Source organism: Acidovorax sp. LjRoot129 (assembly GCF_964253765.1).
In the GTDB taxonomy this organism is placed as follows: domain Bacteria; phylum Pseudomonadota; class Gammaproteobacteria; order Burkholderiales; family Burkholderiaceae_C; genus Acidovorax.
The window spans coordinates 1-55,570 of the sequence record NZ_CAXUSE020000003.1 but is presented as its reverse complement, the minus strand read 5'-3'; the positions used below and the strand labels follow the sequence as shown (position 1 = coordinate 55,570).

58 protein-coding genes (1 of these 58 cut by a window edge) are annotated in these 55,570 nt (G+C 57.4%); 28 read left to right on the top strand and 30 right to left on the bottom strand.

All coding sequences use genetic code 11. The annotated features are described in order from the left end of the window. The 7 genes from ACSQ3Q_RS25850 to ACSQ3Q_RS25820 all read left to right on the top strand — a co-directional run. A protein-coding gene (locus tag ACSQ3Q_RS25850) for a DUF3560 domain-containing protein (protein WP_436137339.1) crosses the window boundary here: on the top strand, positions 1–742 show its 3' portion. It extends 110 nt beyond the left edge of the window; 742 of the gene's 852 nt are visible here — the last part of the coding sequence; its start codon lies off the left edge, out of view; its stop codon occupies positions 740–742. A gap of 60 nt (positions 743–802) precedes the next feature. After that, a complete protein-coding gene (locus ACSQ3Q_RS25845; protein ID WP_436137338.1) occupies positions 803–1,015 on the top strand; it encodes a hypothetical protein in 213 nt (70 codons plus the stop codon). 633 nt (positions 1,016–1,648) lie between these two features. Further along, entirely contained in the window at positions 1,649–2,317 is a 669-nt protein-coding gene (locus tag ACSQ3Q_RS25840; protein ID WP_436137337.1) for an ArsR/SmtB family transcription factor, read from the top strand. 49 nt (positions 2,318–2,366) lie between these two features. Next, positions 2,367–2,708 carry a DsrE/DsrF/TusD sulfur relay family protein gene (locus tag ACSQ3Q_RS25835; RefSeq protein WP_436137336.1) on the top strand — a complete coding sequence of 114 codons (342 nt, stop codon included), beginning with the start codon at positions 2,367–2,369 and terminating at the stop codon, positions 2,706–2,708. Between the two features lie 10 nt (positions 2,709–2,718). Then, entirely contained in the window at positions 2,719–3,456 is a 738-nt protein-coding gene (locus ACSQ3Q_RS25830) for an MBL fold metallo-hydrolase (RefSeq protein WP_436137335.1), read from the top strand. A gap of 3 nt (positions 3,457–3,459) precedes the next feature. Further along, entirely contained in the window at positions 3,460–4,704 is a 1,245-nt protein-coding gene (locus tag ACSQ3Q_RS25825; RefSeq protein ID WP_436137334.1) for an MFS transporter, read from the top strand. A 138-nt stretch (positions 4,705–4,842) separates the two neighbouring features. Continuing rightward, positions 4,843–5,418, top strand: coding sequence for a class I SAM-dependent methyltransferase (locus ACSQ3Q_RS25820; protein WP_436137333.1), 576 nt, complete (start codon positions 4,843–4,845; stop codon positions 5,416–5,418). Positions 5,419–5,566: 148 nt separating this feature from the next. Here the strand turns inward: ACSQ3Q_RS25820 and ACSQ3Q_RS25815 are convergent, their stop codons facing one another. From ACSQ3Q_RS25815 to ACSQ3Q_RS25805, 3 genes are read right to left on the bottom strand one after another with little or no spacing between them, the layout of a single operon-like run. Next, positions 5,567–6,037 carry a hypothetical protein gene (locus ACSQ3Q_RS25815; protein ID WP_436137332.1) on the bottom strand — a complete coding sequence of 157 codons (471 nt, stop codon included), beginning with the start codon at positions 6,035–6,037 and terminating at the stop codon, positions 5,567–5,569. Further along, on the bottom strand, positions 6,034–6,741 hold the full coding sequence (gene stbB, locus ACSQ3Q_RS25810) for a StbB family protein (RefSeq protein ID WP_436137331.1): 708 nt from the start codon (positions 6,739–6,741) through the stop codon (positions 6,034–6,036). Before stbB ends, ACSQ3Q_RS25815 begins: the two co-directional genes overlap by 4 nt. A gap of 6 nt (positions 6,742–6,747) precedes the next feature. Further along, positions 6,748–7,161: a hypothetical protein gene (locus ACSQ3Q_RS25805; protein ID WP_436137330.1), complete on the bottom strand. Its 414-nt coding sequence runs from the start codon at positions 7,159–7,161 to the stop codon at positions 6,748–6,750. A gap of 283 nt (positions 7,162–7,444) precedes the next feature. Here ACSQ3Q_RS25805 and mobC point away from each other — a divergent pair, with 283 nt between their 5' ends. The 3 genes from mobC to ACSQ3Q_RS25790 all read left to right on the top strand — a co-directional run bounded on the left by mobC (position 7,445) and on the right by ACSQ3Q_RS25790 (position 10,074). Next, positions 7,445–8,101 carry a plasmid mobilization relaxosome protein MobC gene (gene mobC, locus ACSQ3Q_RS25800; protein WP_436137329.1) on the top strand — a complete coding sequence of 219 codons (657 nt, stop codon included), beginning with the start codon at positions 7,445–7,447 and terminating at the stop codon, positions 8,099–8,101. Beyond that, a complete protein-coding gene (locus ACSQ3Q_RS25795; RefSeq protein WP_436137328.1) occupies positions 8,085–9,587 on the top strand; it encodes a relaxase/mobilization nuclease domain-containing protein in 1,503 nt (500 codons plus the stop codon). Before mobC ends, ACSQ3Q_RS25795 begins: the two co-directional genes overlap by 17 nt. Positions 9,588–9,657: 70 nt before the next feature. Further along, the gene (locus tag ACSQ3Q_RS25790) at positions 9,658–10,074 is read left to right on the top strand and encodes a thermonuclease family protein (protein WP_436137327.1); all 417 of its coding nucleotides are present in this window, start codon (positions 9,658–9,660) and stop codon (positions 10,072–10,074) included. Here the strand turns inward: ACSQ3Q_RS25790 and ACSQ3Q_RS25785 are convergent. Beyond that, positions 10,071–11,057: a 6-hydroxy-3-succinoylpyridine hydroxylase gene (locus ACSQ3Q_RS25785; protein ID WP_436137326.1), complete on the bottom strand. Its 987-nt coding sequence runs from the start codon at positions 11,055–11,057 to the stop codon at positions 10,071–10,073. The two genes, ACSQ3Q_RS25790 and ACSQ3Q_RS25785, sit on opposite strands and share 4 nt — an antisense overlap. Positions 11,058–11,967: 910 nt before the next feature. Here ACSQ3Q_RS25785 and ACSQ3Q_RS25780 point away from each other — a divergent pair. From ACSQ3Q_RS25780 to ACSQ3Q_RS25740, 9 genes are all read left to right on the top strand, one after another. Further along, positions 11,968–12,216, top strand: a complete 249-nt coding sequence (locus ACSQ3Q_RS25780) for a hypothetical protein (RefSeq protein ID WP_436137325.1) — start codon at positions 11,968–11,970, stop codon at positions 12,214–12,216. Between the two features lie 114 nt (positions 12,217–12,330). Next, positions 12,331–12,687 (top strand): hypothetical protein, encoded by a 357-nt coding sequence (locus ACSQ3Q_RS25775; protein WP_436137324.1) that lies wholly within the window; start codon positions 12,331–12,333, stop codon positions 12,685–12,687. A 121-nt stretch (positions 12,688–12,808) separates the two neighbouring features. After that, a complete protein-coding gene (locus ACSQ3Q_RS25770) occupies positions 12,809–14,101 on the top strand; it encodes a TolC family protein (protein ID WP_436137323.1) in 1,293 nt (430 codons plus the stop codon). Continuing rightward, positions 14,098–14,730 carry a hypothetical protein gene (locus tag ACSQ3Q_RS25765; RefSeq protein WP_436137322.1) on the top strand — a complete coding sequence of 211 codons (633 nt, stop codon included), beginning with the start codon at positions 14,098–14,100 and terminating at the stop codon, positions 14,728–14,730. Before ACSQ3Q_RS25770 ends, ACSQ3Q_RS25765 begins: the two co-directional genes overlap by 4 nt. Positions 14,731–14,801: 71 nt before the next feature. Further along, entirely contained in the window at positions 14,802–15,893 is a 1,092-nt protein-coding gene (locus tag ACSQ3Q_RS25760; RefSeq protein WP_436137321.1) for an efflux RND transporter periplasmic adaptor subunit, read from the top strand. Positions 15,894–15,907: 14 nt separating this feature from the next. Next, entirely contained in the window at positions 15,908–19,054 is a 3,147-nt protein-coding gene (locus ACSQ3Q_RS25755; RefSeq protein WP_436137320.1) for an efflux RND transporter permease subunit, read from the top strand. Between the two features lie 104 nt (positions 19,055–19,158). Further along, complete coding sequence (locus ACSQ3Q_RS25750) at positions 19,159–19,554, top strand: hypothetical protein (RefSeq protein WP_436137319.1); 396 nt, start codon at positions 19,159–19,161, stop codon at positions 19,552–19,554. Positions 19,555–19,561: 7 nt separating this feature from the next. Then, complete coding sequence (locus ACSQ3Q_RS25745) at positions 19,562–20,617, top strand: EamA family transporter (RefSeq protein ID WP_436137318.1); 1,056 nt, start codon at positions 19,562–19,564, stop codon at positions 20,615–20,617. Between the two features lie 42 nt (positions 20,618–20,659). Beyond that, the gene (locus ACSQ3Q_RS25740) at positions 20,660–21,010 is read left to right on the top strand and encodes a hypothetical protein (RefSeq protein WP_436137317.1); all 351 of its coding nucleotides are present in this window, start codon (positions 20,660–20,662) and stop codon (positions 21,008–21,010) included. A 202-nt stretch (positions 21,011–21,212) separates the two neighbouring features. On the opposite strand, the gene ACSQ3Q_RS25735 is transcribed toward ACSQ3Q_RS25740, so the two are convergent. Continuing rightward, positions 21,213–22,190 carry a tyrosine-type recombinase/integrase gene (locus tag ACSQ3Q_RS25735; RefSeq protein WP_436137316.1) on the bottom strand — a complete coding sequence of 326 codons (978 nt, stop codon included), beginning with the start codon at positions 22,188–22,190 and terminating at the stop codon, positions 21,213–21,215. Continuing rightward, positions 22,169–22,354: a hypothetical protein gene (locus ACSQ3Q_RS25730; protein ID WP_436137315.1), complete on the bottom strand. Its 186-nt coding sequence runs from the start codon at positions 22,352–22,354 to the stop codon at positions 22,169–22,171. Before ACSQ3Q_RS25730 ends, ACSQ3Q_RS25735 begins: the two co-directional genes overlap by 22 nt. Positions 22,355–22,649: 295 nt before the next feature. On the opposite strand from ACSQ3Q_RS25730, the gene ACSQ3Q_RS25725 reads away from it, so the two are divergent. Next, positions 22,650–23,321 carry a hypothetical protein gene (locus ACSQ3Q_RS25725; protein ID WP_436137314.1) on the top strand — a complete coding sequence of 224 codons (672 nt, stop codon included), beginning with the start codon at positions 22,650–22,652 and terminating at the stop codon, positions 23,319–23,321. A 43-nt stretch (positions 23,322–23,364) separates the two neighbouring features. Next, positions 23,365–23,667, top strand: coding sequence for a hypothetical protein (locus tag ACSQ3Q_RS25720; RefSeq protein WP_436137313.1), 303 nt, complete (start codon positions 23,365–23,367; stop codon positions 23,665–23,667). Positions 23,668–23,710: 43 nt separating this feature from the next. Here the strand turns inward: ACSQ3Q_RS25720 and ACSQ3Q_RS25715 are convergent, their stop codons facing one another. The 17 genes from ACSQ3Q_RS25715 to ACSQ3Q_RS25635 form a co-directional block, all read right to left on the bottom strand. Next, positions 23,711–24,007 carry an H-NS histone family protein gene (locus tag ACSQ3Q_RS25715; protein ID WP_436137312.1) on the bottom strand — a complete coding sequence of 99 codons (297 nt, stop codon included), beginning with the start codon at positions 24,005–24,007 and terminating at the stop codon, positions 23,711–23,713. After that, positions 24,004–24,378: a hypothetical protein gene (locus ACSQ3Q_RS25710; protein WP_436137311.1), complete on the bottom strand. Its 375-nt coding sequence runs from the start codon at positions 24,376–24,378 to the stop codon at positions 24,004–24,006. The genes ACSQ3Q_RS25715 and ACSQ3Q_RS25710 overlap by 4 nt, the downstream gene beginning before the upstream one ends. A 24-nt stretch (positions 24,379–24,402) precedes the next feature. After that, the gene (locus ACSQ3Q_RS25705) at positions 24,403–25,650 is read right to left on the bottom strand and encodes an LPD7 domain-containing protein (protein ID WP_436137310.1); all 1,248 of its coding nucleotides are present in this window, start codon (positions 25,648–25,650) and stop codon (positions 24,403–24,405) included. A 31-nt stretch (positions 25,651–25,681) separates the two neighbouring features. After that, complete coding sequence (locus tag ACSQ3Q_RS25700) at positions 25,682–27,658, bottom strand: type IV secretory system conjugative DNA transfer family protein (RefSeq protein ID WP_436137309.1); 1,977 nt, start codon at positions 27,656–27,658, stop codon at positions 25,682–25,684. Then, positions 27,624–28,643 carry a P-type DNA transfer ATPase VirB11 gene (gene virB11 / locus ACSQ3Q_RS25695; RefSeq protein ID WP_436137308.1) on the bottom strand — a complete coding sequence of 340 codons (1,020 nt, stop codon included), beginning with the start codon at positions 28,641–28,643 and terminating at the stop codon, positions 27,624–27,626. The genes ACSQ3Q_RS25700 and virB11 overlap by 35 nt, the downstream gene beginning before the upstream one ends. A gap of 10 nt (positions 28,644–28,653) precedes the next feature. Continuing rightward, a complete protein-coding gene (virB10, locus tag ACSQ3Q_RS25690; protein ID WP_436137307.1) occupies positions 28,654–29,925 on the bottom strand; it encodes a type IV secretion system protein VirB10 in 1,272 nt (423 codons plus the stop codon). Further along, positions 29,926–30,771, bottom strand: coding sequence for a P-type conjugative transfer protein VirB9 (gene virB9, locus ACSQ3Q_RS25685; protein ID WP_436137306.1), 846 nt, complete (start codon positions 30,769–30,771; stop codon positions 29,926–29,928). Continuing rightward, entirely contained in the window at positions 30,768–31,577 is an 810-nt protein-coding gene (locus ACSQ3Q_RS25680; RefSeq protein ID WP_436137305.1) for a virB8 family protein, read from the bottom strand. The genes virB9 and ACSQ3Q_RS25680 overlap by 4 nt, the downstream gene beginning before the upstream one ends. Continuing rightward, positions 31,567–31,971, bottom strand: a complete 405-nt coding sequence (locus tag ACSQ3Q_RS25675; RefSeq protein WP_436137304.1) for a hypothetical protein — start codon at positions 31,969–31,971, stop codon at positions 31,567–31,569. Before ACSQ3Q_RS25675 ends, ACSQ3Q_RS25680 begins: the two co-directional genes overlap by 11 nt. A gap of 118 nt (positions 31,972–32,089) precedes the next feature. Beyond that, positions 32,090–33,127 (bottom strand): type IV secretion system protein, encoded by a 1,038-nt coding sequence (locus ACSQ3Q_RS25670; RefSeq protein ID WP_436137303.1) that lies wholly within the window; start codon positions 33,125–33,127, stop codon positions 32,090–32,092. A 14-nt stretch (positions 33,128–33,141) separates the two neighbouring features. Further along, on the bottom strand, positions 33,142–33,411 hold the full coding sequence (locus ACSQ3Q_RS25665; RefSeq protein ID WP_436137302.1) for a hypothetical protein: 270 nt from the start codon (positions 33,409–33,411) through the stop codon (positions 33,142–33,144). A gap of 14 nt (positions 33,412–33,425) precedes the next feature. Then, on the bottom strand, positions 33,426–34,118 hold the full coding sequence (gene virB5 / locus ACSQ3Q_RS25660; protein ID WP_436137301.1) for a P-type DNA transfer protein VirB5: 693 nt from the start codon (positions 34,116–34,118) through the stop codon (positions 33,426–33,428). Then, entirely contained in the window at positions 34,115–36,568 is a 2,454-nt protein-coding gene (locus ACSQ3Q_RS25655; RefSeq protein ID WP_436137300.1) for a VirB4 family type IV secretion/conjugal transfer ATPase, read from the bottom strand. Before ACSQ3Q_RS25655 ends, virB5 begins: the two co-directional genes overlap by 4 nt. Positions 36,569–36,577: 9 nt before the next feature. Next, positions 36,578–36,940 carry a type IV secretion system protein VirB3 gene (locus ACSQ3Q_RS25650; RefSeq protein ID WP_436137299.1) on the bottom strand — a complete coding sequence of 121 codons (363 nt, stop codon included), beginning with the start codon at positions 36,938–36,940 and terminating at the stop codon, positions 36,578–36,580. Between the two features lie 49 nt (positions 36,941–36,989). Continuing rightward, positions 36,990–37,334 (bottom strand): TrbC/VirB2 family protein, encoded by a 345-nt coding sequence (locus ACSQ3Q_RS25645; RefSeq protein WP_436137298.1) that lies wholly within the window; start codon positions 37,332–37,334, stop codon positions 36,990–36,992. A 310-nt stretch (positions 37,335–37,644) separates the two neighbouring features. Beyond that, positions 37,645–39,687, bottom strand: a complete 2,043-nt coding sequence (locus ACSQ3Q_RS25640; protein ID WP_436137297.1) for a DNA topoisomerase — start codon at positions 39,685–39,687, stop codon at positions 37,645–37,647. 3 nt (positions 39,688–39,690) lie between these two features. Then, positions 39,691–40,371, bottom strand: coding sequence for a lytic transglycosylase domain-containing protein (locus ACSQ3Q_RS25635; protein ID WP_436137296.1), 681 nt, complete (start codon positions 40,369–40,371; stop codon positions 39,691–39,693). A 217-nt stretch (positions 40,372–40,588) separates the two neighbouring features. Here ACSQ3Q_RS25635 and ACSQ3Q_RS25630 point away from each other — a divergent pair, with 217 nt between their 5' ends. The 5 genes from ACSQ3Q_RS25630 to ACSQ3Q_RS25610 all read left to right on the top strand — a co-directional run bounded on the left by ACSQ3Q_RS25630 (position 40,589) and on the right by ACSQ3Q_RS25610 (position 44,620). Further along, complete coding sequence (locus ACSQ3Q_RS25630; protein ID WP_436137295.1) at positions 40,589–40,849, top strand: helix-turn-helix domain-containing protein; 261 nt, start codon at positions 40,589–40,591, stop codon at positions 40,847–40,849. A gap of 759 nt (positions 40,850–41,608) precedes the next feature. Beyond that, on the top strand, positions 41,609–42,031 hold the full coding sequence (locus ACSQ3Q_RS25625) for a single-stranded DNA-binding protein (RefSeq protein ID WP_436137294.1): 423 nt from the start codon (positions 41,609–41,611) through the stop codon (positions 42,029–42,031). Positions 42,032–42,142: 111 nt separating this feature from the next. Beyond that, positions 42,143–42,907, top strand: coding sequence for a ParA family protein (locus tag ACSQ3Q_RS25620; protein WP_436137293.1), 765 nt, complete (start codon positions 42,143–42,145; stop codon positions 42,905–42,907). Beyond that, complete coding sequence (locus tag ACSQ3Q_RS25615; protein ID WP_436137292.1) at positions 42,904–44,100, top strand: ParB/RepB/Spo0J family partition protein; 1,197 nt, start codon at positions 42,904–42,906, stop codon at positions 44,098–44,100. Before ACSQ3Q_RS25620 ends, ACSQ3Q_RS25615 begins: the two co-directional genes overlap by 4 nt. A gap of 109 nt (positions 44,101–44,209) precedes the next feature. Beyond that, positions 44,210–44,620 carry a TrfB-related DNA-binding protein gene (locus ACSQ3Q_RS25610; protein WP_436137291.1) on the top strand — a complete coding sequence of 137 codons (411 nt, stop codon included), beginning with the start codon at positions 44,210–44,212 and terminating at the stop codon, positions 44,618–44,620. Positions 44,621–44,793: 173 nt separating this feature from the next. Here ACSQ3Q_RS25610 and ACSQ3Q_RS25605 read toward each other — a convergent pair whose 3' ends face one another. From ACSQ3Q_RS25605 to ACSQ3Q_RS25575, 7 genes are all read right to left on the bottom strand, one after another. Next, the gene (locus ACSQ3Q_RS25605) at positions 44,794–45,726 is read right to left on the bottom strand and encodes a cation diffusion facilitator family transporter (RefSeq protein ID WP_436137290.1); all 933 of its coding nucleotides are present in this window, start codon (positions 45,724–45,726) and stop codon (positions 44,794–44,796) included. A gap of 464 nt (positions 45,727–46,190) precedes the next feature. After that, on the bottom strand, positions 46,191–46,571 hold the full coding sequence (locus tag ACSQ3Q_RS25600) for a hypothetical protein (protein WP_436137289.1): 381 nt from the start codon (positions 46,569–46,571) through the stop codon (positions 46,191–46,193). Positions 46,572–46,632: 61 nt separating this feature from the next. Then, complete coding sequence (locus ACSQ3Q_RS25595) at positions 46,633–49,818, bottom strand: CusA/CzcA family heavy metal efflux RND transporter (RefSeq protein WP_436137288.1); 3,186 nt, start codon at positions 49,816–49,818, stop codon at positions 46,633–46,635. Between the two features lie 15 nt (positions 49,819–49,833). Then, positions 49,834–51,447, bottom strand: coding sequence for an efflux RND transporter periplasmic adaptor subunit (locus tag ACSQ3Q_RS25590; protein WP_436137287.1), 1,614 nt, complete (start codon positions 51,445–51,447; stop codon positions 49,834–49,836). 2 nt (positions 51,448–51,449) lie between these two features. Beyond that, entirely contained in the window at positions 51,450–52,802 is a 1,353-nt protein-coding gene (locus tag ACSQ3Q_RS25585) for a TolC family protein (RefSeq protein ID WP_436137286.1), read from the bottom strand. A gap of 157 nt (positions 52,803–52,959) precedes the next feature. After that, entirely contained in the window at positions 52,960–53,310 is a 351-nt protein-coding gene (gene czcI, locus ACSQ3Q_RS25580; RefSeq protein WP_436137285.1) for a cation efflux protein, CzcI family, read from the bottom strand. Positions 53,311–53,384: 74 nt separating this feature from the next. Beyond that, positions 53,385–53,723: a DUF4148 domain-containing protein gene (locus ACSQ3Q_RS25575; protein WP_436137284.1), complete on the bottom strand. Its 339-nt coding sequence runs from the start codon at positions 53,721–53,723 to the stop codon at positions 53,385–53,387. A 157-nt stretch (positions 53,724–53,880) separates the two neighbouring features. On the opposite strand from ACSQ3Q_RS25575, the gene ACSQ3Q_RS25570 reads away from it, so the two are divergent. Both ACSQ3Q_RS25570 and ACSQ3Q_RS25565 read left to right on the top strand, forming a co-directional pair. Further along, on the top strand, positions 53,881–54,567 hold the full coding sequence (locus ACSQ3Q_RS25570; protein ID WP_436137283.1) for a heavy metal response regulator transcription factor: 687 nt from the start codon (positions 53,881–53,883) through the stop codon (positions 54,565–54,567). After that, a partial coding sequence (locus ACSQ3Q_RS25565) for a histidine kinase dimerization/phospho-acceptor domain-containing protein (protein ID WP_436137282.1) occupies positions 54,564–55,570 on the top strand: 1,007 nt, incomplete at its 3' end. The genes ACSQ3Q_RS25570 and ACSQ3Q_RS25565, both read left to right, overlap by 4 nt.

The window sequence follows — 55,570 nt, the reverse complement described above, 5'->3', positions numbered from 1 at the left end:
AGAAGGCCAAGGGCAGCAGTTGCTGGATTCCGCACGTAGCCGGGCATCAAACATTCCTTTTGGTCAACCTATCCTGGTTGGCCATCACTCGGAAGGGCGGGATCGGCGTTATCGCGAGAAGATCCACAATGACATAGGCAGAGGCATTGACCTTTTAGATCAGGCCAAGGAGGCACGCAGCCAGGTCCAGGCCGTGGGTATCGGCATTTCGTCGGACGATCCGGACGCCCTGGTGAAGCTGCGGGACCAGCTGCTGCATGCGCGGAAATCCCAAGATCTGATGACTGCTGCCAACAAGCAGATCCGCAAGCACAAAGGGAACACGGACGCCGCCATTGCCGCTCTGGTGGAAGCAGGAATGACGGAGATCAACGCCCGCGAGGCCCTGAAGCCTGACTTCATGGGCCGGGTCGGCTTCCCCTCCTATGCGTTGAGCAACAACAACGCGAACATGCGTCGTATCGAGCTGCGCATCAAGGAGATTGAGCGCAACCTGCAGGCCCAGGACGTGGAGCGCAAACTTGCCAGCGGTGTGACCTACCGTGAAGACGTGGCCTTGAATCGCGTCATGCTCCATTTTGGCCACAAGCCTGACCAAGCGACTCGCGAAGTGCTCAAACGCAATGGATTTCGCTGGGCTCCGTCCAACGAGGCCTGGCAGCGGCAACTGAACAACGCGGGGCGCTGGGGCGCCAAGAGCGTTATCGAGGCCCTTGGCCTGGATAACAAGGCCGAGGCCTGATCGATGCGTAGCACGGCTGTTTCGCCTCCGCGAAACGGCCTGCACGCATGGAGTTCAACCATGGACGATCAAGCAGATTTTGATTTCGGCCACGAAGGGCCGTTGAGCAGTTTTTCGCAGCTGCGGAAACCGGGCACTATTGAACACCCAATCCACTTCGACCTGAACACCCAATCCGGTTCATCCTGGACACCGACACCGATCCGCCGTGAACGCCGTGCCACTGCTCATGATCAACGGACCGGCATCATGGCCAAGGTTTGTGCATCATGAACACTGGTCCGGTATCAAGATCAAGGCACCGGCGTCGTAAACAGGGACGCGCGGCCTGAACACTAGTTCTGGGCGAGATGCGTATTCCGGTTCCCTTGAACACTCGGACCGACCACGTGGGCACCCAAGCCATTGATCATGAATGGCAATGATTCTCTGAAGATCGTGGGCTAACCTGTGGCAACCGCTCTCGCTGTTCCAAAGCCTCTCTCAGAGCAAAAGCGAAGAGGCAGCACATGCGTTGTGGAGAGTTCTGATCCGCCCATACCACTGGACGCAGCACCGCCCACCGAATCACATGGCAAGCAGCCAACCAGCCATAGCGGCAAGTGCCTGACTCGTACCCGCGAGAGCTGGACGTTCTTCTGGCACGGCTAAAGCGCCGTCGGGAGATGGGGGAAATAGCTCGCTGAAGACCGGTGCGACCCGCCCCCCCCAAACGATCTGTCAAGGGCCGCCGAACACGCGCTCTACGATCCGGTGTGGACCAGTGCCATTCACTACGACCAGCACTGGTGACTGGCGCCCATAGACCAGCAGACCAAACGCCGCCAGCGCCAGTCCGAAATCTGCCCGTGAATGAGGAAAAGAAAATTTTCCCATACAATCCAATAATCGTTGGATTAAAAGATAATGAGCGCACGAACCTTGAAAGACCTGCTCTACGAGCAGGTTGCCCGCATCGGAAAGTCCCTCTCAAGCCCAAAACGGCTGGAGCTGCTGGAGTTGCTCGCCCAAAGCGAGAAATCGGTCGAGACCTTGGCCTCGCAGGCTGGTATCGACTTGCGCTTGGCCAGCGCGCATCTCAAAGCACTGCGGGAAGCCCGTCTGGTGGCAACCCGGCGCGACGGTCGGCACATCTACTACCGCCTCAGTGGTCAGGACGTGTCTCAACTGTGGGTCGCCCTGCGGGAGACCGCTGAAGAGCATTTGGTCGAGCTGCGTGTTGCCCTGGAGCAAATGACGTCTCAACCGGATACCTTGGTATCGGAGGGACGGGAGAGCCTGCTGGAAAAAGCACGGCACGGAGAGATCGTCGTGATCGACGTACGGCCTTCCAGCGAGTTCAACGCGGGGCATTTGCCTTTTGCGCGCTCTATGCCGCTGGATGAGCTGGAAAAGCGCCTGGCTGATCTGCCTGCGGATCGCACCATCGTCGCTTACTGCCGGGGGCCGTTTTGCCTCATGTCCGAAGAGGCAGTGCAGCTGCTGCGCGCCCGTGGCTTCGTCGCAAGAAAAATCAGTGATGGCGTCAGCGAGTGGGCCGCCAGCGGCCTGCCTATCGAAACCTCCCCCCATTGAGGCCATCGAGTCGGCACAACCCAGAGACACCGAAGAAAAGGAAGTCGCCATGCAAACCCTGTTCATCCTCAATGACGCGCCCTATGGGAGTGAGCGTAGCTACAACGCCTTGCGGCTCGCCAAGGCCTTGGCGAAGCGAGAAGGTGAATCGGTGCGCCTGTTCTTGATGGGAGATGCCGTTGCGTGCGCCAAGGAGGGCCAGGAGGTACCCCATGGCTACTACAACGCCGGGGACATGGTGCGCATGGTCGGCGGTGAGGTTGGCTTGTGCAGTTCTTGCCTGGATGCCCGGGGGATCAAGGTGGAAGAACTCATCGAAGGCAGCCACCGCAGCACTCTGAGCGAGCTGGCCGCCTGGACGGCGGAGGCCGACAAAGTTCTCGTTTTCTAAGGAGGCACCCATGTTCTTCAAGCAACTGGCGACCAAGGAGTCCTCCCTGTCGTACTTTTTCGGCTGCGCTGGACTGGGCAAAGCCATCGCGGTCGATGTGGTGGCTGGCGACGAGGATTGGTTCATGCAGGCGGCCCGTGAGGCCAATGTCGAAATCACCCACGTCATCGACACCCATGTCCACGCCGACCATTACTCGGGTGGTCGTTCGCTGGCCCAGAAGGTTCAGGCCCCCTATTGCCTGCACGAATCCAATCACGGTCAGGTGCACTACGACTTCCTGCCGTTGCAGGACGGACAGCTGCTCGATGTCGGCAATGTCAAAGTCAAGGTTCTGCATGCGCCAGGGCATACGCCGGACAGCCTGTGTCTGCTGGTCACCGACAAGCGGCGCGGTGAGGCTCCCTGGTTCGTCGTGACCGGCGACACCCTGTTCGTTGGCGCAGTCGGTCGGCCTGACTTGGCTGGACAGGAGCAGCAGATGGCGGGTGTTCTCCATGACACCTTGCACACCAAGCTTCTGTCGCTCCCCGACGAAATCGAAATCTATCCGGGGCACCAGGCTGGCAGCGCCTGTGGCGCGGGCTTGTCTGGCAAGCCCTCTTCAACGCTGGGATTCGAGAAGCGCTGGAACCCGGCGTTGGCGATGGAGCGCGGTGCCTTCATCAGCTTTCTGACGCAAGAGATTCCCCCCCGTCCGGCCGCCATGGACGCGATGGTGCGTTTCAACCTCGGGTTGGAGGGCTGAACGATGCACACGGCCACCGTCCACCTGGGGCTGCGTGAGAACCTGGGCCAGTTCTCTTTGCTGGTCCTGGTCAATGCCTTCGTCGGCGCGATGGTGGGCCTGGAGCGCAGCATTCTTCCGGCCATCGCCGAGCAAGAGTTCCACATTGCGGCGCGGGCGGCGATTCTGTCGTTCATCGTCGTCTTCGGCATTACCAAGGCGCTGACCAACTACTTTGCGGGACGGCTTTCCGACCGTTATGGCCGAAAGCACGTTCTGGTGGCTGGGTGGCTCGTTGCAGCCCCTGTGCCCTTTATGCTGATGTGGGCGCCCGACTGGAACTGGATCGTCGCGGCCAATGTGCTGCTGGGGGTGAGCCAGGGCCTCACCTGGTCCACCACCGTCATCATGAAAATCGATCTTGTGGGGCCCAAGCAGCGCGGCCTTGCGATGGGTCTCAATGAGTTTTCTGGCTACTTTGCGGTGGCGGGCAGTGCGCTTGCCACCGGCTGGCTGGCCTCCCACTACGGGCTGCGGCCACAACCCTTCTACCTTGGTGTGGCCTATGTGCTGTTTGGCTTGGCGCTCTCGGTGCTGGCGGTCCGCGAGACCCGGCACTATGTGGCCCAAGAAGTGCGGACGCACCATGCCGGTCACGAGGTGGCACTGCCCAGCCAGGGGGAAATCTTCCGCCGCGCCTCTCTGACCGACAAGAACCTGTCCAGCATCAGCCAGGCAGGACTCGTCAACAACCTCAACGATGGCATGGCCTGGGGGCTGTTTCCTCTGGTTTTTGCCGCTGCAGGCATGAACTTGGCGCAGATAGGCACGCTCGCTGCAATCTACCCGGCCGTCTGGGGGATGGCGCAGATTTTTACGGGAGCGCTGTCTGATCGCATCGGACGCAAACAACTGATCGTTTGGGGAATGTGGGTGCAGGCGGTGGGCGTTGCCGTCACCGCGCTGAGTGCTGGCTTTCTGGGATTCGGCTTTGGCGCAGTCCTTCTCGGGCTCGGTACCGCGATGGTCTATCCGACCTTGCTGGCGGCCATCGGAGATGTAGCCCATCCCACCTGGCGCGCTTCTGCGGTGGGTGTCTACCGGCTCTGGCGCGATCTGGGCTATGCGGTGGGCGCGCTGTTGGCAGGTATCACTGCGGACCTTTTTGGGCTGGCCGCCGCAGTGTGGCTGGTCGCAGCCATCACCTTGCTGTCAGGCGTGATCGCCGCTGTGCGAATGAACGAAACACTCGCAGCTGAAAAAGCATGAGTGAACACAACCCACAGCCGACCACCGTCCTATCGGAGGTGCAGGGTGGCCTGCCAAGCGAGCCTGGCTCTGCGGAAGCAAAGGCTTTGGGTGGAGGAACACGGCAATGGAATTGGAGCGATATGAGAACCGGCAATCATGAAAGGGCGTGAAAGCGGAATGCCTGATGAGGCGTACTGGGTATCATTTTTTGACCCTGAAGCCGCATTGGGGCAACTGTTCAGCGACTCCAGAGAGTGCGAGAAAGTTGTCGAGTTCGGCTGCGGGTACGGCACCTTCACCCTCCCGGCTGCTCGCAGGGCGTCAGGTATCGTGACCGCACTTGATATCGAAACTGACTTGCTGGAGATCGTGGCTCGAAAAGCAGACGCTGCCCGACTTGGCAACGTGCGTGTAGCCCTGCGTGATTTCGTGGCGGAGGGCACGGGCCTCGACAACGGCACCCAGAGTCACGCCATGATCTTCAACCTCCTGCACCTTGAGGACCCCGTGGCGTTGCTGCGCGAGGCATATCGCGTGCTGCAACATGGAGGCTCTTTGTCCGTCATCCACTGGCGCAGGGATATTCCGACACCGCGCGGCCCGTCCCTATCGATTCGGCCCTCACCGCAACAATGCCGGACCTGGATGGAAGAAGCCGGGTTCCGCTCTGTCCATTCGGTCGATCTGGAGGGCTGCTGCCCCTATCACTTTGGACTGGTGGGGTGCAAGTGATACGCCTACTCGGGTGAACTTGAAGCTTTCCTTGACCGTTGCATTTACACTCAGTTTAGTTGGGGCCGCTTCGTCAAATTGAACATCGTTCGGGCCTCGTTGCAGCCACTGAGCCTGGATTCCTTCACGCGCTTAGCCCTGCCAACCTCTACAGCTTCCCAGCAAGCACGAGAAGGGCGCAGACCAGGCCTGCACCAACGATGCCGCCACATGCGGCTTCCACAACGCGCTGCCAACCTGGTAGCGGCTTGAACTGACCAGCCAGCGCGCGGAGCCGCTGAGTCAATCTATCTGCTTCATCGAGCGCGCTGGTTCGCCATGCCTGCCGTGCGGCCTCTTGCATGGTCGCCGTCAGCTCTGCTCGATTTTGGGTCACTACCTCATGGGCGTGACGTTCAACGGCTTCGCGCACATCTCTGGTCGCTGCCTCGCTGAAATGGGTAACCGCAAGCCTGAAATTGTCTGCAGCCTCGATAAGGGCTGCGGTGCTCTCTTTTTGGGTGCTTTCATGCTCTTGAATGACGCGCGCGATGTTCTCAAGCCGCAAGACAAGCCCGTCGATTTCCCCAAACAATTCTGCCGCTATTGCTTCACGAACAGTATTGCTTTTTGCGGTCATTTTGTTATCGCTGCGTGGACGCGATCCATATTTTCAGATGCGGTGACCGAAAGCCGCTTTAATGCGACCATCTGAACGAAAAATTCTTTTTCTGCTTGGTCTGTAGCATCACGCAGTTTCTGCCGGTAGTCAGTGGGGTCATTCACTAAATCACCGAGTGACTTTCCAAGGGTTTTCATTCGTTCGAAAACTTCATTAGTGCGAATGGTTGCCTCCTCGGATACAACGCATGATTTTTCCCCAGCAGCCAGTCCAAAGATGCCGGGGAATTCGTCGGAAGTATTCTCATCAACATCAAGTTTATTGAAAACAACCCGAATTTTCTTCGAGGGAACTCCAATCGCACGTAATGCGCGAATAGTGTTTACTGTGTCTTCCTGCACCTTTTTCTCTTTAACAGTTGGGACGATGAAGAAATCTATTTCTTCATGTGATCCATCATATTGCTGCATCATCTTCATGAAGTCCTCGACATTGGACGCGCCCACGTCGATGATTGCCTCATCGAGCATCATGATTGCGTCGATCATGGACCCGAATTTTTTGCCTCGTAGTTTCTCGACTTCGACGCCTGACGCATCAGCGCCAGAGTTTATTGATTCGACTGAATAAATTCTGGCATTCGGCATGCGTGGTTTTAGCAGGTGAGCTGAGATAGTTGTTTTGCCTACGTTGCCAGAGAAATTTAAAACTGCAATCTTCATGATGCTCTACTTTCGTTGATTAAGATGGATTTTTGCCAGCGCAGCAAGATCGGGTTTACTACTCACAATTTTGTCAATTGCGCTTGGGTCTGTAGTTTTTCCTGAAATTGGCATTTCGGGCATCTGATCCACATCGTTGCCCTCTTGAGCGGTTTTCGCCTGTTCTCTCGGAAATTCTTTTTTGGTCCCAGTGGCTTTCTTACGTTCCCGGTGCAAATAGTTTCTCAGCATTCCTAGCGTAATATCGAATCCATGTTCATTTAGAACGCGGACTATTTCGGACTGAGCAACACCCGCTGTTTGTGCAGCTTCGATCTGTGGTCGATGCAAGCGAAATAGTGCGGCCTTGCTTTTCTTCTCAGAGCTTTTGGCAAGCGCTTCCAAGGCTTCTCTAGGATCTTTTATTGGTGTGCCAGTCATGATTGAATCCTAGCATTTTAAAAGGTGATAGTAAGAGATGAAGCGCTACACATTTGCTTCAAGATGCTACTAATATGCTCACATATTGCTTTTCGCGGGGGCGAAAAGTTGTGATGTCTGGTGATGAGACGTAGTTTTTTGCTTCGAATGTTGTGATGGAGTGCTAATGCTAGGGTTGAGTAAGGCGAGAGGTGGGTTCATGGAGTGGCGGTTGTTTTATTGAGGGCAGGATACGCGCAAGCGCCGTTTTTTGTTTACAATCCGCGGCGTTGCCCGTCTTGTTATGCCCCGCCTTCCCATTTCCCCTTCCCAGGATGAAGCCCAGCAGAAAGGCTCGCCAGATAGTCCTGCGCGTTATCCGAGCTTGATAACTCGGGTTTCACAACATGAACACTCGGAATTTCTGGCCACTGCTGCAAGAAGCGGCCAAAAACCCGGGAGCCTTTTGCGTTCAGTCATCCGGGCGTTTCTTCGTGGCGAGAAGCCAGAGGGGGAGGGTACGGGCGCGCCATTGAAATCTCGACCTAAACCCGTGCATCCTGGTGATGCAGACTTGGAACGTTTTGAGTTGCGCATCGCTTCGTTTCTGAAATCCGAAGTAAAGCAGCGTGCAGCCCGAGAGGGCATGTCGTCATCTGAATGGGTGGCTGCTCTAATTCAGTCTGTCGTTACCGCTGAGCCTGTTTTAACTGAGCGAGAAGCTGAGGCCGTTCGATTTGCCAATCGCGAGCTTGCGGCCGTTGGGCGTAATCTGAATCAGATAGCGCGGTCAATGAATCGCGCAGAGTTGATTGGTGCAAACTTCTCTAAAGATGAAATACTAACTTTGCATGGCATCTCTTTATTGAATAAGAAGGTTGAGAAATTGCGCATGACGATTCTTTCCCTGATCACGGCCAGAAATAGGGCCTGGGGTGTTGAAGATGACTCAGATTCTTGAATTGCTTTTTCAGGAGAGTGGCGAGTCTGGCCAGGTCAAAGCCAAAACCAATAAATCCGGAAAATTACGTGCTGGGGTAGGGCGGCCTCGTTCACGTGATAAGGCTGCGAGCGTTGCCTCTGGCTCATCTGAGGTGATGGTTAAGATTTCTGGTTATGGCAAAGGCGGAGAGCACGCTAAAGCGCATCTGATGTATATAACGCGTCATGCCATGGCTGACAAAGAGAAGATTGCCATTGAAAACGATTTGGGGCAATTATTCGATACCGTTGATGATGTCAAGCAGCTATACCAGGATTGGAGCCGGGACATAGAAGCTAACAAGCAGCCCGGTAAGTCCAAGAATCAGCGCGACACGATGCACATGATTCTATCAATGCCTGGTAAGAATAATCCTGATCTATTGCGTAATGCAGTCAGAGCTTTCGCATCTGATGCATTCGGTAGCAATCATGAGTATGTTTTTGCCCTGCATACCGACACAGATAATGACCACTGCCACTTATCTGTTAAATGCCGGGGTTTTGATGGGCGCCAATTGCATGTTCCGAAGGGCCAAGTGCAGCTGTGGCGACAGAATTTTGCCGAACGTCTACGAGAACAAGGTATTGATGCGGAAGCCACGACACGTAATTTGAGAGGTGTAGTAAGAAAACCTGAAAAGCAGGTACTGCGACATATTGACGACCCTGAGCCACCGAAGGGCAGGGCGCCTCGTCAGTCCAAGGTCAAGCAATCCCGCCTGCAGGAGGCCGTGAGGACTTTGAAGGAGCACGAGCCTCACCACTCCGCAGATCGACCCTGGGAGGCCGCTGTACGCGCATCCCAGGGACGAACGAAGGCAGCTTGGCTCAAGGCTGCCCAAGACCTCTCAAGCCGCCCAACGGCCCTGGAAACCAAAGATGGAAAGGAGCTAACCAATGCTCGAATCGACTACAGCCAAATCAACCGAACCCGTGCTCGAGACGGGCAACGTCGAGGCGCAGCCGTCGCCGGGATCAACAAGCCAGATGAGCGACGAGCCGGCCTATATCAGCCCGGTGGTGGCGAGCCTGGCCAGCGCAGTCCGGCCGGACCCGTCCCCAGCTTGCGAGACATGCCCGTTGTCAATGTGGCACGCGACCAAGGACGAGCTGCGCTGCTTTTGCGGGCGAATGCACGCAATCGTTTGGACCGCGGGCGATACGCCGATCATGAGGTGCGACGGCAGAGAGCTGGCGCTGATGCAGATGCAGCAAAGAGCGGATTGAGCCTGAGGGAACAAAATGAGCGGCTGGCTGCGCAGATCCGCCGCTTCGTTGCCAGGATGCCGGAACCAATCACAGCGCAAGAAGCCCTGCAGCGCCAAATTCGCGCGCAGATCGAAGCTGCAAAGCACACCAAGCAACGTGCTGTTGAACCGCGCGCCCTGGAGCAGGGCGCTCCCGTCATAGATCCGAAACAAGGTGGGCCAGGTGCTAACAAAGACAACGGCCGCAGCAGGTAACGCATTACGGCTTTTCCTCCTATCCATCCTGCTCTTTGCTGGTTTCGCCCGAGCTGAGCTGGTTGGACAAGTGGTATCCATCCTCGACGGTGACACCATCGATGTGCTGGTGGACCGTCATCCGGTGCGCGTGCGACTTGCGCAGATCGACGCGCCGGAAAAGCACCAAGCTTTCGGAACACGGTCCAGGCAGGCGTTGGCCCAGTTAGTGTTTCGTCTGCCAGTGCGAGTCGTAGAAAAGGGGCGCGACCGGTACGGGCGAATCATCGGCACAGTCTATTTTGGCGACGTGGATGTGAACGCCCAGATGGTGCGTCAGGGTATGGCTTGGGTCTATCGGCAGTATGCGAGAGACGCCGAACTTTACGAGCTGGAAAGGCAAGCCAGAGCGGGAAAACAAGGCTTATGGGCCGATCCTGGCCCGGTGGCGCCGTGGGATTACCGAGAAAGCAACCGCAAGCGCGAGCAAGGTGTCGCGCGAAACTAGCTGCCGTCCCCGACCGTTGGTAGTGCCATTTCTTCCATGAACTGCAGCACTCGCGCGTCTCCATTTTCAAGGAGGTCCAGAGGTGTGCGTTCTTCGTAGAACTTATTTGGTCTGGTCAGCCATTTGAACGCTTGCGCTCTGTTCCCGTAGTGTGCCGTGCCCAGCTCCAGCGCACGCGCGAGCAGATCTGGACGAGCGTACCAAGACTCAGGTTTTGAGATGGCGGTCTTCTTGCCATCGGGAATTACAAACGGAAGTTGAGATGCTTGAAGCTCTCCGGCTGTGATGTGAGACCGTACCCAATGAGCGTGTTGCGCCAAGCTGGTGTTTGGTTGCCGCTGATGATCTGTTGTGGGGATGATGAGCCCTACCGCAGCTTTCGTGTGCGCACGGATCATCTTCAGAGCAGGTTCAATGTCCGTGTCGTTGGTGACGATGACCACGTGCTCGATGCCACTCACCAATGCGTCTACGACTGCTTGCAGAGACAGATTTACATCGCTCTGTTTTTCTTCCAGCTTCCAGATAGGGGTTTCGACACAATCGCGCGGCCACTTTTTTGGATCTTGCGAATCAATGACTTTTGCCCGTGCTGCCGTGAGGGAGTAGTACCCGTTGACGATCTCTATGCGACCCTGTAGGTGCTTGTTCAGTGCCTTGTGGTACTTCTCCTGGCAGCGCAGGGAATCTTCCGCCTTGGCGGCCTTTTCAAGAATAGGCGCGGTGAAGAATTTGACGGACAGGGGGTCTAGCTCGCTGGTGAGCGCACCGTGCTGGTCGATAGTGGCCGTGACGGTGGGAAGGATGCGCTCAAAGAGAGACAGGGGATTGAGCCACTTGAAGGGCGTACCTTTGAGGCACCCATAGTAGAGGTTGTACCCATCGACATAGACTCGCGTACGCAAAGTGTCCCCCAGAAACGAAAAAACCGGCTTTCGCCGGCTTTTTCCCCCGCGCTTCAGGTGGTCGAGCCACACAGCCATCGCGGATTAGTTGTTGCATTGAATGTATCAAATTTGAGGCATTCCAGCAATCATTTTGCTGTGCCTAAAGCGTTACGTTGAACATCAACCAATATTTTTCGCGGACGCGAAAAAAGGGCGCGGACTTGTTCATTGAGTTGGAAGCGGTGTCTCTATGCCGTCCACCGTAACCATGATCCCGGGCGACCCATCTCGGATCTCGAGCTTCGTGCCCATGAACTCATCGGGTCAGACGTTGCTGTCGAGGAGATGCCCTTTCGCACAGAGGCGATGGATTCAACCAGGTCTTTGTGCTGGGAAGACGAGAGGATGAACTTCTGGGGGTAGGCCTCGGCATGTGCTTTCCAGTGGCCGCGCAGCGCGCTCACCAGCGTTTCGTAGATGTGCGGCATGGGAGGAAGTTTAAGAGGCTCAAAACCGCACGCGTGACACGACGACTTCAGCGGTGCCATCGGCGTCAAGCGATTGCTGTTATTTTATACAGTAGTGCACAATGCTGCCATGCCCGCGGATCAGATCGTTCAAATTGTCCTCGCCATCCTTGGCCCGGCCGCCATATGGCTATCACAGAGCCGCAGCGTGCTCTTGCAGCGCTGGGCCTGCATTGTTGGGCTTGTGAGTCAGCCGTTCTGGTTCTGGGCTGTGATGGAAAGCGGCCAGTGGGGCGTGGCTGTGGTTGCCATCGCCTGCGCACTGGCTTGGCTCAAAGGTCTGTGGGTGCACTGGCTGGCACCTCGGCCCCCCTCGGGTGTCGGAACCTTGGCACTACCGCCTGAGAGTCGGCTGAAATGATAGAGCTCGAAATGGATAGCAGGATCTGCCGAAGTCTTCGTTGCGGGCGCATTGGTCGTGATGGCGCCCGCCTCACGCAGAACGCCTAAGATGATCTTGAGCTACGAGACCAGTCACTATGAAAATCGATAGCGCAGTGGCAGAGAGCGTCCCAGACGAAGCCTTCGCGCGAATTGAGAGGTTGGCTAAGGGACTGCCTTCGGTGGATTCCAGTTTCAAGGATGCAGAAATTATCGTCAGGCGCACGACGATGGATGTCGTTCAGACCATGGTGACAGACAGCGACTACTCTCGGCAAAAGCTCGTGGAAATTCTGGTCGAACAGGCGTTAAGGGGCGGCCATGACTCCTTGTTTGGCACCTTATAGATACTCCAATCACAGTGCGGTCCACTCGGGGGCTTTAGCGCGACGTGTGGGCACAACGTTGTCGTGATCGTCCATAATGATTGCGATCACTTCTCAATAGTCCGCTCTCCGCTCATGCGCCGACTGCTCGCAGTCATCCTGTTGCTCTCCTTCTTCTGTCAGGCCTTCGCAACGGCCCGCCAGGTGGTCGCGTTCGACCATGAGGGAGCGTTTCAGGTGGTGCACGCTGAGATGCATCTGGAAGGTGCTGCGCACCACCATGATGAAGATGGTGTGATGCACCAGGACGATTCCCAGGAATCGATCCAGCACATGCTGGCGGAAGCAGGCCCGGGCACCGCAGCACTTCTCCATGTTCCCCAGCTGTCGCTTTCTCTCGACCGCTCACCCGCACCGGCCGTGACCGCCGAATCTGTCAGCCCGTCCCCTCATCTGGACGGTTTACGACGACCTCCCCGACTGATTTCCTGATCCACCTTTAGCGCCGCGCTTTCCACACGGAAGCGTGGTTGTTCATCGGTGCGGTAGTCCTTTCGATCAGGCGCTGATGCGTCACGATCCTGGACCACTGCCTTGATCGGTCAGGAATCACGTGAGTTTTGTCATTTCCAGGCTTGCAGCGCGCTGTGCCGCTGGGTGTGCTTTCAGCTGCGCCCTCGTTGGTACAGCCTTTGCGCAAGCCAACATCCCCTCATCACACTCAGCCACGGTATCAACCGCGAGCCCAACGCTTGCGCAAGCCGTGGAGGGCGCATGGCAGCGCGCCACACAGGCGAGAGAAGCCGAAGGGCAGACCCAGCGGGCTGCTGCCGAACGGGTGGCTATCTCAAGTCCGTGGGCGGCTCCCCCTGCACTGGAGTTGTCCTACCGGGACGACCGCTGGCAAACCTCAGCTGGACGCCGAGAGGCCGAGGCCGGCTTGGCTTGGCCGCTGTGGTTGCCAGGACAGCGCAATGCACGCGGCGCTGCTGTCGATGCAGACGTAGAGCTATCCAAAGCTGCGGTCCAAGCGGGGCGACTACATTTTGCGGGTCTGGTGCGAGAAGCGGCCTGGGGCATTGCAGCCTCCAGGACCGAGGCCGACCTGGCGGATGCCCAAGTGCGATCCGTGCAGGAAATCTCCGATGACGTGCGTCGCCGTGTCAAAGCGGGTGACCTTGCACATGCTGATGCGCTCGCCGCGCAATCAGAGGCTCTTGCTGCGCAATCTGCACAGTTGGCAGCGCGCCAGCGCCTGAGCGCCAGCCAGTCGCAATGGATGACCCTGACAGGCATAGCCCTGGCGCCTGATCTAACGCCTGTCCCGGTTTCTGCAGCTGCTGCTGTTTCAGCAGGCGTATCGCACTTCGCCGTTGAAACCCACCCCGATGCGCGTGTCGCTGCGCTGACGGTTGAGCGCGCTCGCAAGCGGCTGGACGTGGTGGCCGCCACGCGGCGCGACCCTCCAGAGCTCTTGCTACGCATCCGGCAAGACACACCCGGGCGGGGCGAGGCGGCGCAAAACAGTATCGGCGTCGGCGTGCGCGTCCCACTGGGCCCAGCGAGCCGCAACCACCCGCTCGAAGCTGCCGCACTAAGTGAGCTGGATGTAGCGCTGACCACGAAACAGCGAACCGAAGAGCGCCTGGCTGCTGACGCAGCGCTGGCCCAGGGTGCAGTGCACACGGCCGAGCAGCAATTGGAGGTTGATCGCCAGCGCTCGGCACTCCTGCGAGAGCGTGCCTCCCTCATCGACCGATCTTTCAGAGCTGGAGAAACCCCGCTGCCGGACTTGTTGCGCGCGCTCGCCGCCGCCACCCAGGCCGATACCAGCTTCGCGCGCCAGCAAGCGGCACTGGGCTTGGCCCGCGCCCGTCTCCAGCAATCTCTCGGAATCCTCCCATGAATCTCTTGAATCTATTGCCCTCCGCTCACCGCAGCACCTGGCAGGGTGCTGGCTTAGCCGCGCTGGTGCTGGCAAGCACGCCTGGTTTCGCTTCGCCCGGGGCCCATGGGCCCAACGGTGAGCACCTCGATACAACCACCCAAACAGGGGCCAACAGCGGTCCGGTGCCGAGTTTTGAGGCCCGCTCGGAAGCCTTCGAGTTGGTGGGCCGGCTGCAGGGTGGAGAGTTGTCCATCCTGATCAACCGTTTTGCAACCAACGAACCCGTGCTCAACGCCACGGTCGAGGTGGAGAGCGGCAATCTCAAGGCTCCTGCAAAGATCCATGCGGACATGGGGGACTACGCCGTCGACGACGCCAACATGCTCAAGGCGCTGGCCGCGCCAGGAGATCACCCCATGGTGGTCAGCGTGCTGGCGGGCAAGGAGTCCGATCTCCTGGACGGCACCCTCACTGTCGCTGGCGCCTCGCCCGATGCCCAAGGCCACCCTCACGACGATGGCCACGCCCATGGGCCGTCCCGCACAGTTTGGCTTGCTTTGGCTTTGGCTGTTCTGGCAGCGGTCGGTTGGATCTTTGGGCGCAAGCCCAGATCTGCAGGGACTTCGCCGAAGGGCGGTGCGCTGTGACCTCACCGCTCCAACAGACAAAGGCAACCGGCACGCTTCACGTCCTCGGCCTGTCCGCTATCGCGTTCGTCATGGTGCTGTTTACGCCGGCTGCCGGCGCAGCGCCTGGCGCCCATGGGCCGAACGGTGAGCACCTGGATGCTCCAACGGCCATCAACGCATCCGGGCTGATGCGGTTGCCGGACGGCAGCGTCAACGTTCCGATGCTCGCCCAGCGGCGCCTGGGCATCCGCACGCAGCTGACCCCGGAGACCCAGGCCGCAGCCACCATCGAGTTGTCAGGCCGGGTGGTCGTGGACCCCAATGCGAGCGGTCGTGTCCAGGCGATCCATGGGGGACGGATCGAAGCCGGACCAGGTGGGCTGCCGGTCGCCGGTCAGACCGTGCGCCAGGGTGAGGTGCTGGCCTACGTGGCCCATCACGCAGAGCCCTACGCCCTGGCCAACCAGCAGGCCCAACTGGCCGAGTTGCGCAGTGGCCGTGAGCTGGCTGCACAGCGTGTGCAGCGGCTTCAATCTCTCGAAGGTACGGTGCCTCGCAAGGAGATCGAAGCTGCACGCGCCGAACTGCAGAGTCTCACCTCGCGCGAGAAAAGCATCGGCGCTAGCCTTTCGGCGCGCGAGCCCTTGCTGGCGCCCGTCTCCGGCGTGATTGCCAGGGCCGATGCCACCAGAGGCCAGGTGGTCGAGGCCCGCGAAGTGCTGTTTGAGGTCATTGACCCCGCACGCGTGCTGGTGGAAGCCACCACGGCCGACCCCGGCTTGCCCGCGCGCACTGGTCAAGCCCACCTGCAGGGGGTGCCAGGCGTCAAGTTGCAGCTGATCGGTGCCGCACGCAGCCTGCGCGATGGGGTCTTGCCGATGACTTTCAGGGCGATACCGGCGCAACCTGGTGCGGCTTTGCCGCTGGCAGTCGGACAGCCCGTCACCGTCGTAGCTTCCCTGAACGAGCAAGTCAAAGGCTTTGTCCTGCCTGCGCAGGCCGTCGTGCGCAACAGCGCCAACGAGCCGGTGGTCTGGATCAAGTCCGGTGCCGAGCGCTATATCCCCCAACCGGTGCAGTACCGGTCCCTGGACGCAGCCACGGTGGTCGTCACGCAGGGCCTGGGCGCTGACAACCGCGTCGTGGTGCAAGGCGCACCGCTGATCGCGCAGATCCGCTGAACGGAGCCCACGCAATGTTCAATTGGATCGTACGGAACAGCCTTCACAACCGCCTGTTCGTCCTGGCGGTCGCGGCGCTGCTGATGGTCTATGGGGCCATCACCGCGTGGCGCACGCCGGTCGATGTGTTTCCCGACCTCAACAAACCCCTGGTGACCGTCCTGACGGAAGCCGGTGGCATGGCCCCCGAGGAGGTCGAGCAGCTGGTGACCTTCCCCCTGGAGACCGCTCTCAACGGCATGCCCGGGGTCACGCGGGTTCGCTCCACGTCTGGAGTGGGACTGTCCATCCTCTATGCGGAGTTCGATTGGGGTACCGATATCTACCGCAACCGGCAGCTGGTGGCAGAACGCCTGGCGCTGGTGCGGGAGCAACTCCCAGGAGGAATCTCGCCGGTCATGGGGCCTGTGTCTTCCATCATGGGCGAAGTCATGCTCATAGCGTTGCCGTTGACGGCAGGCGATGGCAAGGCCGCTGCAGCGACACCGATGCAGGCCCGCGAGTACGCGGACTTCGTTCTCCGCCCAAGGCTGCTGTCGATCCCGGGGGTTTCCCAGGTCATCCCCATCGGCGGCGAAGTACGTCAGCTGCGGGTTGAGCCCGATACCGCCCGCATGGCGCAGTTCGGGGTGACATTGACGCAGATCGAACAGTCCCTTCGAGGCTTTGCAGGAAACGCTGGGGGCGGGTTCATCGACCTCAACAGCCGTGAATTCCTCATTCGTCATATCGGCCGCACCAGCCGTATTGAGGACCTGCAAGGCGTTGCGGTGGCCTGGAAGGACGGCCGAGCCATCCTTCTGGAGCAGGTGGCCAATGTCCGGTTCGCAGCGGCGATGAAGCGCGGTGACGCTGGATACAGCGGCGCCCCTGCCGTCATTGTCAGTGTGCAAAAGCAGCCAGCGGCCGATACCGTGAAGCTCACCCAGGCCATCGAAGCAGCACTGGGGGACCTCAAACAAGGGCTGCCCGCAGGGTTAGCCGCTCCGACGGTGTTGTTTCGCCAAGCTGACTTCATCGAGGCGTCCATCGGCAATGTGACCGAGGCCCTGCGCGATGGCGCCATCATGGTGGCCATCGTTCTGTTCGCCTTCCTCCTGTCTGCCCGAACCACGCTGATCTCTCTCGTGGCGATTCCACTGTCGCTGGCGGTAACGGCCATGGTGTTCCGCCTACTGGACCAGTCCATCAACGTCATGACCCTGGGCGGTCTGGCCATTGCCATTGGCGAGCTGGTGGACGACGCAGTGGTGGATGTGGAAAACATCCTGCGGCGGCTCAAGCAAAACCGGGCCTTGGGCAACCCGCTGTCCACGCTGGAGGTAGTGCGCAGTGCAAGCGTGGAAGTCCGCTCGGGCATCGTCTACGCCACCGCCATCGTGGTGCTGGTGTTTGTGCCACTCTTTGCGCTGCCCGGCATCGAGGGCCGCCTGTTCACTCCCCTAGGCATCGCCTACATCGTGTCGGTGCTGGCATCGATGCTGGTCTCGATGACGGTGACGCCGGTGCTGTGCCTTTACCTGCTGCCGGGGATGAAGCGGCTGGACCACGGTGACAGCACCCTGGTCGCCTGGCTCAAGCGACGGGATGCGCAAGTGCTGGGCTGGTCCTTTCCCCGCGCCAAGGCTTTGATGACTGTCGCCGCACTGGCGGTGGCAGCAGCGGTGGCCAGCGTCCCATTTTTTCCGCGCGCGTTCCTGCCGGCGTTCAATGAAGGCTCGCTGGTGCTGGGCATGGTGTTCAACCCGGGTACGGCGCTGGCGGAAGCCAACCGCATGGGGTCGCTGGCCGAGACGCTGATCGCAGAGGTCCCGGAGGTCACACAGGTCGGGCGCCGCACAGGGCGCGCCGAGCTGGATGAACATGCCGAAGGCGTGCACTCGGCCGAGATCGATGTGGACTTGAAGCGGTCCGCCCGCGACCGTGAGGCTGTGATGGCAGACATCCGGGCCCGCCTTGCCGTCCTTCCGGCCCAGGTGGCCATTGGCCAGCCCATCTCCCACCGCCTGGATCACCTCCTGTCAGGGGTGCGGGCGCAGATCGCTCTCAAGATCTTCGGCGACGACACGGACACCTTGCGGGGCCTGGCCGAGCAAATGCGCCAGGGACTCTCGGGCGTTCCAGGGCTGGTGGATCTTACGGTGGAAAAGCAGGTGCTGATCCCCCAAATCACGGTACGGTTGGACCACCGCAAGGCCGCGCAGGTCGGACTGTCTCCTGGGGAGGCGGTGCGGGTACTGCAGGCCCTGACGGATGGCGCCCATGGCGCGCAGATTGTGGACGGCCTGCGCCGCTATGAATTGGTGCTGCGCCTGCCCGATGACAAACGCAGTCCCCAGGATCTGGCGCGCACCCTGATTGACACCCCTGCAGGGCAAATCCCAGTCTCTGCCATTGCCACGGTCCAGGAAACCGATGGCCCCAACCAGATTGGCCGAGAAAACGGTCGTAGGCGCATCGTCGTCTATGCCAACACGGACGGCTCCGACATGGGCCGCGTCATTGCCGACATCCGTGCAGTGATGGCCAAGACGTCATTGCCACCGGGGACCTTCCTGAGCCTGGAAGGGCAGTTCCAGGCCCAGGAGCAGGCCATGCAACTGATCGTCGGCCTGTCGCTGGTGTCCTTGGCGATGATCTTTCTCGTTCTGTACGGGCGCTACAAGTCGGCCGTGCTGGCAGGAATCATCATGGCCAACATTCCGCTTGCGCTGATTGGCAGCGTGGCTGCCATGTGGCTTGCCGGGGTGAGCCTGTCCGTAGCATCCATGGTGGGCTTCATCACGCTGGCAGGCATCGCCACGCGCAACGGTATCTTGAAGGTCAGCCACTACATCAACCTGTGCAAGTTCGAGGGTGAGGTCTTTGGCCAGCCCATGATCGTGCGCGGCTCGCTGGAGCGCCTGACCCCGGTGCTGATGACGGCGCTGGTGGCGGCCTTTGCACTGACACCGCTGCTGCTGGCAGCCGACGCCCCCGGCAAGGAGATCCTGCATCCGGTGGCGGTAGTGATTTTTGGCGGACTCATCAGCTCGACCTTGCTGGACACCTTGCTCACGCCCGTGATGTTCTGGCTGTTCGGGGAGCGGGCAACGCGGCACCTGATCGAGGCCGATGCCCAGGCGCCCACGGGAGCCACTGCGGCCCAGGAGGCCTATTGAACGCTGCGCCGACCATTTAACTCTCACCCTTTTCCCGTAGGCATTCGTGCGCCGCCTTCCCAAGCGCGCCGTATCACGCAATTACTCATCCAAAGGAAACCGCAATGACCATCAAGACCAAACTCTCCCAACTGACTGGCGGTGCTTTGATGCTGGCCGCATCAACACTCTTCGCTCCTACGGCAATGGCCCATGGTGCTGCCGCCCCCATGCACGGTGGGGTCGTGCAGACCGCCGCGGACTTGTCGTTTGAGCTGGTTGCCACTGCCGAAGGCGCGGAGATCTACATCCAGGACCACGGCAAAGATGCGGATGCCTCGCGGTTCGACGGCAAGCTGACGGTGCTCAACGGCGCAGAAAAGTCCGAAGCGTCCCTGAAACCAGCTGGAGCGAACAAGCTGGAGGCCAAAGGAGTCACCCTGTCTAAGGGGGCCAAGGCGGTCGCTGTGCTGACCACCAATAGCAAGAAGAGCATCACTGTGCGATTCACGGTCAAGTAGGGCTGCCGTGGCGCGCGGATTTCTGTCCTTGCCTGCACTGCGAGGCGGTCTGCTGGCCTTGCTGGCGGCCGCCTTGTTCGGCATCAGCACCCCCATGGTCCAGCGGCTGGGCGTAGGGCTGGGACCGTTCACGACGGCCGCACTGCTGTATGCAGGGGCGGCTGTCGTTGGCGCCTTGTCCCTTCGGACCTCCGCTCACGAGGCAAGGTTGCAGAGGTCCGATGCCTGGCGCCTCATCACCATGGCTGCGTTTGGCGCCGCCCTAGGCCCTGTCGCCTTGTCCTGGGGCCTGCAGCACACGAGCGGCGCCAGCGCATCGCTCATGCTCACCCTCGAAGCCCTATTCACCGCCACGCTGGCTTGGAGGCTTTACGGCGAAACCATGGACCGCCGCGTGTGGGCTGCGATGCTTCTTTTGCTGGCTGGGGGCATGGCTTTGGTCATGGACCAGGGCCTGGAGGGCGGCACGCAGCTGCTCGGTCTTCTTGCCGTGCTGCTGGCAACCGTGGCGTGGGGTGCGGACAACACCCTGTCCCGGGGATTGGCCGAACGTGACCCCAGTCAGGTCGTGATGGCCAAGGCGTCGCTGGGAGCCGCTGCGACAGCATGTCTTGCCACGGTGTGGGGAGAGCCTTTGCCCTCATTGGCGGCGGCTGTTGGGCTCTTTGCTGTAGGTGCCACGGGGTATGGCTTGAGTCTTCGGTTCTACCTTTTGGCTCAGCGGGCGTTTGGTGCGGCGCGGACCGGCTCCGTGTTCGCCTTTGCACCCTTCATCGGTGCGGCTGTAGCGTTCGGCTTCGGCGAACGGTCTGCAGGGTGGCTGATGTTGCTGGGAGGGGTGCTGATGCTTGCTGGAGTGCTGCTGCATTTGGCTGAAAGTCACGGGCATGAACATGCGCATGACCCGCTGGAGCATGAGCATGCCCACCGTCACGACGATGGACACCATACGCACTCCCATGACGTGATGCCCACTGGGAGCCATAGCCATGTGCACTTTCACGAGCCGGTGACTCATGCCCATCCCCACGCGCCCGATGTGCACCATCAGCACAGGCATTGACTCATTGAGCGGTACCGAGACAGCGGCTAAGGAAATTTCATGATGAAAAAATCAATGCTCTTGTCAGCTGCTGCGCTGACATTCCTTGCGATCTCCGGCTGCAGCACACCTGTCTACGAGGACCGGTACGCTTGGTCCGAAGGCTGGAGGGTCGGCAAAGTTACCAAATTAATCCAAGCGGACGAATTCTTGAAGGTGAGCGGCTCTCGCTGCCGGCAAATTGGGCTCGGCCCCACCGACCAGATTGCAGTCATCCGATGGCGGGAAGTCACCCGAACCCGTGGGCACTTCGCCAGAGTTGACGCGGGCTCCGGCATGGCCGTGGGCGATGAGGTTTACTTCAACGTATGGGACTGCGACCAAGTGCAAATGGTCCGCAAGGTTCCCCCATGAGCCCGAGACGGGGCGCGCGCCGTAGAGGCGGATGGAACGCTTCACCGACTGAGGCGCCAAGCTGTTCGCGCCTGCAAACGAACTCGCCAATGCAGGTAATTGAGAAGGCTGATAGCGGCATGGATGGGGTAATTCTTAGCTCGACGAAAAATAGATGATCGCCGCTGGAGTTGGCAGCGAACGTGCGAGCAGCTTGAGAACGTTAGTAAGCAACTTTGAAAGTAGGCGAGTCCTCAGGACGCGAGGAGCGTTTGTCATATATGCGCGTCGTCGCGATGTTGGCGTGACCCAGCCATTCCTGTACCTTTGCAATGTCTGATTGATGATCAAGTGCATTTGTTGCTGCGGTAGCTCGAAGCGCGTGCGGGCCGAGGTTTTCCCCAGAAAAACCTAGCTGCCGCATATAGAGCTTCACGGACTGCTGGTAGATGCCATTAGGAGTAAGACCACGTGGTTCAGTAGCTGCTTTTGGCGGGTGGACTTGGCGGAACAAAGGCCCTTGCGCGTCGTCAACGTGACCGGCTTTATCTAAGTACTCAACTACTAGGCTGGACGCTGCAGGATGGGTGGGGATGTAGCGCAGCTTGCCCCCTTTGCCATTCACTCGGATGTGCCGCACACCACGTCGCTCAATGTTGAAATCTTTGACCCGCAGTTTGGCAACCTCCTCACGCCGAAGCGCGTGATAGAGCAGGACAGCCAGGATCGCTCGATCACGCACACCCTTGAGTGTGTGCGGTGGCGGGGCATTGAGAAGATCACGGGCCTGGGAATCTCCCAGCGCCGGCGTCTTCCCCTCATAGGTTTCAACCTTCGGCCGTTTGACCCCTTTGACAGGGTTAGTCGCGACCGCGTTCACGTCGCAAAGGTGTTCATACAGAGAAGACAGAGCGGCGAGTTTCCGGCGTACCGTAGCACCAGACAATTTGTTTTTTTCGAGCTGGGCGCGCCAGGCCAGCACGTGGCCACGTGCCACATCGCGAAAATCCTCTGGCTTTCGTACGCCGGCAAAGGCCATGAACTCTTTGATGTCAGCTTTGTAGGCCCGACGCGTGTGAGAGCTGGACAGGTTGGCGAACCACAGCACCTCAGGAGGCACCTCCTGCAGCTGACGAAACCGAGCGTCAGCCAGCAACGCTCCACTGCTCGCCCCCAGGCTCAGAGCATTGTTTTCAGCCAATTGGAAAGCTCCGCGCCAAACAGGCCGGCAGCTGCGATTGCAGCCCAGGTGACCATGAGCCGCATTTCGCGAAGTGCGCAGAGACAGGCTCGCAGCTTCTCGTTTTTGATGTGTATGAAACCATCGATGATCGGATCAGGTGTTTTCTTCGGTGGCAGCGGCATGTCGGTTCTCCAAATCAGTTGCCACGATCGTGGCGTCACGACTGGAAAAGCGGTACCCGCAAATGCTATGCGGCGGTCTTCAGGATCACGGCAGCAGCTTGACCAGTCACGCCGATTCTGTTGAGAACTCCGCGAAATGCCCTGCGGCACAATTTCGTGTTGATAATATATTTTATCAACAATACTTTCTATAGCAAGTCGGTTTGTGCGTAAAGTTGTTTGCGAATGCACCATATGCATGGTTTTTGCATGACTTTGATGTATCATGCACAGACCACTCAACAAGGGGCAATCCATGGCATTCCGTGCGGACGAAGCGGCAAGACTTTGCTACGAAGAGGCTGAAAATTACTTAGTCCCACGGGCGAGAGATGCGGACCCAAAAGTAAGGGAGGCGAGCAAGAGCGCGTTACGGGACATCGTTGACGAATTGGGCCCGGCAATTGACACCTATCCTTCTTGGCACCCATTGGTTAGGAACCATGACAGCAGGCATCCCGTGAACACGCCGCGTGCCGAGTGCGGCTACAACGGACTCGATCACACACGGTATTTTGTGCACGGTTTCATTACATGCCCATATGGAGACGGTGAGAAAGTGCTTGAGTCAGTCGAAAAAATGACATATAGCCATCACGTCGCCCGAATTACCGCTGAGCGGTTAAATGTTCAGTTTTACAGCTCAGAAGCGACTCCAATTTTAGTAAAATGTGAGTGGCGTAAAACAATGCCCAATGATCGCACTATCCCTTTGAATATTGCGATGCCGTTATTACTAGAAACGGAGCTTCCGTGTTGGGAATGGTCCCAAGTAGCAGAAACCTGGGAGTCTATGCGTAGCTATTTCCTGGGTGCTCCTCACGGGAGCCGGTCTTCGTTATTTGTGTCGCAGGAGACAGGCCAGGCAATGAAAAAAATCTGGGAACAATTGATTTTCACAGGCCTATTTGGACCTATTAAGGTCTGAAGCTCTAGGCGGGATCAATAGTAGGCTCCCTATGCTGCTAACATTGCACATCCTGAAATTACAGCCTGGCCAGTACCGTGCGCATGTCATGGAGGGGCAAGAGCATTTAGGTAACTATGATGCAGGCAGCATCGCAGAGGCGATTCTTCTCGCAGCAGAAAACCCCCTCCCTGATCTTGCGGGGTTTCATCTTTGGTACGAGACTGTCAGTATTGGAAGTGTTGCGGCGGGCGAAATGCGTCAGCATGCCGATTTGCTGGCTGACCGATTAATAGAGCGGCACAGCATGTTTGCAAACTCAGCCCATGTCGTCTTCCCCAAAGATGCGGACCAAAACGGTCAATGAAAACGCCCTCCGAAGAGGGCGTCGTCGTGATGGCTTTGGCCGTCTAGCTATGCTTAATTAGAAAGTCCGAGCGTTCTTTGCCTGCAATCCATAGTGGAGGCTTACCGCGGCCGCTCCATGTCTTGCCGGAAGCCGGGTCACGGTATTTGGGCTCAACTCGCTGCCGTGCTCGAGGAGCCCGCTCAGCGGCAGGCATGATTTCATTTACGGTGATGCCGTAATGGCTCATCAGGTCGCGGATTTGCTTCACAGCAGCGTCCAATTCCTGCGAGCGTGCCTCTTCAATTTGCCGATCCAGCTCAGCTCGCTGGCGCACAAGTTCTTGGTAGGTTGTCGTCATTGGGGTGGATGTGGGGTTAGTCCGCCTTCATAGGTAGCGCCGGTATGCGAAAAAGTCCATGTGGCGGGTGACAGGACGAATCGCATAGTATGAAGCCCGTCGCTGACAATGAAGTCACGTTCAAGACTATCCATGCGGTGGTAGACCCCTATTTTCGATGCTGCTATCACTTCACCAGTGGGCCTGGTGAATTTGTACTCCTTGCCTTCGCGGTCCTCAAAAACAGTTCGTTGGGCATAGACCCAAGCTTTTGCAGCACCGATCTGTCCTGACGCCATGTAGTCCGGACTCGTGACGGACCCCGCCTTGAATTCATCAGTGGCGCAACCAGACAGTGCCAGGGCCATTGCGATAATTAATGCTTCTTTCATACTCTGGTTCCTCTCGTTAAAGCGTCAACGTTCGAGCTCTTTTTCTTTGTGTGGGCGGCGGGGCGTGCCCTCCCTTATGGTCCGATCTTTTTCCGGTTCCTGGACGTTGACTTGAGGGATATGACCGCTCTCAACGGACTTGGTAGCGTTCTGAGTGACACGGGCCATCACGACGCGGGTTTCCTCCTCGCTCAAGCTCTCCTTCCCTGCATGCCTGCGCGCTGCTTCGACACCTGCATACACAGCTGCGAGCTCCGGGTAGGTCTTCAGGGCTTGCTCGGGTTTTTCGTTCTTGAAGGCCTCGGCCATCTTCTGTTCCCGAGAGCGTTCCCCTTCAATAGAATTTGTTTTTTCGCGGGCGCGAAAATCTTCCCGCTTGATGGCCTCCAGTTTGGCTAGATCTGTGTCATTCGGGGTGTAGCCGCGAACGTGCATGCCTTGCGCTGCCGCCTTAAACCAAACTTCGCGCTTGAAGGATTCGGTGCCTGTCACACGGATCTCATCCCAGCCGCGGGCCTCAGCAATCCTCACCATGGATTCGGCGACTGCAGGGCTGTTTGTCGGCGTTTCAAGCTTGTTTCCCCGATCATGGAATGCCACGGCTTCAGGGTTGCGCTGGAAGTGGTACTTGTCGCCAACCTTGATGTACTTCGCAGCAATTTCAGGTGGCACTAGGGGGAGGCGGTCTTCCTCGGCGGTGCTGAAAACCTCATCTGATTGAACTTCGTTATCGCCGCCGTCCACTGGAACCCTGACACCCTCTTCTTTGCCCTGCTTGTCCTTGGCAACCGCGTTGATCGCGTCTTCTCTCTGCTGTGACAGTTGTGCGCGAACTGCAGCGGAGTCAGCGTTCCGCTTGAGAGTCAAGGCTTCCAGGGTGCTGGGATCAAGGGTGCCCATGTCCGGTGCCTTGCTTTCTTCCTTCTCGATGATCCTGCGAGCGTTTTCTTCAGGCGAAAGGCCGCGCACAAAATCTAGGTCGGTGCCTTTGAGAGTGCCTTTGGGCGACTGGCTCTCCTGGATTGCCTTCGCGTTCTTTTCCCCCGCCGCATCCTGCAGGGTTTCTGCATTCAAACCAGCTAGTTTTGCCACATTCTTGTTGTGCATTGAGAACGTGAGATTGAACAAGACACTTCGCCCTTCTTTCTCGATACGCTCAAACTTAATGGCATTAGCTGATTTCCCATCAATTTCTGTTAATGCCACAACGGCGTCGGCTTGCTGAGATTTTTTTCCTTTGTCGTTATTTGAATTCGAGACTGATTTTTCCATTTTGAATACCCTCTAAATGCCGAGACGGATTTTAAAAAACAAAGCCAACTTCTCTGCAGGCTGCATCTGCAAATTCGTGTAACTTCTCTGTCGTTCGCTCACCTTTTGGCGGTGCCTTAAGGTTGTCAAATTTCAGAGCAAAATTTATTTCAGAAATTTTAGGATAGTCTCCTGGCGCAAATGGGCGTGTTGATGGTTTCTTGCCAACCATTTCAATTACCCCTTCGGCAGCAGATATTGAATCCTGATAAGACTCAACATCAACGAAAAGAACTGGCGCCGACAATTCCCCGGAAGTCATGGCAGTACTCAGTTCTTTTTGGTCAGGAAGTCGATTCCCAATGGCGGCAAGTGAAGGCGAAACGTCTTTTAGGCGATCCATAAACGTCACATCCGCAAAATAGCGAACTTTTTTGGCCATGATTGGCAAAACGTTCTCTAAAACTACCAATTCAGCTTCTTGACCGAGGGCGGTTATTTCTTGTGGCAACAACAAAGCGCGGCGTTGATCGCTGACACTTTCCGAGTGGTTTTTTCTACGGAAAATTTCAGTGTTTTTTGATTTCGAAGCGCTTTTCACAGTTGTATAACCTAGCCATTCAGATATGTCCCGGGCAGCTGCGGTTTCTGAAGCCTTTGGGGGAAATACAATATTCAGTGCATGGTTCGTTTGGAATGTCTGCGCAGCGTCACGTCCGTACACCTCAACCAGTTGGGCCGGGCTTTGGATAATGGGCATCATCCGCAGTCCGTAACCTGCAATGAAGCTGATGCCCTTGCTCAAGATGTTCACCTTGCCCATAGCGGTGAATTCGTCCATTAAGAGCAGGCACGTGTATTTCAAATCCGGGTTCTGTTGCGGTAGCTCTCGTGTATTGAGGTCAATGAGCTGCTGGAAGAACAAGTTGATGAGCGGCTGCATCCGCTCCAGGTTGTCGGGCGTGATGCCCAGGTAGACCGACAGCTTTTTCTTTCGCAGATCTCGAAGATCAAAATCGTTCGCACTGGTGGCAGCGTCGATGGCCGGGTTCATCCACAGCTCAAGGCGTGAACGGAAGCTGGTCATGATCCCGCTGCGGGTGTTTTCGCTGGCTATGGAGGTGTAGCTTTGCAACCCGCGCACGCACGCGCCTGATAGAGCTGAGCCCGACTCACGGCGGTCTTTGATGGCTCTGTCGAAATAGTCTTTGCCATCACCGTCCGTCAAGGTTTCGCGCAGCACCTGGCCAAGCGTGACAGGCTTTCCAGGGGACTCGAGCAGGTAGAGGACGACGCCGAGAAAGAGACTGCGAGGTGTAGCCGTCCAGATAGGATCAGTGCCCTGCAGGTCGGGAAAGATCATGTTGGCGATCTTCTGCACATCGTCGATGCGCTTTCCCGGCTCTTCGCTGATGTACCCGAGAGGGTTATAGCGGTGCGTACGGCCGTCGGCGGTGCCGGGATTGAACAGGTAGCAGCGCTGACCATACTTGCGTCGATAGCCGCTGGTCAGGTCCCAGTTTTCGCGCTTGATATCGAGCACGACAACGCTCTGTGGCCAGGTCAGCAGATTCGGAATGACAACAGAGACGCCTTTGCCCGAGCGGGTGGGAGCCGACACCAGCACGTGCTGCGGCCCATCGAACATGAGGTAGTCCCTGCCTTTCTTTCCCACGATGATTCCTTTGCCGTCCAATAGGCCCGCTTTTTTGATCTCCTTGGCTGATGCAAAGCGTGCGTCGCCATGCAGGCTTCGTGCTCGTGGCCGAAAAATGAACAGAACAGGGACCAGCAGCGCCATCGTGCTGACCACGCCGCCAACCCAAAGCCAAAGGCCCACACGCTTGTGTTCACCGTAGTAGATGGCGTATTGCGCGAATGTCAGGGGGGTGACGTTGTGATGGTCCCTGCCGATGCCTGCGAGCACGATGGCGCCGGCCAGGTACAACCAGGCCATCAAAGCAACCACTGCCACGCTGCTCCACAGCGTGGGCTTAAACCATGTGTTTCCGCTTGAATTCAGGGTCATAGAAAATCTCTCGCACCTTCCAGCGGTCCATGTAGACCACCACGTCAATCGTTGTGTAGAGCCGGCGCTTGATGTCCTGTGTGTCCAGGTGCGAACCGGTTTGGGAGTCCTTGATGAAGGCCGTCAGTTGCTCGAAACACTCCCATGCGCCATTGGCGTGCATGGTGCTGATGCTCCCGGGGTGCCCGGTGTTGATCGACTTGACGAATTCCCAGGCTTCATCGCCTCGCAGCTCTGCGAGAAGGATGCGGTCAGGCTTCATGCGCAGGCACGAAGCCAATGACTGCTTCGCTGTGACCTTGGAGCCGCCCTCGTCTTCCCGTGCGTACAACAGGTGCACCTTGTTGGGCACGTCGTCCATGAAAAGCTCATGCACGTCTTCAATGGTGACGAGGCGTTCGTCTTTGGGAATGATGCGGATGAGGCTGCGTGTCAGCGTGGTTTTGCCAGATCCAGTCTTGCCCACAATGAGCATGTTCCGTTTGTGCGCCACCGCTTTGTTCAGGAACTCGCGCACTTGGCCGCTTTCTTTCAACTGCATCAACTCGACCTCAAAGGGCTTGAGGCTGTCGCCCGCAGCCGCTACCTGATCGAAGGCTCCACCTTCTTCCAGCTCTTCAAGAGTCTTGTCGGTCATGCTGGGTTTGCGGATCGTGAACGACACCGTTCCGGCCAGACACGCGGGTGGGGTCACCACCTGCACACGTTCGCCATCGGGCAACGTCGCCGATAGGATCGGACGATCAATATTGATGTCCTTGTTGTTGTAGGTGGCGATCAACTGCGCAATGTGCAAACAGGATTGCAGGGTCAGCTCCGGCGCCGCGTGCTTGCGCCAGCCGTAGGGACCCTCCGTCCAGATCTCACCAGGCCGGTTCACGGCCACTTCGGTGACGTCTCCTTGGAGCAAGGTGTAGAGAGGGGCGATGTATGTATCGAGCATCGCCCGGTTCTCAAGACGCTTGCCGGAATCATTGGCTTGCATCTTGGAACCTTCAGTTCGTGGTGCGAAGACCGTAGACCTCGCTGAAGTCGAGATCTCGGGCCACCATCACCTGAACATGCTCACCCTGGTTCACGATCAGCGTGGGCGGGATGTTTGCCTGCTCGCGTAGCATGGCCGACACCACTTCGTTGCCGCTGTTCAGCGAGCCGGTATAGATATTTGTGTTGCCGCCGCCGCCCTCTTTTTGGGTGCGATTTCCCACCACGGTGTTGACCGTATCTTTGAGGAAGCTGGTCATGATTGCGGCACCGAAACGCTCCCAAAAATGGTTGTCCACGTAACCGGTAATGCCGCCGCGGCCAAGGGCGTCGATGCCGGGTGAGTTCAGGTTCACAACCACGCCAGAGGGGGTCTTGGCACGAGTCCAAAGCAGGAACATGCGGGCTTGACCACGACCGAGCTGCCCTGCGTACTCGCCAACGAGCTGCGTGCCCCGATCGAGCAGCAGCACGCGCCCGTTGTCCGAGTACACGTCCCGCGTGAGACGGCACGTCGTCATGGCGGGCACGCTGGTGTTGATAGCCGTCTCAAGTGCGCAATCCAGTGTGGCGCCCTTGGCCAGCAGGTAGTCCCGGCGCGGCAGTACCGTAGCGGACACCGCTTCGGTAATGGTGGGTTTCAGCCGCTGGCCCAGCGACCCTGAACCAGCACCTCCAGCCTGCAACACCTCGCTGTTGTCATTGGCGCCGCCCATGCCACCCACTGGCTGACCATCGGGTCCAATGAAACCCTGATTGGGCATCCTGCTCTGCGCCATCATGAAAGCCAAACGCTCAGATTCGGTCATCTGCCCGCCTGGGCCGCTGCCACGCGCTCCACCGCTGCCAGACCCACTGCCCGAACTGCCCCCTTGCATGACCAGGTTCCCCTTCATCTTGCGCAACAAGGGGTCGTCATCCTCGATCTGTTCCTTGGGCTGCTCCACCTTCTGCGCGACCGCTGCAGGTGGCTCAGGAGCATTTGGCACGACCAGGGCCGGCAGGCGGTTGCTGATGGGGGGCGGTACGGCCTTCTCGCTGGGGCCAGCGTTGCGCGTCATGATGATGAGGACGGCGATCAACAAGGCACCGATAACAAAGTAACCGCCGGCCGTCACCAGCTTGTTTGAACGCCGGCGGCGATTCAAGGACGGCAGGTCATCGTCCTCATTGAAATCGGCCTCCCGAGGAGTTTCGCTTCCGCGAAATTCGGCATCTTTTCCGCGCCAGTTGTCTTTGCGCTGGTGCTCTTCACCGGGTGGGTTGATATTGTCTTGGCTCATTTAATTGACCTCCTTCACGACACGTTCAACGTCGGGCGCGACTGTTCCAGTGAGGTTGTCCACCCCACCTTTGCGGTTGAAAGATTTGTTGATGACACTTGCGACGTAATTCCCTTTGCGAAAGACGTAGCTCGGTGCCATGCGGTGCACGGAAATCGTGTTCCCGCTGATGACGTGGGTATTCACAAGTGACTCTTGGCCCTTGTCGTCGACCTCGTAAATAGCGGGCATTTCCGCGTTGGCGCGGAAGATGAAAAACACAAATCGCCCATCGTCGTAGGCGCCGCTTGGGCTGACCTCGCCGTCACCTGCCACCCAGTAATCCATGTTGTGGCCCGTCTTGCTGGGTGCGCTCTTTAGACGGTTGCTAATGTCTGCACGTTTGGCTTTTTCCTGCTCTGCTTTCGCACGCGCTGCGGCAGCCGCCTGGTCTTCATCCACGTAGCGGAACGAAAGTGAATAGGTCAAATCGCGATTGGCCCAGGCGCCAGACTTGGTGTTTTTGTCGGCCACGACCATGACCACAAATTGGTAGGTGCGCTTGTTGGTGATGACCGTGATATTGGTATCGCCCTCTTTAGCTACCGGCTTAATGAACAGGTTGTTCCCCCGGGGGATGACTTTCCAAGCCAAGTCATCACCCACGGCCACATCCTTGATTTGCTCGGAATCACTGAACTGGACATGGGTCGAGACGCCGTAGAACGTATTGAGCCGCACCACGCCCTTGGGGTTGTATGTGACGGTGCGAATGCGGGCATCTGACGGGCCTGGCTCTGGGATGGTTTCTGCGTGCACGAGCAGGCACGCTGCTGCTGTCACGCTGGCGAGTAGGAGTTTTTTCATTGCTTTGCCTCCAGCCCTTCAAGGGGGGTGCGGGTGAGGGATTCGCTGGTGGTCGAGGCCGCAGGCTCGGCAGGTACAGCAAGGCTCGGTTGCGTCGGCAAATAGTTACTTCGCTCCACTGCCGTCAGCGACTCTGGGTCCGTTCGGTAGTCAACAACTTGAAAACCCAAAGGATTAATGGCACGGTCCTTATCCGTCATGGGTGCGCCGACATATCGGAAAGTAATGGTGGCCGCCCAATGAGATATTTCCGGTTTGTCTGAACCACGGATGATTTCGCGAACGTAACGGACCAGAGCTACGTTCGGTTTGATGAACGTTGTTGTTTTAACCGAGATTCCGACCTTTGCATATTTATTAAAAACTACGAGAGGTGATTGAGGATTTTTTGGGTTAAAAAAATTGAAATATCGCTCTTGCTCAATGTTGTTGCTCATCAATCCCACTGAGTAATAGTTTTCAGCCGAAAGCTCGCGGTTGTAGCCCTCGCGGTTCCGCACATAGAGTTGAGCAAAGTATTTGTTGACCGCCTCGTTGTAATTCGTGTCGCCGCCTTGCAATGCTCGCTGAACGTCCACAACACCTGTGCTGTTGTCCACACGAATAACGTAGGGTTCAACAGATTTCAAAGGGGTCAGACCGATGACCGCTCCAACGGCCAGGAGGGCCGTCGCCAAGCTGGCACCGGTAACCCTCCAGGCGAGGCGTTTACTCGCTGCGGCTTCCATGACCTTATCCGTCTCCCATGAGCGGACTTCATCCGTGTAGCGATCAATCTCGCTTTTGGGTTTCTTATTACCGAACATTGGGATACCTCACATGTGCGAAATCACGATTGCTTTCAGGGTCTTGGCGGTAAATGATTTCAAAATTGCCTCGCCCTTCTTTCCCAATCTCATGTAACGCCTTGTCTAGGGTGACTTGGCGCAAATCGACATTGACCAGGCCTGCGCTTACCTTCAATCCATTGGGGGGCATGACATTTAACTGCGGTTGAACTTCCTTCAATGCCATCAAAGCCATTTCAGGATCGCCTTTGTACTTAAAGTCAAAAATGCGTGGTATTAGCGACGAAGGGGGCCTGAAATCTGGCTGATTGATTGGCCGGTATTCGCCGACTACGCCTGGCGGCGGTTTTGGACCAGTGGCACACCCCGTCATAAAGAGGGATGCAGCCATAATTAATAGAAAAAATTTCATGATTCATATCCTTTTTAAATATTTTGCTTCTTAAAGCGATAGATGAATAAGACAAAGTTTGGGCGTGAGTATGGCCTGCCGCCCAATATTTGGGGCGGATTAAAGTCGCATGAAACGACTATGCTTTTTTGATGGTGTTATTCGGCGAGATAGGAACGTCGCGTGCTTGGCGCCTATTCCAGGAGTTCAATACGGCTGCTCTTCTACGTTTATCAATTCGATCAAGTCGTCCACGTCCGGTCATTTCCCTGAAACCAAATCGTAGCGGTCCCGTGGTTGCTGCTTTAATTTTTGAGTATGCCCACCCAACGGCGCCCATTGACGAGATTGCTACTCCTCCAGCAAGCCCGGAAGACATAGCCATGATTTGCAGAAGCATTACAAAACAAATAGCGCAGAGAATAACCAGAACAAATCCGTCAAAAAACGATGGATTTGGCGAACCTGTTGCTGCTGCTCCTGCTTTCATTACAGACGACTCAATGTACGTTCCCACAATCTTCAGTACGGCCGCGGTGAGAATAATGACCAATCCAAAATTCAAACATTGACTGAGCCAGGATTCGAAATATTTTCTCGTGCTTTCAAAGATTGTTATCAGAATAAATATTGGGCCAATCGCTAAAAGAACGGCTATTGCAATTTTTGCAAGAACAAATAGAAATGCGGCATAACCTGTCATTAACGCGGCGACTATACGAATCAACCAAGCCATGAATAACTGTCCGAGATTCGGTATTCCAACTGCACTTTTGTTCTCATCAGCCGCTTTTTCCCATTCAGTGGAGTAAACCCACATTTTTTCAAAAAGAGCGTCGAGAAAACTTACCTTGTCTTCGGACTTTGACCCCGCAACTACTGAGGCCATTGCATCCGGTGCATTCCAGAGAAAATCGACCATAAAGCTTGCGTAGCGACCAGCTGAGAGAGCAATGCCCATAATGATTGCAAGTTTTACCATTCGCGTCACACCATCCGTGACGGGCTCAGTTATGACGCCACGCATCATCGACCAACCCCAGAACATGATGTAAATCAGGAGTAGTGTGGTAGCGACTCCTGTTATGGAGGAAATAACTGAACTAGACGTCGAGGTGATATACCCAGCCAATGGGTCTGTAACGTTTTTTAGAAGATCGGTATAGAATGTTTGCATAATTGCTCACCTTTCTATTTTTTCTTCCCAAAGAGCTCTTCTGCGGATCGGGTAGAGCCAAGTGCGCCTGGTTTGTTAAGTGATTCGATATAGTTGCGAGATTTAAGCTCTCCAGAAGCATCAACACAAAATGCATGCATTCTGTATTTGTCTTGGCAATTAACATCCAGATAGGTTTGCAATTCGGCTTTGGATGCTTTTTTGGTGTTTATCTCGGGTGGGCTTTTTTCACCGCAACCCACAATTAAGGTTGCAATAAAAGTGGTGAATAATAGGCGGTTCATATATATCTCACTTATTAGGGCTGATTTCCGAAAATCTCATGAGCGGACCGTGGAGCTCCTAAGGCGCCTGGTCTTGAAAGTGAATCCATGTAATTGCGTGACGCCTGTTCCGCCATTTTTCTTTGTTGAATTTCCTGGAGGTTTTTCAACATGGCGAGTTTTACAGACTCGTTCTGGAGCATCACTTGCTCTGCTTGAATGCGGCCTTGTAGGTCCGCAATGTCTTTTGCATCTGGTGCTGCATTAACCCTGTCAAGCAACACCTGAATATCTTGGAAGCGTCGGCTGGCCTGGCGATAGCTCTCCAGGGCCATCGCCTCATCTATCGCGACTTGATCGCGTCGATTCTTGTATAGCTTTTGGTTTCCAATAGGGTCTTCGATTGAAGCCCTCAGCGGTTGCCAATTGCCATAGCCCTTACCCAAGATATTTTCATAATCAGCAGGCAAGTAGTGACGCAGCGCTGGGTTGTTGACCAGGCTTGCCATACCTCGAGTGCCGTTCAAGCTGTTGTAGGTTTTAACAAGCTGCGTGTACTGCTCATACATCTGGGCGTACTGAAGTATCCAACGCGCCATCTGGGTGCTTTCCTTCGCAATGTCGGTAGCGCCTCCCATGCCCAAGAAGGCATAGGCAGGCACGGTCACAGACGAGCAGCTGATGGCAATGGCAATAGCTACGGCAAATTGAGTGGTCTTTGTTTTCATGATGCGAGCAGGCTCCTGCGGCGTTGGTGGAATACGGGCAACCAGGTCTTGGGGTCATCCCCCAGCTCTGCTACCAACGACTCGGCCAGCAGAGAGGTGGCCGTGTTGCCCGAGAGGACGGCCAATTCATCGTCAAAACCTCGCAAGTCCAACTCAGCCACAACCGAATTTGAGCCTTGCTTTATCAAAAAGCGCCGTGATTTCTCTGGCAGGTTTTTGATGAGTTCATACTCCCGCTCCGACAATTTGAAATGTTTGACATAGTCTTCCTTGTCAGCTTCGGGATTCGGGAGGAATATCTTAGTTGCCGTTTGCTCAATAATTGCAAATGCAATTGGCGACTTGATCACCTGTTTTGGAGCCTGAGTAAAACAAACTAAGAATCCATCTTGTTTCCGGATGGTCACCAGCTTGTTTTTTACAAAATCCTCAAATTCAGGGTCATCCAGTAGTTTCCAGAATTCATCCATGAAAATAATTACCCGCCGCCCGTCGAATAGCGACTGAATTCGGTGCATCAAATACATGATCACTGGGGTCCTGGTTTCGTCGTTTTCGAGAAACTCGGTCACGTCAAAGCCCACTATGGGGTTTTCTTCGACATTGAGCGTGTCGTCGTCGTTGTCGAAAACCCAGCCCAGGGGGCCAAATCCATGGCACCAGCGCTTCAAGCGCGCATGGATGCCATTGGCCTCGGTCGGATTCAGGAACTGCAGGACGGCACTCAGGCGCCGCTGGTGCGAGGGCACCTTGTTTGACATCACTCCGTTGATGGCTTGGGCAATATCGGCTTCGTCGCGTGGGGTGAGCGGCAGGCCTTCGCGTTTGACCAGGTATCTGATCAGGTCGTCCAGAAAGCTGATGTTGTTCGGCGTGGGCTGCAGTCGGAAGGGGTTGAAGCCTGTCGAAATGCCGTTCTTCAGTGGGTAGTAGCGACCACCCATTCCACGCACAGCCACGGCCGCGCCTAGATCCTTGTCGAAGACCACAGTCGTCAAACGCTGCTGGGGTGGCCTGTTGAATTTCTGCGCTTGTGCCAGTAGAAAGCCTTCGAGCACCGTCTTGCCCGTGCCGGACTTGCCGAGGACGATGGTGTTGGCCAACTCCTTGTGGTTGGGGTCAAGCTTCGCCGCTTTTTTGGCATCTGCTCCTTCTTCACCCTTGTGGAAACTGAAGTAGAACGGCGCACCCGATGTTGTCTTGAACATGGTCACCGCTGGTCCCCACTGGTTGCCCTTCAGGCGGCCTACAGGGTAGTTATGCAGGCTCGAGAACCCGGCAAAGTTCAGACTGTTGATATCCCCCGCCCTGACGCGATACTCGAAATTACCGGGCATCTGCGAAAAGAATGCAGCGGCCATGCCGAGGTCTTCGCGCGACCACTTGATGCCGGCATCGCTCAAGATCGTCCCGGCCAGCGATATGTGATCTTTGAGGTCGTCTTCGCTCTTGGCGCGGATGAAGAGGCACAGCGAATGCGTGCCCATGACGAAGCGGTTGCTGGTCAGGTCATCCAATGCGTCGTCAATGGCCTCGACCTGGCTCCTGGCCACGTCCCCCGCATTGACAAGCCGCTGCTGTTGGCGACTCATACGTCCACGCGCAGCAGGCTTCGATAGGAAGGTAAACGATTGGCTCAGCGTGTACTCAAAAGGCACGGAGAGCAGGTCATTCAGCAGGCCTGGCAGGGTGTGTGCCGGGTACTCCTGAAACGCCAAGGTGGCCCCGTACAGGGTCTTCGTGGGGGTGCGCAGGCTCATCAGCCCACCTTTGCCAAAAAAGGGCCTGGAAGTGGGCAGGATGTCCCTCAGCGTGGCACGCGGCAGCGGAAAGCGGTGCCACTCGCCGTTGAGCAAGTACCCCAGGAATTCACAAACTTCGGAGAAGCTATTGCCTCTGAATTCATAGCATCCGAGCAACGCAGGTTCGTAGCGATCCAACCCTGACAAGGCTTTGGAAATGAGGTCTTCCATCTCCTCGATGTGCTCGTTCTGCTGCTCTTCGGCCTCTTTGCGGCTCAGGCGCGAGAAAAAGTCCATGGCCTTCACCGACTTCATGGGCTGCGGCCGGTAGATGAGCGTCATGTACAGCTCATTGACGATGAGTTTTGTTTCCTCGACGCGCGCTCTGTATTTGTCGTTCAGATCCCGAATGAAGCCTTCTGGGTAGTCCCCTTCTGGAAACTGAGACACCTCCCGGCGCACGATATGGCTCCACAGGGCAACATGGGGGGAGCTGAGGTTGCGGATGAGTCCGTTCAGCTGGCTATGCCAGCCATTCAAGTCCTCGTTGTCCGCGCTCTGGTGTGCTGCACCATTGAGGCGGATGGAGGCCATCATGTCCCCGTTTTCCATTTTGATAATGGTTTTTGTGACATGCCCGGAATAAGGAAGGAAAGCATTTACGCCAATTTCCTTCTTTATTGCGCCCGCGAATTTCAATTCTTGCATTGCATACTCCTATCTCTTTTTCGCGGACGAGAAAAACTCTGGCTTACGTTGCCGGGGCAGTGCTAAATAGTGGATGGGTGAAAAACTTGCCGACTTCCAGAAAAATCTATTCAAGCAAAGGCCGTTGGATATTACATATTTAGCCATGGAATCGAATTTCCCCGGGTCGTGCGATGATATTAAATACAGAATGAAATGAATTGGAGGAAACAGAGCAAGCCAGATCGGATTGCCAATCGCCAAAAATATGATCCCGACGGCCATTACTTCTGCAACAAAAGCGAAAAAATGGACGCCAAGGACAGTCGCTGGTCGGGTCAACCCCACAAATAATTCATCAACGTCCAATTCGCGGCGTGCTTCCTCTGTCATAGTGACTCCTGGTTTGGCAGGGTGCAGTTATCAACTGCACCCGATTCGATTAACCCTTGGCGGCAGCAATGATGTAGTCCACGATGGCGGTAGCACCGAAGATCAAGACTAAGCCAATCACGATCTTGATAGCCCAATCCCAGGACAAACGGCCAGCCAAGGCGGCGATACCGCAAGCGATCACGGCAATAATGGCCAGTAACCGGGCCAGGCCGCTATTAAAAATGTCCAGAACCTTTTGGGCGGTAGAGTCCCAAGGTTCGGCCATCACGGCGTCGGGCATCATGGAAACCAAAGCGATCATTGCCATGAGGATGAATGTGAGCGTTTTCCCACTTATCTCGCGCTTGGCAATGGCATTGTTGTTGTAGGCTAGTTTCAGTTTATTGAGCATTTTCGTCTTTCCTTTGCATTAAATTATTGATTAATTGGTTTGATGTCTCAATTGCCCAGGTGAAATTCATCCCGTCAGTTGAGCTCTTTAGGTGGTTTTGCATTCTGTCTAAACTCGCCCATTCCCGCTTCTTTCCTCGGACGGTAATCACACTATATTCTTTGGAGTCCCATTTCAATCTTACTGTTATCTCAAAACGGCCCCCTCGTTTTCTCTGAGTTTTATTTTTTTCACATAGTCCGATTGGATAAACTGAAGTAATTGCGTATCAGTAATGGTTTCAGGATTGGTTTCTTGGTTTTTCATATTGCTATGTGTTGTTATGGAGACCCCCTTTGTTTTTTTGTGATAAATCTGGCTTGCCGCGTTTGTTGGGAAAACTGGTGCGGCACCCGTCCTTGAAGCCAGCGCACCCCCAGAAGTCATAGCCTTCTTTGCCTTTCTTGGTGCGGCGCAGCAGCGGCTTGCCGCAGCTAGGGCAGGCATGGCCGGAGTCCTTGGGGGTTTCTTTCTCGCCTGGGTGGCCATCGGCATCTGGACGGGTGGCCGAGCAGGCGGGGTAGCTGCTGCATCCCCAGAAGTGGCCTGTTTTGCCTGGAATACGGCGCATTGCACTGCCGCACTCAGGGCAGGGGAAGCGTGGCGCGGCGGTTTCGCCCACATCCAGGGTTGCCAGCTCTCGATTCAACTGGTCATGGCAGGCCTGCACTGTGGCCAAGTAGGTGGCCTTGCCGCTGGCGATCTTGTCCAGTTCGGCTTCTACTTCCCGTGTGAATGCAACGTCCACGAACGAGAACGCCTTGCTGAGTTGATCGACGATGTAATAGGCAGTCTCTGTTGGGTAGAGAAACTGCTGCTTCACGGCGATATAGCTGCGGCGCTCGATATTGCTCATGATCGAGGCGTAGGTGGCAGGACGGCCGATTCCCTCGACCTCCAGCTTCTCGATCAGCGATGCCTTTGAGTAGCGCTTTGGAGCCCTTGTCTGCTTTGCGAGAACTTCCCCGCCAATGGGTGCGAGTTGTTGTCCGGCACTGAGCAAGGGCAGGGGGTTGGGTGCTCCGCCCTCCCATACTTCGTTGCTCTCGTCGGCTTCATCGGACAGCAATTTCAGCCAGCCAGGCTCCTGCAGCTGTTCGCCCTTCCCCTGGAAGCGAACATCTTTGCCTGATACCTGGCCTGATAACCAGGCCGTGCGCGTGTTGTAGATCGCATCGCCCAACTGGCTTGCTATCGCCCGCTGCCGGATCAATCGGTACAGGGCCTTTTCGTCCTCGGTGTCCCCGGCTTCGGTCACATCCCAGTGTGTAGGGGTGATGGCTGGGTGCCCGGCCTGCGCGGCGTCCGAAGTCTTGAACTGACGCAACTTCGGGGCCATGGTCCACTCGTTAGCCAAAGCCACGGCTTGAATTTGTGGGAAATCGTCGGCACTGATGTTCGGGTTGTCGGTGCGGTGGTACGTGATGTGACCGCTCTCAAAAAGCCGCTGCGCAATGCGCATGGTGTCTTCGGGGTCAAGCTGGAGCTTGACGCTGGCAGCTTGCTGCATGCCGCTTGTTGCCAGAGGTGGGTGGGGGGCGCGGCGACGTCGGCCGTCTTCGCAGGAGTCGACGATCACGCTGTCCAGGCTTGCTACCTTGAGAGCGAAATCGCGGTCCTGGAAATACGGTTGCTCTTCTGGCGCGAGGTCGGGCACGACTGCCCACAGGGCAGACCAGGAGCTGGTAACTGTTTTCGCCTCCGCGAAAACAGTGTTTCTCTCTTGTTTCCCCTGAAAATCCAAACGTACGTGGAAGTGGTGGGTGGAGACAAAGGCGGCAATCTCCCGCTCGCGTTGCACAACGAGTGCGACGGCTGGGCTCTGAACTCTGCCTGCGGAGAGAGTTGTCCCGCCCATCTTGGACAGCACTGGGCTGACGATGTAGCCCACCAGACGGTCGAGCACCCGACGTGCTTCTTGGGCTCCGACCAAGTTGTAGTCGATGCCTGTAGGGGCGGCTATCGCCTGGCTCACAACCTCCTGCGTGATGGCCGAAAAACGCACCCGCTTGGCATCACGACCCAGCTTGAGCTCTCGTGCCAGGTGCCACGCAATGGCTTCGCCCTCGCGGTCAGCATCGGTGCCTATGTAGATCTCTTGAACGCGCTCACATTGGCTGCGCAGCCGGCCAATGATGGATCTGCCGCGCTCTGAGAGCGTGTACTGAGGTTTGTACCGAGGAGGTTCGACACCAATTTCCCTGTCGGGCAAATCGCAGATGTGGCCCAGGCTGGCTGCGACACGCCAGTTCGGACCCAGGATGGCCTGCAGCTTTTCTGTCTTGCCAGCGGATTCAATGATGAGCAGCTTCATGGCTCAGAACACCATGGCTCGGGAGGCTTCGCCTTCGCCACCAGCAGTTGGGTTTCCAAATACGAGTGCCGGGTCGGCGGTGTCTTGCTGCAACTGGGGTTTCGGCTGCAGGTTGGCACGCTGCGGTGCGGCCGGCGTTGCCGTCAGTACAAGTGGCTTGATGTCATTTGTGGCTGGCGCCACGGTTTGAGGAGCGCTTTTGATCGCCGGTACGGTGTAACCCCGTGTCAGCTCTTGGTTGGCCTGAGCCACGCGGAAGACGTATCCGTTCTTCAGGCCGCGGATGAAATCGCCTGTGTTGTAGGCGCTCAGGGCTTTATTGAGTGCCGTTTGCGGCTCGGCCGTTCGTGTTGCTGCCCGGGTGTAGTTGTCAGTCAGGATTGCCGCTGCGGCGGCGAGGTTCTTGCAGGGGTCGAACACGTCCTCGACCGTTATCCCGAGGCGTGGCAGGTTGTCGGAATTGATCTGACCGAGACCCATGTCGATGTTGTGCCCGCCTGCGATCAACTTTTTGGCGGCCACAACGGCCTCTTCTTTGTTCTCTGGCTGGCGTTTGAGAACAGCCGTTCCCTTGTTGATGCCGATGGCAAAGGGCCGGAAGCCGCTTTCAATCTTGACGATGGCTGCCAGGGTCTGGGGGTGCACCGCTGGGGCGCATTGTTGGGCGAGAGCGGTGAAGTCCATACCTTTCCTTATATTTAATAACGTTAACTATTTGAGTTGACAGAAATTTGCAAAAGCGCATATTTTGATTTGACGCGATCATAAATACTAAATAACGAGTTACTAACGAGAAGATATTATTTTTGCCGTAATTGATTGTTGCCTTTGTAATTCAGTGTTGGCATTAATATGTATTCAGTCCATTCTGGATGGTTAGCTCCACACGCACCTTTTCTCTATGAACCAACGCGGGCGCACCGCTTTTCTGGCCATGCTTCGCCAATCCCGGCTTGCCGTGGGCATGACGCAAGCGAATGTTGCGCAGCGCCTCGGGGTGAGGCAGAGCTATGTCAGCAGGGTGGAATCCGGAGAGCGACGCATCGATGTCGTCGAGCTTTATGCTTGGCTGGAGGCCATCGATGGGGACTGGGTGACGTTCATGCTGGCGCTGGGCCACTCCTTGGAGCAACAAGGGGTGCAGGGCTTTCCAGAGGTCTGAAGGGGCATTTTTCGCTGAGGCGAAAAACCGGACGCCCGCGCGCCGTTGGCGCTTTCCGCAGCTCGCCTCATCCGGCTCGATCCCTACGGGATTGACCCTGCGGGTCACAGCTCCAGGCCGCCTTGCCGCGCTCCTGGGGGCAATGCTGACGCATATCCCCCGCCGCTAGGGCTTCCCCCTTGAGAGACAGACAAGAAGGGCACAAGGCCCTCCTTGGGGCCATCCAGCGCATGCTACCCCGAAGCCCGCGCGCTGGCGCGCGGGTTGGCCGGTAGGGGCCGGGGCGGTAGACCTGCTGCTCGCTGTGCGAGCGGCACCCCGCAAGCCCGGCCAAGGGTCTGCTCTGGCGTTCTCAGCACCAAGCCATCACCACTTTCGCGGAGGCGAAATTCACTCAATGCCGAATTGCAGGGCAGGAACTGGCCTGCGGCCAGATCCTGCAGCGGCCGTGGACAGCCCTGTTTATCAAGGCGCGAAGGGGGTGGGGTGGGGTGTTGGAGGGCTGAGCCTCGCGGCGGGCGGTGGTGCCAGTGCAAGCGCTGCTGGTTTACGCCGCCAGGGCGGCTACATGGGGCGTGCCCCATACCCCGGGGAGGATTCCGCCTGTTGGGATGGGCGTTGCAATCTATCACAAAACGTCAACCTAAAAAGGTTGTCAAATAAAATGGTTGGCGTATAATATCAATCATGGTGAGGCAAAGGGGATCACCAGTAACTGCAATCTCAACTACGGCCCTAGGGGCAAAGGAGCTGAATGCCATGGCAAGCTTGAACAAGGTCCAGCTGATCGGGAACATCGGCACTTCACCTGAGAGTCGGGTGATGCCAGACGGCACGGCGGTCGTGAATTTCCGTCTGGCGACTACCCAAGCCTGGAAAGACAAGAGCAGCGGGGAGCGAGTGGAAGCCACCGAGTGGCATACGGTCGTGTGTTATCGCCGCTTGGCCGAGTTCGTGAGGGACTTTGTGGGCAAGGGCCGTCAGGTCTACATCGAAGGGAGTTTGCGCACTCGCAAATGGACCGACAAGGCGGGTGTTGACCACTACACCACAGAGATCGTGGCCCAGGAAGTACAGCCTCTTGGAGCGCGCCCAGAAGGCCCAGGTGATCGCTCGCCTGCGCAGGGGCGGGAGGCGACGCCTGCCGGCATGGGCGAGGAAGTGGGCGATCTGCCTTATTGAACCGGGGCGGGAGTATTCGCGGAAGCGAAATTCTAGTCAGCCTTGACAGGTTTCACCCGCTGTTCCGCCCATTTCCTCTAGTCAAGCCTAGCCTGCGGGCAGGAGAAGAGCATGAAAATTCTGGCAGTTGCGAATCAAAAGGGTGGGGTTGGGAAAAGCACGTTGACCGTGCATTTGGCCTACGCGGCCAAAGAGGCTGGATTGCGTGTATTGCTTGTGGACATGGACAAACAGGGCAGTTTGTCGCTGAGCTTTCCTTCTACCGAGGGCGGGGAATCTGGGTTGCTCGCCTCCCGGCTGTACGACCTCGAGGCGCACCAGGAATCCCCAGAGCGGATCGACGATGACCTGGCCATCGTCCGGGCCGACAAAGGCCTCCTGTCCATCGACAAGGCCGAGAACGAGGTGATTCGGCGGCCGGGCGCCGCATTGCGCCGCTATGCGCGTGATTTTGACCTGTGCCTGATCGATACCCCTCCGTTGCTTGGCGTACGACTCATGGCTTCTCTCGCCGCGGCTGACTACGTGGTCACGCCTGTTTCTGTAGGCTTGTACGAGCTGGCAGGAGTGGCCGACCTTATCCAGACCATCCACGTGATCCGGACCCGGGGCTTCAACCCGCGCTTGAAGCACGTCGGTATCCTGCCAATGAAAACCAACAACCGGAGCGCCGAGGAACGCGAGGCCCTGGAGTCGCTGCGTGCTCAATATGGCGCGGCCATCCTGCCCGAAGTGCTGCCTGAGCGAGCACCCGTGCGAAAAGCCATTGCCCGGCGCCGTCCAGTTTGGGTGGGTACGCGAGGGGAGGGCCATTTGCAGGCCGCCAATGAGTGGCGAGCAGCATGTGATTCGATTTTGGGGAGGATCGCCAAGTGAAAGCTACAGCAGTCAAAAAACCCGCAGCCATGCCAAAGGGGCACGCAGTGAAGAAGCAAAACACCACCACCATGAAGCCAGCCGCAAAAGCCACTTCCAACGCATTCGCGGGTGCTGGGCTCGCAATGGGCGCCGGCATCGATGCGCTGTTTGCGCAAGACGATCTGCCCGAGTTTCCGGTCCATCTTGATGACGTTGAAATCATTGCCCAGGTTCGAGAGGAATTTGAAAGCGAAGACCAAGATTTGGCTGAACTGGGTGACAGCCTGGTCAAGTACCAGATCCAAGCCATCCTGTTGCGCGTGATGCCTGCAGGGCACCCAAAGCCTTACCAGCTGGTGGCGGGCGAACGCCGATTCCGTGCAGCCAAGCTCAAGGGCTTGCAGACCTTGCGGGCCAAGGCCAAGGAAATGACGGACGAGGAAGCCTCGGACCTGCAGTTTGCCGAGAACGTACACCGCAAGAACCTCACTCAAATTGAGGAAGCCAAGAAAATTCAGCACGACCTTGACGTGTTGGGCTCCGTGGATGCTGTGCTGACCAAACACAACAAGAGCAGGCCATGGCTGTCAAAGATGCTGTCGTTGCTGCATCTGCCCGAGCAGGCCAAGCGTCTTGTTACTGAGGCCATTAGCGCGGATGCTGAAGTGATCGCTACCGTGCGCCAGGTCGAGAAGGTGAGTCCGGCCAAGGCTAAAGACTTGGTGGACGAGCTCAAGAAAACCAGGGGCAAGCAGGACGCACGCATCACGGCCCAGGCCGTGCGTGATGAGGTGAAGCCCAAGAAGGAGGGCAAGGGTAAGCAGGGTGAGGCAGACAAGGGCACCACGGTCGCCCAGCCGAAGGGCACGCGCGCGATCGATCTTCTCGCTGCCGGCGGAACTCAGGTGGATGTTTCAGGGCTGCTGGTGGACGTTTACCAGCATCTGACGCGCGATAAGCAGCGCCCTGCGAAGGTGCTTGCCGACATGACTCCCAAGGAGGTCAGCGCGTGCTTGGCTGCGCTGCAGCCCGCCTATAACGCCGCTCGGAAGGCTGAAAATTCCGGAAAGCATGTTTTTGCGGGCTTGCGTGCTGGGCGGTATTCCACAGAAGGCGCCGGCGCACTGCTCTTGGCCGCGTGCATGTGCGGCTTCGATGCCACAGGTGGCGAGCTGCGCCTGGACGAGATTTTCGCCGTGATCAGCGCCTGATCGTGTTTTGCTGACCTGGCTCAAAAGATGAGCTGTTAACCCAAGAGAAGGATCCGCACTAAAGTGGGTTCCGATGGTCGGTACCGTCAGCAGCTAATATCCATGAACGATGACGTATGAAGCCGCTGTAACCATTGCTGAGTTTGAAGCGCTCCAGAGACTTGTAGCGTACAGCCTGAGCGCAGATCGAATCGAGGCTGCGCGTTTAGTGATGGTCGACGGTTTGTCCAATCAAGAGGCGGCCGATCGTTTCGGTGTGACTCGTCAAGCAATCTGGAAGACCGTTGAGCGCATGCGGGAGACATTGCATGCGTACAGGGAGGCAAAGGCCACTGAGGAGGCTGCGCTTTCCCGAGTTTTGCCGCGTGGTTGGAAGCGAGTAACCGTCAGCGCGCCCGGTGCGATCGTGGATCGGTTTGTGGCAGAAGCTGAAGTCGCCTACCAAGCGCGAATGCACCAGGTGGCAGAAGCTGAGGCTGCGCTGAGATTCCATGCGGAGCGACCAAAAAAAGCTAGCTGACAATTGTGCTGACTTGGCCAACGCACCAACCATCTGCCCATGACAGGGGTCTTTGGTACACGGGATGGCACATCCGCGGCTAGCAATGGTATGGCATACAGCGCAAGCGGGCAAAACAGACGTGCGCTGACAGCGTGGCAAGCGTTAGCCGGCTCTGGATCTCCGCGCGGAGATCACAGCGAAGCCTTCCAATGTTCCGCACCTTTGTCCGAAGCTTCGGTTGAAGCCATTCCGCAGACTCCGGTTTCCAGCTGAATGGTGGTATGGGTGATCTCGAACTGCTTGGCCAGCACCTGAGTGATGGAGTCCATCAACTCGGCAGGGTTGGTGGATTCGGGGATGTACACGACGTGAGCGCTAAGACTGGTCTTGGCACTGCTCACGGCCCAGACATGGAGTTCATGTATGGACATCACCCCTGGCACATCCAAGAGCGCCTGCTTCAATTGAGGGAGGTCGATGCCCTCCGGAACACCTTCCAGCAGAATATTGAGTGTCTCCTTCAGGAGGATCCAAGTTCGTGGCAGCACCCATAAGCCGATAGCAATTGCGATGACGGTGTCGACCCAATTCCAACCCGTGAATAGAATGACCAGCGCCCCTACGATCACCCCGATCGAACCGAGTAGGTCACTCCACACTTCTAGGTAGGCGCCTTTGACATTGAGGCTGGAATCCTTCCCGGAGGCCAGGAGGCGCATGCTCACAAGATTGACGATCGTGCCGAGGACAGCAATTACCAGCACCCCCGTGGTCTGAACTGCCGGTGGATTGCTCCATCTTTGCCATGCCTCAAAGAGGATATAGGCCGCAACGCCAAACAAAAGCAAGGCATTGAATGCGGCGGCCAGAATCTCAAATCGGTGGTAGCCGAAGGTGCGCCTATCGTCCACGGCTCGGCGTCCGACGCGTATGGCCGCCAGCGCAATGGCCAGCGCAGCTACATCGGTGAACATGTGTGCGGCATCTGACAGCAGCGCCAAGCTGTTCAGCATAACCCCGCCAATGACCTCGGCCAGCATGAAGCCACCGGTGAGCATCAACGCGTAGCGCAATGCCTTTTCGTTTCCCGCCGCTGGCAGCGCGTGCTGAGAACCTTTACCCATGGTTTGTCTCCTCAAATTGCATCTGACAAGGGTCATTTGCCTACGCAAGCGCGAGGTACGTCCATGCCCTTTCATTCAAGGCCGGCGACGGTGACGCAACTTTGGAATGCCTTGGCATCTCGTACGCTTTGCTGGTCGATCCCTCAGCCTCTTGACCAAGCGACGGCTGTACTTGGTTTTGACTCCTATGGGGGGTCGGGGTCTCCGTTTGAGCCACCAACCCCGCAACCGCCAAAACATAAACACAGAGGTCAGCAAGCCAAGCCAGATCCAGAACAGTTTGTCAAAGGGCCCACCATGAGCTACCTGCATTGACATGGGTCGCTCCTTTTACTCCCGATACAGACCTCCCCGAGGGAAGGTTCGATCCCGTCTGTAACTGGGCATTCGCTAGACGACAGACAACCGGAGGCGCAATCGCTGCGAGACAGTCCCCAAAAGCGATCGCTCCAGCAGACTTTGTGCTACTTAAGCGTGAACCGAACGGAGGCAACTGACTTTCCGCCCTTCGACACGGCAACGACGGCCTTAGTACCTGCGGGGACCTTGAAACTGCCAGAAGCTTCCAGCTTGCCCTCGCCAGGTTGAAGCTGAACTTCCTGCTTCTCGCTACCCGCAAGCAGCGTGACCTTTGCGGTCATTCCCGCTACGGCGACCGGTTTACCGTGGTCGCGCATATAGAGCTGCAGCTTATCGGCGCTGGCGACAAACTCGTACTCGACCTCCTTGGCTTCGGCTACAGCGCCACCATGCATCGGCTTGAGGTCGTGTCCGTGGTTGTCGGCAGCAAAGGCTGCTCCAGAGATAGATACCGTGACGGCGAGAATGAGTTGGGAGAGTTTCATGACAGTTCCTTCTGGGTTGGAGAAAAGGGAAATGACCCGCGATCAGCGGGACCGGTTACGACTACACAGGCTTCGGTGCTTCCGGGTGAGAGGGCTCAGCAGACACGTCCTCATCTTCTTCATCGGGCCGGTGTGCCAGGCGGTACAGGATCGGCAGTACAAGAAGCGTCAGCAGCGTGGACGAGAGAATTCCGCCGATCACAACGGTGGCCAGAGGACGCTGGACTTCAGCGCCGGTCCCTGTAGCGATGGCCATGGGAATGAAGCCCAGCGAAGCCACAAGGGCAGTCATCAACACGGGGCGCAACCGAGTCAACGCCCCCTCACGGATCGCTTCGTCCAGGCCAACACCGCCTTCCCTCAAGCTGCGGATATAGGAAATCATCACAAGCCCGTTGAGTACCGCCACCCCAGAGAGTGCGATGAAGCCAACGGCCGCGGAGATCGACATTGGAATGTCGCGAAGCCAAAGCGCCAAAATGCCCCCTGTCAAAGCGAATGGGATGCCCGTGAAGACCAGGAGACCGTCCTTTACGTTGCCGAACATAGCGAACAACAGCACGAAGACCAGCAGCAGGGACACCGGGACAACGATCTGCAGGCGCTTTGTGGCCGACTGTAGGTTCTCAAAGGTCCCGCCCCAGCTCGTCCAGTAGCCGGTAGGAATTTTGATCTGGGCTAGGCCTTGTTCGGCCTCTGCAACGAAGGAGCCCACATCGCGCCCGCGCACGTTGGTGCTCACGACGATGCGCCGCTTGCCATTTTCGCGGCTCACCTGGTTGGGGCCGGGAGCAAGATCGAACGTCGCGACCTCACCAAGTGGGATGAAGTTCGTCTTGGCTTCAGTCCCGCTGGCAGAGCGCGGCAGCGGCACAGGCAGCCGCTTCATGCCTTCAAGATCGTTGCGCAGGGCTTCAGGCAGACGAACCAGGATGTCGAAGCGGCGGTCACCCTCGAACATCGTGCCGGCCTCGCGACCACCGATAGCGGTGGCCACGGTGTCTTGAATATCGGCAACGTTCAGACCATAGCGGGCGGCCTTCTGGCGGTCGATGTTCACAGTGAGCATGGGAAGGCCAGTAGTCTGCTCGACCTTCACCTCAGAGGAGCCTTGGATTTTCTGCAGCATTGCGGAGACTTCTTCTGCAGACTTGTTCAGGACGTCCATGTCATCACCGAAGATCTTCACTGCCACGTCGCTACGCACCCCGGAAATAAGCTCATTGAAACGTAGCTGAATAGGCTGGGAGAACTCGTAGTTGTTGCCGGGGATCTTCCCGATGACTTCCTGGATCGCCGCAAGCAGTTCGTCGCGGGTCTTTCGAGGCTCAGGCCATTCATCCACTGGCTTGAGCATGATGTACCCGTCCGAAATGTTCGGCGGCATAGGGTCTGACGCGATCTCAGCTGTACCAGTTCTGGCAAAGATGCGTTCGATCTCGGGAAACTTGTCCTTCAACGTCCTTTCGATCTGCTGCTGCATCGCGACCGACTGAGAAAGGCTGGTGCCTGGGATACGCAACGCCTGGATCGCAAAGTCCCCTTCATTGAGATTGGGCACAAACTCGCTGCCCATGCGCGTGGCAATCAACCCGCACAGGATCACTGCAACCGCCGCAGCGGTCAGAACCACCGTCTTCGCGGTCATGACGCGGTCGAGCATCGGCCCATAGAGGCGCTTGGCATAGCCCAGCAGAAAGTTCTCCTTCTCGCTGACCCGATTGCCGATGAAAAGCGCCACTGCTGCTGGGATGAAGGTCACCGACAAGATCATTGCGCCCACCAAAGCGGCCACCACTGTGAAAGCCATAGGGTGGAACATTTTCCCTTCGACACCCGTCAGCGCGAAGATGGGCAGGTACACCACCATGATGATGAGCTGTCCGAACAGCAATGGACGGCGTGACTCCTGGGAAGCCAGGAACACCTCGTGGAAACGTTCCGCCCGTGTCAGCGGTCGGCCGTGATGCGCCTGCGCATGGGCGAGGCGCCGTACACAGTTCTCCACGATCACAACAGCGCCATCAATGATGATGCCGAAGTCCAGGGCTCCCAGGCTCATCAGGTTCGCACTGACCTTGTAGTGGACCATCCCACTGAACGTGAAGAGCATCGACAAAGGGATGACCATTGCGGTGATGATCGCGGCCCGGATGTTGCCCAGAAAAAGGAACAGGATCACGATCACGAGAACCGCACCTTCCAGCAGGTTCTTTTTGACCGTACTGATGGCTTTGTCGACAAGCACGGTACGGTCGTAGACTGTCACCGCGTGCACTCCATCTGGGAGGCTCTTGTTGACCTCCAACATCTTCTTGTCGACCGCCTGCGACACGGTCCGGCTGTTCTCGCCGATCAGCATGAACACCGTGCCGAGAACCACCTCACGCCCGTTGTCCGTTGCGGCACCGGTTCGCAGCTCGCGACCGATGCCCACTTCTGCCACATCGCGCACTCGCACAGGAACACCATTGGCGCTACTGAGGATCACGTTACCAATGTCTTCCAGGGATTTGACCTGGCCAGGTGCACGAATCAGGTACTGCTCGCCGCGCTTTTCGATATAGCCCGCGCCCACATTGCCGTTGTTGCGGTCCAGCGCGGTGACCACATCCTGCAGCGTCACGCCCAAAGACGCTAAGCGTTCCGGGATGGGTGCAATCTGGTATTCCTTGGCAAAACCACCAATGGAGTTGATCTCGGTCACGCCAGGAACATTTCGCAGCTGTGGCTTGATGATCCAGTCCTGGATCTCGCGCAGGTCCGTTGAGGTATAGGGACTGCCATCAGGTTTTTTTGCGCCGTCCTTGGTCTCGACAGTCCACAGATAGATTTCACCCAGTCCGGTCGAAATAGGCCCTAGGGCTGGAGTGATACCGGCGGGTAATCGGTCCCGCGCCTCCTGAATACGCTCATTGACCAATTGGCGCGCGAAGTAGATGTCGGTTCCGTCCTTGAAGATGACGGTCACTTGCGACAGGCCGTACCGCGAAAGCGACCTAGTCTGCTCCAGGTTCGGCAGGCCGGCCATAACTGTCTCAATGGGGTACGTTACCCTTTGCTCAGTTTCTAAAGGCGAGTAACCAGCGGCCTGGGTGTTGATCTGAACCTGGACGTTCGTGATGTCGGGAACTGCGTCGATGGGCAGCTTCTGGTAACTGAACACGCCCAGCGCCGCCATGCCCAGGGCCGCCAGCAGCACCAGCCATCGCTGCTCGATCGAGAATCGAATGAGTTTTTCAAACATGTAGAGGCTCCGCGATCAGTGCGTGTGTTCGGCAGATCCCTTGCCGAGTTCTGACTTCACGACGAAGCTGCCTGTCGAGGCGTAGGGCATACCGGCTTTGAGTCCGGAGAGGACCTCGATCCGCTTGCCATCGCTGCGGCCCAGCTTCACGGGTTGAGCAATAAAGCCGCCGTCAACCTTGAGGAAGACCACGGGCTTTTCCCCGACGTTCTGGACAGCGTCAGCCGAGATGGTCACAAGCGCTGCCGTTTCTTCGGACACCACCTCGACGTTAACGAACAGGCCGGGGCGCCACGCGCCCTTGGGGTTGTCAAGAACCACGCGGGCTTTCGCCGTGCGGGTTTGCTCGCCAATAAGCGCTCCTACAAATGCGACAGTGCCTGTAGCGGAGGCGTCAAAAGCGGTGGCCTTGATGGTGACCTTTTCGCCAATCCGCACCGACGGCAGGTCCTTTGCCGGTACGTTGATCTCAGCCCACACCTGGGACAAGTCGGAGATGGTGAAAACCGCTGCATCTTCCTTCACAGCTTCGCCCAAACTCAGGTGCTTTTCAATAACGACACCGTCAAAGGGCGCACGCAACTCGATACGATTCATGCCAGACACCGACGAGGTGGCCAAGCCCAGTGCACTCAGTTTTTGATTCGCGTTGGCCACTGCGACTTCGGCTTCGCTGAGTGCCTGCTTGGCTTGCAGATAGTCCTGCTCGGCAGACACCTTCTGCTCCCACAGTTTTTTCTCCCTTTCGTAGGTGGTCTTGGCCAACACGAGGCGCTTCTGCGCTGTCTGGAGTTCGCTGCGTTGTTCGGAAGCAGTCGGGCTTGCAATCGCAGCCAGGACCTGTCCCTTCTTGACTACTTGGCCCAAGTTGGCACTGACGCTCTCTACAACTCCTGCCAGGCGGGGGACGACGTGCGATGTGCGATCTTCGTTCAGCCGGATCTCACCAGGCAACAGCAGGGACGTTTTAATGTTGGCTGCCGACGCGGTGTCCACACTGACCGACGCCGCCTTGATCTGGGCATCAGTCAGTTCGATCTTTCCTTCTTCCTTGCTCATCACGAACATAAAAGGCTCGTTGGCAGTCTGCGCGATGATCTCAATATCGAACACATGTGGTTCGCTAACGATCTCGCGGCTGACCAAGCTGTCTTTTTCCGGAGCAAACGCCAGCTTCTGTTTTTCATCTGTCGGGCGGGTCACCGTGGCCGTGACCGTTGCCGCGTTCAAGGGGAGCGGCTTGCCTTTGTCAGACAGCCAGACGCGCAGCCGAGGCTCGCCACCGTCTTCCGAGAGCAGCGCTTCCAAGCTGAAGTCGCCTTCCTTGAACACAGTGCCGCCATGAGGGCCCTTGGCTTCGCTCTTTTCGTGGTGTTCGCCATCCGCGTGGCCCTTGTCGTGGTCATGGCCTTTTTCACTGCCCTTGCCGTGGTGCTCACCGTCGCCATGCCCCTTGGCCTCGGTATGGCCGCCGCCGTGCCCATGCCCGTCACCCTCAGCGGCTGTGGCTTTGGGTTTACCGCCGCTTTGCAAGATGAAGGCCCCCGCACCGACCCCTAGTGCGAGGACTACCGCGATGGCGATCAGGTGTTTTTTGCTGATGGTGGATTTGCTGGAGTTCATGGTCATGCTCAGTTGTGCGTTGAGATCAGGCCGGAAACCGTGCTGCCTCCGAGCAGGCGGTCGATATCAGCCGCTGCACGGTGTGCTTCGCCCAGGGCCTTGAGGTACTGGGATTTGGCGGTGAAGTAAGTGCGTTGTGCATCAAGCACCTCAAGGAAATTGAACTTGCCGTTCTCGAAGCCAATGGTGGCCGCGTCATAAGCTGACTTAGCGCCGGGGAGCACGTCCTGCTGCAGCGCCTGGACCTCTGCGTTGATTGTGGAAAGGCGCTCGCGCGCCTGCGCCACCTCGCTGTGCAGACGGACAGTGGCCCCTTGCAACTCGTCGCGAGCCTTGTCCTCCAGCTTCAACGCTTCAAGCAGGTTGCCTTGGTTGCGATCAAACACGGGCAGAGGCACAGATACACCGAACAAAAGGACGTTGCGCTGCGTCTCGTTGCTGCGCTGCATTCCGACGCTAACGGTGACATCGGGCACACGCTTGCTTTGTTCCAGTTCGCTCAAGGCCTTGCGCCGTTCCACCTCGATTCGCGCAAGGACAACGCCTGGCGAAGAAGAAATCAGCGGCTGGAGATCGGCAAGGCTCGGCACAGAGGGTAAGTTCTCAGCCTTGCCCTCCAGGACTGTGAAAGGGGCATCGATCCGCCCCAACAGCGCAAAGAGGCGAGACAGCGCATTGCGTTGCTCACTTGCGGCCTGGGCCAGTTCAACACGCACGCCGGCTTCTGCGACCCGGGCTTTGGACTCTTCAACGGGTGACACCTTGCCTGCCGCTACACGCTTGGCGACCGTATCTGTTGAAGACTTGGCCAGTGCCACACTATCTCCGGCGAGCACCAATCGCTCTTGCGCAGTCAGCACATCAAAGTAAGCGGCTGCGACATTGGCCCGCACGGTCGCCTTCAGTTCGGCGAGTTGGGCTTGCGCCTGTTCGCGCGCCTTTTCGGCCGCCTTGGTGCGTGCTGAGCGCTTCCCACCCAATTCCACCGGGAGACTGAGCTGCCAGCTTTGCGTGCGTGTCTTGGAGCGAGTATCTTCCAGCGAGTAAGCAAGTTCCGGATTTGGCCGCGAGCGCCCTTGAAGAACCTGCCCCTCAGTCGCTTCCAACTGGCGCGTTGCCGCTGCCACCTCTGGATTTCCCTGCAAAGCCAGTTCGATGGCCTTGGCCAGCGACAGAGGCTCGGCAGTGGCCACTGCTGAGGTCTGGAGTGTTCTGGCTTCAACAATACCTTGCGGCAAGCCCTGCGAATGGGCCGCGCCCGTGACGGCAAGCAATATGGCCGCAGCACCTGCAGCGAGGCTAAATTTTGTGCCGCCGCGCAATACGCAGGGCTTCTCTTGAAGGTAAATACCCTTGAACATCCGATTCTCCAGTGATTTCACAACACGAAGCAATCGGCGGGTTGGCAGCCATACAGTTGCCTGGCAACTCGTCAGTCACGGCAGTTGCAAAAGACCGCAACTGAATCCGCCTGAGAGCGGAAAAGACTTAACGAAAGAAGTGAAGCGCCCCCGCCGGTCAGGCGAGGAGGGACCACTGAGGGCGGTCAGGGGGAGTGGGAGTCACAGCCGCTAGGCGCTCGGCAGGCGTTGACTCCAAAAGGATGTCACGGACGATGCTTTGCTCGGTGCAGGACCAGCTGAGAGCACCAACGCCCGCGCCATGGCAAACGGAGCAATCGATGTCGAACTGGTCGCTGCCTTGACCGGCCTTGTCGAACCCGCCTTTGGCGTCATGATTGTGTTCGTGGTGCCCCAAGTGTTGCGCCTGGGCCGTCTCGTTTTCGTGCATGCAATACGCAGCTACCGCGGACCAGCTGAACTGGAACGGAAGCAATGCAAGCATAAAAACAGCTATCAAGCGGCGCATTTTTTGAGTCTAGCACGCGGTCGGGAAACTTCGTGTGACGCCCAGGAGGCGAATCAAATCCGGCCAATCCAGATTCAGCCGCCCGAACCGTATAGTTCTTGCAAGCGCTGTTTTTCTGCCGCAGACATGTTCAGATATTCCTGCTGCACCTGCTCACGCGTCTTGGAGGGAGCTGTCGCTTTTATCGGCACAGCGCCTCCGCGGGAGAGTATCGAGAGTGTCCCGTCCTTGCGGGCGAGTTCTACCGACCCAAGCACGTCGCCGCGTGAGACATTGCTCTGAACGTGGTCGGGGTGTGAGGTCGCGCCCACTTCACCACTGGCTGGGTGGTATAGCGAAGAAGCAGATGCCACGCTTGGAATAGCAATGGCAAGGGCGATCAGAGAGAGCGTGAGGGGTTTGCGAACGGTCATGATGTTGTCCCTTGGTTCAAGTGAGCCATCGGCGCTCCGCCGGGGCTATGCCTTTCGACATGAGATGGACTTTAGAAAGCAGCTCGCGACAAGGCGCCAACAGCCAGATGACAAATTCGTAATCTGTAAACAGGCTGCAATCTTCGAGAATCGCATGATGAAAATTCTCCTCATCGAAGACGAAGTCAAGCTGGCCGAGTATTTGCGCAAGGGCCTGGGAGAGGTGGGCTATGTGGTGGACGTCGCCCACAACGGGGTGGACGGGCTGCACATGGCTCTTGAAGGTGGGCACGATCTGCTGGTGCTCGACGCCATGATCCCCGGGATCGACGGATTCAGCCTCCTGACGGCCTTTCGCAAGACCAAGCAGACTCCGGTTTTGATGTTGACGGCCAGGGTCAGCGTTGAAGATCGAGTACTAGGCCTTCAGACAGGTGCTGACGACTATCTCGTCAAGCCCTTTGCGTTTTCCGAGCTGAGCGCCCGCATTCAGGTGCTGCTACGGCGCACCATCGGTACGCGCGATGTGGCGGAGCCCACCCAACTGCGCTTGGCAAACTTGGAAGTCGACCTCGTGCGGCGCAAGGCGTCCAGAGGGGGTCAGCGATTGGAGTTAACTGCAAAGGAATTTCTGCTGCTGACTTTGTTCCTGAGAAGAAAGGGCGAAGTGCTTTCCCGCACCGAGATCGCTGAGCAAGTGTGGGACATGAACTTTGACAGCGATACCAACGTGGTGGAGGTCGCGATCCGGCGCTTGCGTACCAAGATCGATGTGCCCTTTGACAGTCCGTTGCTTCACACCATCCGCGGTATGGGATACATCATGGAGGAGCGCAACGGATGAAGGCGTTGAAACATCGCTCGCTACGCCAGCGGTTGTCATGGTGGCTGGCACTGCAGAGCTTTGCCGGGCTCGGACTCGTCTGTCTTGCCGTGTATCTGGTGACTGAACTCAACTTTCGCGATCGGCAAGAGGAAACGCTAGCGCAAAAGGAAAACGTCATTCGGCACCTGTTGCGCGATGGCAAGGAGCACGGAGACACGGAAAACCTTGCGCACAAACTCGATGATTTCCTGGTGGGGCACGGAGATCTGTCGCTGCAAGTAGCGCAGGCCGATGGATTGGTTCTCTATGCCCATACCCGCAACCGGAATGCGAAGACCATGTGGCGGCAACGGCAGTTCGAGGTAGCTCTGACTGCTGGCCAGACTCCCTCGAAAGGTTTGCGCGTCCAGCTTTTGTTGGACATACAAACCGACAATCAGCTGCTGCACCGGCTTGCACTCACCTTGCTGGTGGCAGCCATCGGTGGAACTCTCGTGGTTTCTCTCGGTGGCTTTTCTCTGGTCAACCTGGGCCTCGCGCCCGTTCGAAGATTGGCCAGCCAGGCGCGCGCAGTCTCGGCCGACAAACTTTATCAACGGCTCGATGCCGCAGAGCAACCCCTTGAGCTCGTCCCCCTGATTGACCAATTCAACGCGCTCCTGGCCCGCATTCAGAAGGCCTACTCACAGATGGAGGGCTTCAATGCGGACGTAGCGCACGAGTTGTGCACACCGTTGGCCACCCTCATTGCCAACAATGAACTGGCGCTGCTTCGACCTGAGCAGGCGGATATTCGTGAGGTCCTAGCGTCCAATCTGGAGGAGTTGCATCGCCTGACCGGTATCGTCAATGACATGCTGTTCCTGTCACAGGCGGATCGAGGGGTGGGAGCGCGCCGCGCACCCGTGGCGAGCCTCGCTTCGGTGGCTGCTGAAGTAGTGGATTACCACGAAGCGGCACTTTCCGAGGCCGGTCTTACCGCGAAAGTGATTGGCGATGGTCATGGCGCATTCGACGTGCC

Coding starts and splice junctions, on each gene's coding strand:
- ACSQ3Q_RS25725 (WP_436137314.1), top strand. CDS start 22,650: ATGGCATTCCGTGCGGACGAAGCGGCAAGACTTTGCTACGAAGAGGCT.
- ACSQ3Q_RS25710 (WP_436137311.1), bottom strand. CDS start 24,378: ATGAAAGAAGCATTAATTATCGCAATGGCCCTGGCACTGTCTGGTTGC.
- ACSQ3Q_RS25590 (WP_436137287.1), bottom strand. CDS start 51,447: ATGACCATGAACTCCAGCAAATCCACCATCAGCAAAAAACACCTGATC.
- ACSQ3Q_RS25605 (WP_436137290.1), bottom strand. CDS start 45,726: ATGGGTAAAGGTTCTCAGCACGCGCTGCCAGCGGCGGGAAACGAAAAG.
- ACSQ3Q_RS25640 (WP_436137297.1), bottom strand. CDS start 39,687: ATGAAGCTGCTCATCATTGAATCCGCTGGCAAGACAGAAAAGCTGCAG.
- ACSQ3Q_RS25645 (WP_436137298.1), bottom strand. CDS start 37,334: ATGCTCAATAAACTGAAACTAGCCTACAACAACAATGCCATTGCCAAG.
- ACSQ3Q_RS25765 (WP_436137322.1), top strand. CDS start 14,098: ATGAATCTCTTGAATCTATTGCCCTCCGCTCACCGCAGCACCTGGCAG.
- ACSQ3Q_RS25820 (WP_436137333.1), top strand. CDS start 4,843: ATGAAAGGGCGTGAAAGCGGAATGCCTGATGAGGCGTACTGGGTATCA.
- ACSQ3Q_RS25620 (WP_436137293.1), top strand. CDS start 42,143: ATGAAAATTCTGGCAGTTGCGAATCAAAAGGGTGGGGTTGGGAAAAGC.
- ACSQ3Q_RS25830 (WP_436137335.1), top strand. CDS start 2,719: ATGTTCTTCAAGCAACTGGCGACCAAGGAGTCCTCCCTGTCGTACTTT.
- ACSQ3Q_RS25595 (WP_436137288.1), bottom strand. CDS start 49,818: ATGTTTGAAAAACTCATTCGATTCTCGATCGAGCAGCGATGGCTGGTG.
- ACSQ3Q_RS25655 (WP_436137300.1), bottom strand. CDS start 36,568: ATGCAAGAATTGAAATTCGCGGGCGCAATAAAGAAGGAAATTGGCGTA.
- ACSQ3Q_RS25825 (WP_436137334.1), top strand. CDS start 3,460: ATGCACACGGCCACCGTCCACCTGGGGCTGCGTGAGAACCTGGGCCAG.
- ACSQ3Q_RS25705 (WP_436137310.1), bottom strand. CDS start 25,650: ATGGAAAAATCAGTCTCGAATTCAAATAACGACAAAGGAAAAAAATCT.
- ACSQ3Q_RS25780 (WP_436137325.1), top strand. CDS start 11,968: ATGAAAATCGATAGCGCAGTGGCAGAGAGCGTCCCAGACGAAGCCTTC.
- ACSQ3Q_RS25785 (WP_436137326.1), bottom strand. CDS start 11,057: ATGGCTGTGTGGCTCGACCACCTGAAGCGCGGGGGAAAAAGCCGGCGA.
- ACSQ3Q_RS25650 (WP_436137299.1), bottom strand. CDS start 36,940: ATGACAGAGGAAGCACGCCGCGAATTGGACGTTGATGAATTATTTGTG.
- ACSQ3Q_RS25700 (WP_436137309.1), bottom strand. CDS start 27,658: ATGACCCTGAATTCAAGCGGAAACACATGGTTTAAGCCCACGCTGTGG.
- stbB (WP_436137331.1), bottom strand. CDS start 6,741: ATGAAGATTGCAGTTTTAAATTTCTCTGGCAACGTAGGCAAAACAACT.
- ACSQ3Q_RS25795 (WP_436137328.1), top strand. CDS start 8,085: ATGACTCAGATTCTTGAATTGCTTTTTCAGGAGAGTGGCGAGTCTGGC.
- ACSQ3Q_RS25625 (WP_436137294.1), top strand. CDS start 41,609: ATGGCAAGCTTGAACAAGGTCCAGCTGATCGGGAACATCGGCACTTCA.
- ACSQ3Q_RS25740 (WP_436137317.1), top strand. CDS start 20,660: ATGAAAAAATCAATGCTCTTGTCAGCTGCTGCGCTGACATTCCTTGCG.
- virB9 (WP_436137306.1), bottom strand. CDS start 30,771: ATGAAAAAACTCCTACTCGCCAGCGTGACAGCAGCAGCGTGCCTGCTC.
- ACSQ3Q_RS25670 (WP_436137303.1), bottom strand. CDS start 33,127: ATGCAAACATTCTATACCGATCTTCTAAAAAACGTTACAGACCCATTG.
- ACSQ3Q_RS25750 (WP_436137319.1), top strand. CDS start 19,159: ATGACCATCAAGACCAAACTCTCCCAACTGACTGGCGGTGCTTTGATG.
- virB11 (WP_436137308.1), bottom strand. CDS start 28,643: ATGCAAGCCAATGATTCCGGCAAGCGTCTTGAGAACCGGGCGATGCTC.
- ACSQ3Q_RS25755 (WP_436137320.1), top strand. CDS start 15,908: ATGTTCAATTGGATCGTACGGAACAGCCTTCACAACCGCCTGTTCGTC.
- ACSQ3Q_RS25575 (WP_436137284.1), bottom strand. CDS start 53,723: ATGACCGTTCGCAAACCCCTCACGCTCTCTCTGATCGCCCTTGCCATT.
- czcI (WP_436137285.1), bottom strand. CDS start 53,310: ATGCGCCGCTTGATAGCTGTTTTTATGCTTGCATTGCTTCCGTTCCAG.
- ACSQ3Q_RS25815 (WP_436137332.1), bottom strand. CDS start 6,037: ATGACCGCAAAAAGCAATACTGTTCGTGAAGCAATAGCGGCAGAATTG.
- ACSQ3Q_RS25680 (WP_436137305.1), bottom strand. CDS start 31,577: ATGTTCGGTAATAAGAAACCCAAAAGCGAGATTGATCGCTACACGGAT.
- virB10 (WP_436137307.1), bottom strand. CDS start 29,925: ATGAGCCAAGACAATATCAACCCACCCGGTGAAGAGCACCAGCGCAAA.
- ACSQ3Q_RS25805 (WP_436137330.1), bottom strand. CDS start 7,161: ATGACTGGCACACCAATAAAAGATCCTAGAGAAGCCTTGGAAGCGCTT.
- ACSQ3Q_RS25675 (WP_436137304.1), bottom strand. CDS start 31,971: ATGAAATTTTTTCTATTAATTATGGCTGCATCCCTCTTTATGACGGGG.
- virB5 (WP_436137301.1), bottom strand. CDS start 34,118: ATGAAAACAAAGACCACTCAATTTGCCGTAGCTATTGCCATTGCCATC.
- ACSQ3Q_RS25730 (WP_436137315.1), bottom strand. CDS start 22,354: ATGCCGCTGCCACCGAAGAAAACACCTGATCCGATCATCGATGGTTTC.
- ACSQ3Q_RS25600 (WP_436137289.1), bottom strand. CDS start 46,571: ATGAAACTCTCCCAACTCATTCTCGCCGTCACGGTATCTATCTCTGGA.
- ACSQ3Q_RS25715 (WP_436137312.1), bottom strand. CDS start 24,007: ATGACGACAACCTACCAAGAACTTGTGCGCCAGCGAGCTGAGCTGGAT.
- ACSQ3Q_RS25570 (WP_436137283.1), top strand. CDS start 53,881: ATGAAAATTCTCCTCATCGAAGACGAAGTCAAGCTGGCCGAGTATTTG.
- ACSQ3Q_RS25610 (WP_436137291.1), top strand. CDS start 44,210: ATGACGTATGAAGCCGCTGTAACCATTGCTGAGTTTGAAGCGCTCCAG.
- ACSQ3Q_RS25630 (WP_436137295.1), top strand. CDS start 40,589: ATGAACCAACGCGGGCGCACCGCTTTTCTGGCCATGCTTCGCCAATCC.
- ACSQ3Q_RS25635 (WP_436137296.1), bottom strand. CDS start 40,371: ATGGACTTCACCGCTCTCGCCCAACAATGCGCCCCAGCGGTGCACCCC.
- ACSQ3Q_RS25665 (WP_436137302.1), bottom strand. CDS start 33,411: ATGAACCGCCTATTATTCACCACTTTTATTGCAACCTTAATTGTGGGT.
- ACSQ3Q_RS25840 (WP_436137337.1), top strand. CDS start 1,649: ATGAGCGCACGAACCTTGAAAGACCTGCTCTACGAGCAGGTTGCCCGC.
- ACSQ3Q_RS25835 (WP_436137336.1), top strand. CDS start 2,367: ATGCAAACCCTGTTCATCCTCAATGACGCGCCCTATGGGAGTGAGCGT.
- ACSQ3Q_RS25760 (WP_436137321.1), top strand. CDS start 14,802: ATGGTGCTGTTTACGCCGGCTGCCGGCGCAGCGCCTGGCGCCCATGGG.
- ACSQ3Q_RS25775 (WP_436137324.1), top strand. CDS start 12,331: ATGCGCCGACTGCTCGCAGTCATCCTGTTGCTCTCCTTCTTCTGTCAG.
- ACSQ3Q_RS25585 (WP_436137286.1), bottom strand. CDS start 52,802: ATGTTCAAGGGTATTTACCTTCAAGAGAAGCCCTGCGTATTGCGCGGC.
- mobC (WP_436137329.1), top strand. CDS start 7,445: ATGCCCCGCCTTCCCATTTCCCCTTCCCAGGATGAAGCCCAGCAGAAA.
- ACSQ3Q_RS25845 (WP_436137338.1), top strand. CDS start 803: ATGGACGATCAAGCAGATTTTGATTTCGGCCACGAAGGGCCGTTGAGC.